At 44.4% G+C, this 57671-nt stretch carries 59 protein-coding genes and 6 pseudogenes; 16 read left to right on the forward strand and 49 right to left on the reverse strand.

What is annotated here, in order from left to right:
* Positions 1 to 231 precede the first annotated feature (231 nt).
* Together KNP92_RS13510 and copZ are read right to left on the reverse strand one after the other, a co-directional pair.
* Positions 232 to 2370: a heavy metal translocating P-type ATPase gene (locus KNP92_RS13510; protein WP_285801081.1), complete on the reverse strand. Its 2139-nt coding sequence runs from the start codon at positions 2368 to 2370 to the stop codon at positions 232 to 234.
* Positions 2371 to 2507: 137 nt separating this feature from the next.
* Positions 2508 to 2711 carry a copper chaperone CopZ gene (gene copZ / locus KNP92_RS13515; RefSeq protein WP_029336157.1) on the reverse strand — a complete coding sequence of 68 codons (204 nt, stop codon included), beginning with the start codon at positions 2709 to 2711 and terminating at the stop codon, positions 2508 to 2510.
* A gap of 273 nt (positions 2712 to 2984) precedes the next feature.
* On the opposite strand from copZ, the gene KNP92_RS13520 reads away from it, so the two are divergent.
* On the forward strand, positions 2985 to 3317 hold the full coding sequence (locus KNP92_RS13520; RefSeq protein ID WP_081828355.1) for a four-helix bundle copper-binding protein: 333 nt from the start codon (positions 2985 to 2987) through the stop codon (positions 3315 to 3317).
* Positions 3318 to 3376: 59 nt separating this feature from the next.
* Here the strand turns inward: KNP92_RS13520 and KNP92_RS13525 are convergent, their stop codons facing one another.
* The 5 genes and pseudogenes from KNP92_RS13525 to KNP92_RS13545 form a co-directional block, all read right to left on the reverse strand.
* Positions 3377 to 4054 (reverse strand): response regulator transcription factor, encoded by a 678-nt coding sequence (locus tag KNP92_RS13525; RefSeq protein ID WP_029595517.1) that lies wholly within the window; start codon positions 4052 to 4054, stop codon positions 3377 to 3379.
* Entirely contained in the window at positions 4032 to 5435 is a 1404-nt protein-coding gene (locus tag KNP92_RS13530; protein ID WP_214837968.1) for a sensor histidine kinase, read from the reverse strand. Before KNP92_RS13530 ends, KNP92_RS13525 begins: the two co-directional genes overlap by 23 nt.
* A gap of 99 nt (positions 5436 to 5534) precedes the next feature.
* Positions 5535 to 6443: a F510_1955 family glycosylhydrolase gene (locus tag KNP92_RS13535; protein ID WP_029595519.1), complete on the reverse strand. Its 909-nt coding sequence runs from the start codon at positions 6441 to 6443 to the stop codon at positions 5535 to 5537.
* Between the two features lie 330 nt (positions 6444 to 6773).
* Positions 6774 to 7280, reverse strand: a pseudogene (gene resA / locus KNP92_RS13540) (thiol-disulfide oxidoreductase ResA).
* Positions 7281 to 7357: 77 nt separating this feature from the next.
* Positions 7358 to 8108, reverse strand: a pseudogene (locus KNP92_RS13545) (cytochrome c biogenesis CcdA family protein).
* A 185-nt stretch (positions 8109 to 8293) separates the two neighbouring features.
* Between KNP92_RS13545 and KNP92_RS13550 the strand changes: the two are divergent.
* The 4 genes and pseudogenes from KNP92_RS13550 to KNP92_RS13565 all read left to right on the forward strand — a co-directional run.
* A pseudogene (locus KNP92_RS13550) lies at positions 8294 to 8719 on the forward strand (YdhK family protein); the annotation flags it as partial.
* 199 nt (positions 8720 to 8918) lie between these two features.
* Positions 8919 to 10370 (forward strand): UDP-N-acetylmuramoyl-L-alanyl-D-glutamate--2,6-diaminopimelate ligase, encoded by a 1452-nt coding sequence (locus tag KNP92_RS13555; RefSeq protein ID WP_214837970.1) that lies wholly within the window; start codon positions 8919 to 8921, stop codon positions 10368 to 10370.
* Positions 10371 to 10395: 25 nt separating this feature from the next.
* Positions 10396 to 11556 (forward strand): D-alanyl-D-alanine carboxypeptidase family protein, encoded by a 1161-nt coding sequence (locus tag KNP92_RS13560; RefSeq protein ID WP_214837972.1) that lies wholly within the window; start codon positions 10396 to 10398, stop codon positions 11554 to 11556.
* Positions 11557 to 11699: 143 nt separating this feature from the next.
* Positions 11700 to 12179 carry a TVP38/TMEM64 family protein gene (locus tag KNP92_RS13565; RefSeq protein ID WP_214686824.1) on the forward strand — a complete coding sequence of 160 codons (480 nt, stop codon included), beginning with the start codon at positions 11700 to 11702 and terminating at the stop codon, positions 12177 to 12179.
* A gap of 54 nt (positions 12180 to 12233) precedes the next feature.
* Here the strand turns inward: KNP92_RS13565 and KNP92_RS13570 are convergent, their stop codons facing one another.
* Entirely contained in the window at positions 12234 to 13355 is a 1122-nt protein-coding gene (locus tag KNP92_RS13570) for an ISL3 family transposase (protein ID WP_214841448.1), read from the reverse strand.
* A gap of 292 nt (positions 13356 to 13647) precedes the next feature.
* On the opposite strand from KNP92_RS13570, the gene KNP92_RS13575 reads away from it, so the two are divergent.
* Genes KNP92_RS13575 through KNP92_RS13585 form a run of 3 tightly spaced genes read left to right on the forward strand, consistent with a single transcriptional unit; the run spans position 13648 to position 15002 of the window.
* On the forward strand, positions 13648 to 14133 hold the full coding sequence (locus KNP92_RS13575; RefSeq protein WP_029336194.1) for a hypothetical protein: 486 nt from the start codon (positions 13648 to 13650) through the stop codon (positions 14131 to 14133).
* Positions 14134 to 14183: 50 nt separating this feature from the next.
* On the forward strand, positions 14184 to 14438 hold the full coding sequence (locus KNP92_RS13580) for a hypothetical protein (RefSeq protein ID WP_214837978.1): 255 nt from the start codon (positions 14184 to 14186) through the stop codon (positions 14436 to 14438).
* Between the two features lie 3 nt (positions 14439 to 14441).
* Complete coding sequence (locus tag KNP92_RS13585; protein WP_214837982.1) at positions 14442 to 15002, forward strand: hypothetical protein; 561 nt, start codon at positions 14442 to 14444, stop codon at positions 15000 to 15002.
* 261 nt (positions 15003 to 15263) lie between these two features.
* Here the strand turns inward: KNP92_RS13585 and KNP92_RS13590 are convergent, their stop codons facing one another.
* Both KNP92_RS13590 and KNP92_RS13595 read right to left on the reverse strand, forming a co-directional pair.
* A complete protein-coding gene (locus KNP92_RS13590; RefSeq protein WP_235263542.1) occupies positions 15264 to 15428 on the reverse strand; it encodes a hypothetical protein in 165 nt (54 codons plus the stop codon).
* A 17-nt stretch (positions 15429 to 15445) separates the two neighbouring features.
* The gene (locus tag KNP92_RS13595) at positions 15446 to 15664 is read right to left on the reverse strand and encodes a PRD domain-containing protein (protein WP_214841450.1); all 219 of its coding nucleotides are present in this window, start codon (positions 15662 to 15664) and stop codon (positions 15446 to 15448) included.
* A 643-nt stretch (positions 15665 to 16307) separates the two neighbouring features.
* Between KNP92_RS13595 and KNP92_RS13600 the strand changes: the two genes are divergently transcribed.
* Positions 16308 to 16811, forward strand: a complete 504-nt coding sequence (locus KNP92_RS13600; RefSeq protein ID WP_214684186.1) for a PCYCGC motif-containing (lipo)protein — start codon at positions 16308 to 16310, stop codon at positions 16809 to 16811.
* A 37-nt stretch (positions 16812 to 16848) separates the two neighbouring features.
* Here KNP92_RS13600 and KNP92_RS13605 read toward each other — a convergent pair whose 3' ends face one another.
* The 5 genes from KNP92_RS13605 to KNP92_RS13625 form a co-directional block, all read right to left on the reverse strand.
* Complete coding sequence (locus tag KNP92_RS13605; protein ID WP_214684184.1) at positions 16849 to 17529, reverse strand: response regulator transcription factor; 681 nt, start codon at positions 17527 to 17529, stop codon at positions 16849 to 16851.
* Between the two features lie 319 nt (positions 17530 to 17848).
* Positions 17849 to 18175 carry a four-helix bundle copper-binding protein gene (locus tag KNP92_RS13610; protein ID WP_214720047.1) on the reverse strand — a complete coding sequence of 109 codons (327 nt, stop codon included), beginning with the start codon at positions 18173 to 18175 and terminating at the stop codon, positions 17849 to 17851.
* Positions 18176 to 18266: 91 nt separating this feature from the next.
* Positions 18267 to 18839: a multicopper oxidase family protein gene (locus tag KNP92_RS15800; protein WP_214686838.1), complete on the reverse strand. Its 573-nt coding sequence runs from the start codon at positions 18837 to 18839 to the stop codon at positions 18267 to 18269.
* Positions 18840 to 18908: 69 nt separating this feature from the next.
* Positions 18909 to 19463, reverse strand: coding sequence for a multicopper oxidase domain-containing protein (locus KNP92_RS13620; RefSeq protein ID WP_214841452.1), 555 nt, complete (start codon positions 19461 to 19463; stop codon positions 18909 to 18911).
* A complete protein-coding gene (locus tag KNP92_RS13625) occupies positions 19447 to 19782 on the reverse strand; it encodes a hypothetical protein (protein ID WP_214686842.1) in 336 nt (111 codons plus the stop codon). The genes KNP92_RS13620 and KNP92_RS13625 overlap by 17 nt, the downstream gene beginning before the upstream one ends.
* 187 nt (positions 19783 to 19969) lie before the next feature.
* Here KNP92_RS13625 and KNP92_RS13630 point away from each other — a divergent pair, with 187 nt between their 5' ends.
* Positions 19970 to 20542: a YdhK family protein gene (locus tag KNP92_RS13630; RefSeq protein ID WP_214735356.1), complete on the forward strand. Its 573-nt coding sequence runs from the start codon at positions 19970 to 19972 to the stop codon at positions 20540 to 20542.
* 60 nt (positions 20543 to 20602) lie between these two features.
* On the opposite strand, the gene KNP92_RS13635 is transcribed toward KNP92_RS13630, so the two are convergent.
* Genes KNP92_RS13635 through KNP92_RS13650 form a run of 4 tightly spaced genes read right to left on the reverse strand, consistent with a single transcriptional unit; the run spans position 20603 to position 24182 of the window.
* On the reverse strand, positions 20603 to 21274 hold the full coding sequence (locus tag KNP92_RS13635; RefSeq protein WP_214841454.1) for a response regulator transcription factor: 672 nt from the start codon (positions 21272 to 21274) through the stop codon (positions 20603 to 20605).
* The gene (locus tag KNP92_RS13640; RefSeq protein WP_214841456.1) at positions 21271 to 22587 is read right to left on the reverse strand and encodes a sensor histidine kinase; all 1317 of its coding nucleotides are present in this window, start codon (positions 22585 to 22587) and stop codon (positions 21271 to 21273) included. Before KNP92_RS13640 ends, KNP92_RS13635 begins: the two co-directional genes overlap by 4 nt.
* Before the next feature lie 52 nt (positions 22588 to 22639).
* The gene (locus KNP92_RS13645) at positions 22640 to 23446 is read right to left on the reverse strand and encodes a hypothetical protein (RefSeq protein ID WP_214841458.1); all 807 of its coding nucleotides are present in this window, start codon (positions 23444 to 23446) and stop codon (positions 22640 to 22642) included.
* A 37-nt stretch (positions 23447 to 23483) separates the two neighbouring features.
* The gene (locus tag KNP92_RS13650) at positions 23484 to 24182 is read right to left on the reverse strand and encodes a cytochrome c biogenesis CcdA family protein (protein ID WP_285222577.1); all 699 of its coding nucleotides are present in this window, start codon (positions 24180 to 24182) and stop codon (positions 23484 to 23486) included.
* 226 nt (positions 24183 to 24408) lie between these two features.
* On the opposite strand from KNP92_RS13650, the gene KNP92_RS13655 reads away from it, so the two are divergent.
* Positions 24409 to 25128 carry a peptidoglycan DD-metalloendopeptidase family protein gene (locus tag KNP92_RS13655; protein WP_211779490.1) on the forward strand — a complete coding sequence of 240 codons (720 nt, stop codon included), beginning with the start codon at positions 24409 to 24411 and terminating at the stop codon, positions 25126 to 25128.
* Between the two features lie 63 nt (positions 25129 to 25191).
* Here KNP92_RS13655 and KNP92_RS13660 read toward each other — a convergent pair whose 3' ends face one another.
* The 3 genes from KNP92_RS13660 to KNP92_RS13670 all read right to left on the reverse strand — a co-directional run bounded on the left by KNP92_RS13660 (position 25192) and on the right by KNP92_RS13670 (position 26828).
* Positions 25192 to 26109, reverse strand: a complete 918-nt coding sequence (locus KNP92_RS13660; protein WP_214841568.1) for an IS3 family transposase — start codon at positions 26107 to 26109, stop codon at positions 25192 to 25194.
* Positions 26037 to 26225: a hypothetical protein gene (locus KNP92_RS13665; protein ID WP_214834133.1), complete on the reverse strand. Its 189-nt coding sequence runs from the start codon at positions 26223 to 26225 to the stop codon at positions 26037 to 26039. Before KNP92_RS13665 ends, KNP92_RS13660 begins: the two co-directional genes overlap by 73 nt.
* A gap of 375 nt (positions 26226 to 26600) precedes the next feature.
* Positions 26601 to 26828, reverse strand: a complete 228-nt coding sequence (locus KNP92_RS13670) for an Lrp/AsnC ligand binding domain-containing protein (protein WP_214686849.1) — start codon at positions 26826 to 26828, stop codon at positions 26601 to 26603.
* Positions 26829 to 26888: 60 nt separating this feature from the next.
* On the opposite strand from KNP92_RS13670, the gene KNP92_RS15805 reads away from it, so the two are divergent.
* Positions 26889 to 27116 (forward strand): PRD domain-containing protein, encoded by a 228-nt coding sequence (locus KNP92_RS15805; RefSeq protein ID WP_260564213.1) that lies wholly within the window; start codon positions 26889 to 26891, stop codon positions 27114 to 27116.
* A gap of 227 nt (positions 27117 to 27343) precedes the next feature.
* On the opposite strand, the gene KNP92_RS13680 is transcribed toward KNP92_RS15805, so the two are convergent.
* From KNP92_RS13680 to KNP92_RS13730, 11 genes and pseudogenes are all read right to left on the reverse strand, one after another.
* Positions 27344 to 28717 carry an MATE family efflux transporter gene (locus KNP92_RS13680; RefSeq protein ID WP_236355810.1) on the reverse strand — a complete coding sequence of 458 codons (1374 nt, stop codon included), beginning with the start codon at positions 28715 to 28717 and terminating at the stop codon, positions 27344 to 27346.
* Between the two features lie 127 nt (positions 28718 to 28844).
* The gene (locus KNP92_RS13685; protein WP_236355812.1) at positions 28845 to 29522 is read right to left on the reverse strand and encodes a hypothetical protein; all 678 of its coding nucleotides are present in this window, start codon (positions 29520 to 29522) and stop codon (positions 28845 to 28847) included.
* Positions 29523 to 29572: 50 nt separating this feature from the next.
* Entirely contained in the window at positions 29573 to 29815 is a 243-nt protein-coding gene (locus KNP92_RS13690; RefSeq protein ID WP_051627724.1) for a heavy-metal-associated domain-containing protein, read from the reverse strand.
* A 142-nt stretch (positions 29816 to 29957) separates the two neighbouring features.
* Entirely contained in the window at positions 29958 to 30233 is a 276-nt protein-coding gene (locus KNP92_RS13695) for a glutaredoxin family protein (protein ID WP_214684164.1), read from the reverse strand.
* Between the two features lie 14 nt (positions 30234 to 30247).
* Positions 30248 to 32707, reverse strand: a complete 2460-nt coding sequence (locus KNP92_RS13700) for a heavy metal translocating P-type ATPase (RefSeq protein WP_214841460.1) — start codon at positions 32705 to 32707, stop codon at positions 30248 to 30250.
* Between the two features lie 18 nt (positions 32708 to 32725).
* A complete protein-coding gene (locus tag KNP92_RS13705) occupies positions 32726 to 32941 on the reverse strand; it encodes a heavy-metal-associated domain-containing protein (RefSeq protein ID WP_029336168.1) in 216 nt (71 codons plus the stop codon).
* A gap of 45 nt (positions 32942 to 32986) precedes the next feature.
* The gene (locus KNP92_RS13710; protein WP_029336169.1) at positions 32987 to 33445 is read right to left on the reverse strand and encodes a CopY/TcrY family copper transport repressor; all 459 of its coding nucleotides are present in this window, start codon (positions 33443 to 33445) and stop codon (positions 32987 to 32989) included.
* A gap of 112 nt (positions 33446 to 33557) precedes the next feature.
* Positions 33558 to 33932, reverse strand: a complete 375-nt coding sequence (locus KNP92_RS15885) for a thioredoxin family protein (RefSeq protein ID WP_353047951.1) — start codon at positions 33930 to 33932, stop codon at positions 33558 to 33560.
* A gap of 673 nt (positions 33933 to 34605) precedes the next feature.
* Positions 34606 to 35241 (reverse strand): annotated as a pseudogene (locus KNP92_RS13720) (transposase); the annotation flags it as partial.
* A gap of 90 nt (positions 35242 to 35331) precedes the next feature.
* Complete coding sequence (locus KNP92_RS13725) at positions 35332 to 36480, reverse strand: YncE family protein (RefSeq protein ID WP_214841462.1); 1149 nt, start codon at positions 36478 to 36480, stop codon at positions 35332 to 35334.
* A 357-nt stretch (positions 36481 to 36837) separates the two neighbouring features.
* Entirely contained in the window at positions 36838 to 37227 is a 390-nt protein-coding gene (locus KNP92_RS13730; RefSeq protein ID WP_251129040.1) for a QcrA and Rieske domain-containing protein, read from the reverse strand.
* 345 nt (positions 37228 to 37572) lie between these two features.
* Here KNP92_RS13730 and KNP92_RS13735 point away from each other — a divergent pair, with 345 nt between their 5' ends.
* From KNP92_RS13735 to KNP92_RS13745, 3 genes and pseudogenes are all read left to right on the forward strand, one after another.
* Positions 37573 to 39237 (forward strand): multicopper oxidase family protein, encoded by a 1665-nt coding sequence (locus KNP92_RS13735; RefSeq protein WP_214841464.1) that lies wholly within the window; start codon positions 37573 to 37575, stop codon positions 39235 to 39237.
* A gap of 71 nt (positions 39238 to 39308) precedes the next feature.
* On the forward strand, positions 39309 to 39461 hold the full coding sequence (locus KNP92_RS15890; protein ID WP_214720060.1) for an AbrB/MazE/SpoVT family DNA-binding domain-containing protein: 153 nt from the start codon (positions 39309 to 39311) through the stop codon (positions 39459 to 39461).
* A 107-nt stretch (positions 39462 to 39568) separates the two neighbouring features.
* Positions 39569 to 40830 (forward strand): annotated as a pseudogene (locus KNP92_RS13745) (IS3 family transposase); the annotation flags it as partial.
* Positions 40831 to 40966: 136 nt separating this feature from the next.
* Here the strand turns inward: KNP92_RS13745 and KNP92_RS13750 are convergent.
* The 10 genes and pseudogenes from KNP92_RS13750 to KNP92_RS13795 all read right to left on the reverse strand — a co-directional run bounded on the left by KNP92_RS13750 (position 40967) and on the right by KNP92_RS13795 (position 51707).
* On the reverse strand, positions 40967 to 41794 hold the full coding sequence (locus KNP92_RS13750) for a carbohydrate ABC transporter permease (RefSeq protein WP_251136609.1): 828 nt from the start codon (positions 41792 to 41794) through the stop codon (positions 40967 to 40969).
* 11 nt (positions 41795 to 41805) lie between these two features.
* Entirely contained in the window at positions 41806 to 42678 is an 873-nt protein-coding gene (locus KNP92_RS13755) for a carbohydrate ABC transporter permease (protein ID WP_114167080.1), read from the reverse strand.
* A gap of 21 nt (positions 42679 to 42699) precedes the next feature.
* On the reverse strand, positions 42700 to 43947 hold the full coding sequence (locus KNP92_RS13760; RefSeq protein WP_214838034.1) for an extracellular solute-binding protein: 1248 nt from the start codon (positions 43945 to 43947) through the stop codon (positions 42700 to 42702).
* Positions 43944 to 46154 (reverse strand): alpha-galactosidase, encoded by a 2211-nt coding sequence (locus KNP92_RS13765; RefSeq protein ID WP_214841467.1) that lies wholly within the window; start codon positions 46152 to 46154, stop codon positions 43944 to 43946. The genes KNP92_RS13760 and KNP92_RS13765 overlap by 4 nt, the downstream gene beginning before the upstream one ends.
* Before the next feature lie 110 nt (positions 46155 to 46264).
* Positions 46265 to 47293, reverse strand: coding sequence for a LacI family DNA-binding transcriptional regulator (locus KNP92_RS13770; protein WP_211780506.1), 1029 nt, complete (start codon positions 47291 to 47293; stop codon positions 46265 to 46267).
* Between the two features lie 102 nt (positions 47294 to 47395).
* Positions 47396 to 48868 carry a UDP-glucose--hexose-1-phosphate uridylyltransferase gene (locus KNP92_RS13775; RefSeq protein WP_214841469.1) on the reverse strand — a complete coding sequence of 491 codons (1473 nt, stop codon included), beginning with the start codon at positions 48866 to 48868 and terminating at the stop codon, positions 47396 to 47398.
* Positions 48865 to 49863: a UDP-glucose 4-epimerase GalE gene (gene galE, locus KNP92_RS13780; RefSeq protein ID WP_214841471.1), complete on the reverse strand. Its 999-nt coding sequence runs from the start codon at positions 49861 to 49863 to the stop codon at positions 48865 to 48867. Before galE ends, KNP92_RS13775 begins: the two co-directional genes overlap by 4 nt.
* Positions 49860 to 51038, reverse strand: a complete 1179-nt coding sequence (locus KNP92_RS13785) for a galactokinase (RefSeq protein WP_376778124.1) — start codon at positions 51036 to 51038, stop codon at positions 49860 to 49862. Before KNP92_RS13785 ends, galE begins: the two co-directional genes overlap by 4 nt.
* 264 nt (positions 51039 to 51302) lie before the next feature.
* Positions 51303 to 51473, reverse strand: a pseudogene (locus KNP92_RS13790) (family 1 glycosylhydrolase); the annotation flags it as partial.
* An 87-nt stretch (positions 51474 to 51560) separates the two neighbouring features.
* Positions 51561 to 51707: a hypothetical protein gene (locus tag KNP92_RS13795; RefSeq protein ID WP_214841473.1), complete on the reverse strand. Its 147-nt coding sequence runs from the start codon at positions 51705 to 51707 to the stop codon at positions 51561 to 51563.
* A 431-nt stretch (positions 51708 to 52138) separates the two neighbouring features.
* Between KNP92_RS13795 and KNP92_RS13800 the strand changes: the two genes are divergently transcribed.
* Positions 52139 to 52864, forward strand: a complete 726-nt coding sequence (locus KNP92_RS13800; RefSeq protein WP_214841475.1) for a hypothetical protein — start codon at positions 52139 to 52141, stop codon at positions 52862 to 52864.
* A 187-nt stretch (positions 52865 to 53051) separates the two neighbouring features.
* Here the strand turns inward: KNP92_RS13800 and KNP92_RS13805 are convergent, their stop codons facing one another.
* From KNP92_RS13805 to KNP92_RS13830, 6 genes are all read right to left on the reverse strand, one after another.
* Complete coding sequence (locus KNP92_RS13805) at positions 53052 to 53402, reverse strand: hypothetical protein (RefSeq protein WP_214838048.1); 351 nt, start codon at positions 53400 to 53402, stop codon at positions 53052 to 53054.
* Positions 53403 to 53434: 32 nt separating this feature from the next.
* On the reverse strand, positions 53435 to 53992 hold the full coding sequence (locus tag KNP92_RS13810) for a DUF6036 family nucleotidyltransferase (RefSeq protein ID WP_214686071.1): 558 nt from the start codon (positions 53990 to 53992) through the stop codon (positions 53435 to 53437).
* A gap of 86 nt (positions 53993 to 54078) precedes the next feature.
* Positions 54079 to 54882 carry a hypothetical protein gene (locus KNP92_RS13815; RefSeq protein WP_214838050.1) on the reverse strand — a complete coding sequence of 268 codons (804 nt, stop codon included), beginning with the start codon at positions 54880 to 54882 and terminating at the stop codon, positions 54079 to 54081.
* Positions 54879 to 55655 (reverse strand): ParA family protein, encoded by a 777-nt coding sequence (locus tag KNP92_RS13820; protein WP_214838054.1) that lies wholly within the window; start codon positions 55653 to 55655, stop codon positions 54879 to 54881. The genes KNP92_RS13815 and KNP92_RS13820 overlap by 4 nt, the downstream gene beginning before the upstream one ends.
* On the reverse strand, positions 55652 to 56341 hold the full coding sequence (locus KNP92_RS13825; RefSeq protein WP_214758469.1) for a hypothetical protein: 690 nt from the start codon (positions 56339 to 56341) through the stop codon (positions 55652 to 55654). The genes KNP92_RS13820 and KNP92_RS13825 overlap by 4 nt, the downstream gene beginning before the upstream one ends.
* A complete protein-coding gene (locus tag KNP92_RS13830; RefSeq protein WP_214838057.1) occupies positions 56338 to 57120 on the reverse strand; it encodes a ParA family protein in 783 nt (260 codons plus the stop codon). The genes KNP92_RS13825 and KNP92_RS13830 overlap by 4 nt, the downstream gene beginning before the upstream one ends.
* Positions 57121 to 57671: the final 551 nt, after the last annotated feature.

Here is a 57671-nt window from a genome sequence, read left to right on the forward strand (position 1 = left end):
TTTTTGAAAACTTTTTTGTGTTAATTGAATTTAAGTAGAAAAGAGAAGAAGCTTTTGGGCTTCCTCTCTTCCGATAATATCTCATATGTTAACTATAAAAATATATTTAATTATCCAAAGTCTTCAAACCTCCGTTTGACTTTAACCTAATACAAAACTGTGCCCCCAAGGTTAAAGAAAATTCAACTTTTGGGAGGCAGCACTTTTCGTGTACGACAATTAAACACGGTGTTAAACAGCTCTATTTCTTAGTTTCAATGTCATCGCATTGATAGCCACGATAACCGTGGACACGGACATCAGAACTGCTCCTGCGGCAGGAGCCAACGTAATCCCAATGGAGGCTAGAACACCCGCCGCTATGGGAATGGCAATAAAGTTATAACCGGCTCCCCACACGAGGTTCTGTTTCATTTTACTGGTTGTTTTATTGGCCAATTCGATAAAGGATTCAATATCGCCTGGATCCGACTGAGTCAAAATCACATCAGCGGAATCGATGGCGACTTGAGTTCCGGCGCCGACTGCTATCCCAACGTCTGCTATTGCAAGGGATGGTGCATCGTTGACGCCATCGCCGACCATGATAACCGTTTGTCCATTATTTTTCAGTGATTCCACTAAACCATATTTATCTTGCGGTGATTGATTGGCTCTGTATTCAATGCCCAGTTCCTCTGCTACTCCTTGGGCAGCCGTTTCATTGTCACCTGTAGCCATAATCGGTTTTATATTGTAATGCTTCAATGCCTGTATGAGCGTTCTGCTCGTTTCTTTCAATTCATCGCCTAATGCGACCGTACCGATCGGATTCCCGTCCTCAACTAGTATACTTAATGTTGCCCCTTTGGGAACATCCACCGCTACATCTCTTCCAAGTGCCTTTTGGCTGATCAATTCGTATTTGCGGCCATTGGCGTTTCCTTCTATACCCGCACCCGACACAACATCAATCGAATCAAAGTGGACAGGCTGAATCCCTTGTTTCTCAGCGTATTGGACGATTGACTGGGCGATTGGGTGGCTGGACCCGCCTTCAATCCCTGCCATTAACGCCGCGATTTCGGCTTCGGTATGTTGACCATCCAGTGTTTCCATGTTCAAAACTTTAAATTCGCCAGTAGTCAATGTACCCGTTTTATCCAGTATCATTACATCAGCCTTAGTTGCCAGCTCCAATGCTTCGCGGTCTTTCACCAACAGCCCGCGGTTTGCACCTAAACTGGTGCTTCGTGCAATAACCAGCGGAATGGCAAGGCCGAGAGCGTGTGGACATGCAATGACTAATGTCGTAACCGTAAAAAGAACAGCGGTTTGAATGTCAGCAATGTACAGCCAAACGACAAAAGCGAGGAAAGCCGCCGCAATGGCGATATAAAACAGCCAGCCGGCTACTTTTTGAGCCAGATTTTCAGCTCTTGAAGGTTGATCCTGCGCCTGGCTTATCAGGGTTTGTACTTGGGAAATGAACGATTGGTCGCCGGTTTCCTGTACTTCAAGATATATGATGCCTGCACCGTTCGTGGAACCGCCGATCACTTTGTCTCCGGCTCCTTTTTCAATGGGTTTAGATTCCCCCGTCAGCAAAGCTTCATTGATCCGCGAGGTGCCTCTTTTGATGATGCCATCGGCAGAGACGTTTTCTCCGGCCTGAACCCGTACAAGGTCTCCGACTTTCAGCTCATTTACGGGACGCGTCTCGATCGAATCATCTTCCAATACCACATGTGCATCTTTCGGCACCAATTCGGCGAGCGATTTTTGCGCGTCTCCTGCTTCTCCGATAGCCTTCATTTCGATCCAGTGTCCAAGGAGCATGATCAACAGCAAGGACGCGAATTCAAAGAAGAAATCCATGATGTGATCGCCGGTTACGTAGCGTGCCAGCACGGCGTAAATGCTGTACAAATAGGAAACGGATATCCCTAATGAAATAAGGGCCATCATGCCCGGTGCTTTTTCCTTAAATTCAGCGATTGCACCTTGATAGAAGGGTTTTCCGCCATAAACCAATAAGATAGTTGCTAATACAGCGACCACAATATCCGAGTATGGAAAAGTAAATTGGAAAGGAAGCCGAACGTCCATCATCGGCGACAATAATAGAATGACAATGCCCAAGGGCAGCGACTTCAGGAAAATTTCTTTGAAATTCCCATGATGGTGATGTCCATGGTCACTATGATCGTGGCCACCATGATTGTGATGGGCATGATCATCATGAATTTTGGCAGGATTGCTGTCGTCTTGAATGCCTTCTTTCACTTGGTCTTCATGGTACGAATGCCCAACATGTTTGGAATGATCCATTTTACTGTGATCTACCTGTTCGTCTTGATGGTGGTGATGGTCTTTATCATTTTTAGCCATTCAGTGCGCCTCCTCCAAACTAGTGGTTCTTATCCTATTTAACCCTATTTACATTCTTAACATTCACAAAGTTCTTGCCGAATATACCACGCGGGGGTATATTTCATTTAAAAGTAAAGTGTGCTGTGAAAGCACCCTTATACGACGTCATACCCTTGTTCTTCAATCGCTTTCTGAATTTCGTTTAATGATGTCTTGGCAGTATCATAGTCTACTGCCACTTCGCCTTTTTTAAGATCAACTGTCACAGATGAAATCCCTTCGAGTTCACCGACGCCCGTTTCAACCGAGTTTGCACAGTGGCCGCAGGACATACCTTGTACTTTTAATGTTTCAATCATTATTATTCCTCCTAAAGTAATATTTCCTTAAACTTAACATACCCCGATAGGGTATATCAAGTGTTTAGTATCATTTTACTTTATCGCTGGTTCCATGACTCTAATTTAGAAGTTCACAATGACCCCCAAAAAAAAACCGCACCATTGATTTTAATATTTGATTACTTGTCTATAAAATGTGCAGTTTCTATGGAGTTTCGGTATTTCTGTTTAGTTTGGAAAGGAGAGGGAAATCCAGTAAATGAAGCAAAAATAAGAAATGGAGGTTTTAACATGGCTCATGAACAACATCAGGAATTGATTCGGGCATTACATGATTGTGCAGCGGAATGTAACCATTGTTTTGACGCTTGTCTGCAGGAAGACGATGTGAAGATGCTAGCACAGTGCATTCGATTAGACCGGGAATGCGCGGACATTTGTGCATTTTTGGAACATGCCATTACTCACAATTCACCGTTCGTTTCCGAACTGGCAGCCGTTTGCGCAACCATTTGCGAAGCTTGCGCAGAGGAATGTGAGAAGCACGCCGATCATCATGAACATTGCAGACGCTGTGCGGAAGCTTGCCGTAGATGTGCAGAAGCTTGCCGTAACGCCGCATAACCTTACTCAAAAAGGCCCGTCGGAAATATTTTCCGACGGACCTTTTCTTTTATCAAGCATCATTCTGCTTCATGGATCCATTTGTAGCCGATTCCCCAAACCGTGAGAAAATGATCATCGACCGGAAAACCGGACTGGCGGATTTTTTCCCGAACATTTCGCACATGCGAATCGATGGTCCGCCCTTCCGTCTCTGAGTCGAATCCCCAAATTAACTGGATCAGCTGCTCCCTCGTAAACACTTTGTCGGCATTCTTCATCAGATGGCCCACCATCAGAAATTCTTTTGGCGTCAATTTGATGATATGTTTGCCGTACGTAAGTTCAAACCGGTCTTCGTCCCACACCAAACCGTCCACTTCAATGGTATTTTTCGGAGTTCTCCTGCGAAGCAGCGCCCCCATCCGGGCCAGCAACTCATCTTCATTAAACGGCTTTGTGATGTAATCATCCGCCCCGATATTCAATCCCTTAACAATATCCTCCTGTTGTTCCCGCGCCGTCAGCATAATGATTGGCACATCCGAAAATTTCCGGATTTCGCGGCACAGTTCCCAGCCATCCATTTCCGGCATCATGATATCCAGTAAGACGAGATCGAAAGGTTCCGATTCCAAATAGTCGAGGGCTTCATGAGCTCCCAGTGCTTTTTTACAGAGGTACTGATGCGGCTTCAAATATAAAGCCACTAAATCCAGCATTCGTTGTTCATCATCAACCAACAGCACTTTCTGCAAGCGAATCCCCCCTTTTCAATTCTATCAGGACGGTTGTCCCTTGTCCGTACTCACTTTGAAGCGTCATGAGACCACCGTGCGATTCGACGATTTCTTTCGCAATCGCCAGGCCAAGACCGCTTCCTCCGTACTGTCTGGATCTGGATTTATCGACCCGATACAATCGTTCAAAGACAAAAGGAAGATTTTTTTCCGGTATGCCCTCTCCTTCATCACGGATGCTTATGGTGATGGTACCTTTATCTTGGACTCCCTGTAATACCACTTGTGTTCCTTCAGGAGAATGCTTGCGGGCGTTGTCCAAGACATTCAGCAATACCTGCTGAAAACGTTCGGGATCAACGAAGGCGACAATCTCATGTTCACAATGGACAGCCAATGAAATCTGTTTCTCGTCAAAAGCTGGCCGAACCAAGGCAACGACGGATGCAAAAAGCATCTCCAGTGAAAATTCCTCTTTTTGAATGGCGAACTGGTTATGATCCATCTGAGCCAGCTCAAACAGCTGCCGGATCAATTCCGTCAAATGGGCCGTCTCTTCCCGGATGATGCCAATGTATTCCTTTTTCTCTTCCTCGGATGCATCCGGCCGGCTCGCGATATCGGCATATCCTTTGATATAGGTCAACGGCGTCCGCAACTCGTGCGAAATACTCGCCAAAAATTCATTCCGCTCATTTTTTAAATGTTCCAAGTCACTGGATAGAGCAGTGATGGCGTTCGCCAGCTCTCCCAACTCATCGTTTCGGCCAATATTCAGGCTGACCTCGTGGTGCCCTTCGCTTAACTGTTCCGTCGCTTCTTTCATCCGAATCAACGGCAACGTAATCAATCGGGATAGCAGAAAAATTGTGATGACGGTCAACCCGACAGCAATCAGGCCAACAATCAGGAATTGGTTTCGCAAATGACTGACCATCCCTTTGATATGATTGGTTTCCGCAAACATGAACACGTGGCCTCTATGTTCTCCTTCAATGGTGATTGGGCTGTCCGTCGCAATAAACTCTTTTTTGTCCCATCGCTCTTCCACGACCTTCCCTCCCTGCAGAACCTCATCAAAATCGGTGTGTTCCAACACTTCCCTCATTTCAGGTTCAATCAGATCGGAATGGGTCAATTCGTTGCCATCTGCATCCGTGATGATGACGATGAAATCGGAGGCCGATTCCATCAACGCCACATGGTTCAATGTCGCCGGTTCAAAACTGTCTTCCAATACTTCGCTGTGGGTGTTCCCTCTTGCAAGCAGGTTGGTCATGACTTCATCCACCCGTTCATTGACAAAAGTAACGTACAGGGTTAAAAACAAAACCAATTCAATGATGATAATAAACACAAAAAACAGCAAACCTATTTTCAATGCAAGCCTGTTTAACATGGCATCCCTCTTTAAGTCGATTGGTTAGCAGCAATCAAGACAAAGACTGCTGCCGAAAGCTGTTGGATTCGGTTCGTCTTTCAAACGGCTAGCTGGTTTCTACTTGGTTTTTCCCTCTTCCAGCAGCGTTTTCCAGGTCTGTAATCCGTCTTCCGACAAGTAGGCATTGCCTTCAAATGTGTAGATCGCCAGTTCCATTCCATCCATCGGGTTTTGTGCAATAAAAGCGACGGCATCTTGTGAAAGGTCCGGTGTATCCACCGGCTCGAGTTCTTCATTTTCCATAGTATACTTCACCAGAGCCGCCGCTGTCCCGTAGCTTCCGAAGTACAAATGGTCTTCGGTGAAATGCACCGCTGTGCCTGTTTCACTTCCGTCTGTAATGGCTTTAAAATTTTCTCCGCCATCCCGTGAGAAATAAATCCCTGCAGCCGTAGCTGCAGCGACGAAGTTTGAGTCAGCCGGGTGAAGAGCGAGCGAAGTCACTTCGCCTTCCAGCCCTTCAGCCTTCACAGTTTTCCATGATTCGCCTTCATCACCGCTTTTATATACGCCGGCTTCCAATAGGGAATTCTTGGCCGGATTGATTAGGAAAATGTCGTTACTGTTATATCCCACCGCCATGGCATGAAAATCCGTTTCTCCTTGAAATGCAATCTCTTCAATCGATTTACCGCTGTCGATGCTTCGCTGTATCCCTAGGGGATTGGGTAATTCTGAGTCTGCACTTGGGTGGCCCGACGTAATAAATCCTTCATTTGTTGCATTAAAGCCCATATAATCATGAAAATTATCCGCCGTTTCGAACCAGCCCTCTTCCCGGTAAATTTTCAGCCCGGTATGCGAGGCAAAATACAGTCCGTTCTCATTTCCTGCATAACCCATCCCATGAACATGGTTCAGTTCCCCTTCAAACGGCACTTCAAATGAATCCGTTGTATCATTGCTGCAGCCTGCCAGCAAAAGAAAAGCCGACAGCACTGCCGTTCCTATTCTCTTTTTTTTCATGTAGATGCCCTCCGAATATGTCATTTTTTATTTTTTATTTTTTATAAGTATAACATTCTTAAAGTTTAACGAAAAAGTTTCGACTTTTTGTGCAGATATCTTGATTTCAAAACAGCTAATCCATTCCCTCTACAATTGACCCAAAAGGAATAATCCTTCCAATCGGTCCGGTGGAGGATCTTTGCCTGATTTTTATTTATAAATTTTCTACACCTGACATTTCTTTTCTTTCGGTTAGTCCACTTTAAAGAAATGTTTTTTTCTCGTTTTTTCTTTGCAGCATTTTTCAAAATAACGTGGCCCGCATTATGCTTGGGAAATTCAGAGGTATCAGCACGGTTTGATCTGTTCCATATAACTCGCGATATCCTCTTCGGACATTTCACCCGTAATAATTTTCTCGATTTTGCCCTCTTGATTGACTAACAGAGTAGTCGGCAATGGACGGATATTATAAGCTTCCATAACACTTTTGTCCTTATCGATAACAATCGGGAACGTTAAATTTCGCTGTTCAGCAAATTGTCTCACTTCATAATCGGATTGCGCAATATTGACAGCGAGTATCTCCACACCTTGATCCTTGTATACCTGGTACTGCTTTTCCATCAGCGGGAACTCTTTTTCGCACGGTTTGCACCAAGTACCCCAAAAGTTCACGAACACCCCCTGCCCTTTGTACTCAGACAGCTGATGCCGTTCCCCGTTCAAATCCGTCAACGCAAAATCGGGTGCCGAATCTCCAACTTGCAGTAATTCGTTTTTCTCTTTTGTTAATCCGTTTTAGATGGTAAATGCAATAGCGACAACCAGAATCAACAAAATACTTGTCCTCATAATCAAGCGATTTCTCTTTTTATCCTTTTTAGCAGCCATACACTGTCACGTCCTTCCTAGATGCTGGGTTGAGTCCATTAAAACCCTGTAAATCCACCCGTAAATTGCGATAAAAAAGCGATGATTTCTGTCAGCATGTCAAAGTAAAGTAAAACGCCCATCAGAATCATTAATGCTCCTCCTATTGACATGAAAAGAGCGCTCTTCTTCTTCAAGAAAGTCATTTTCTCAATAAAAAACAACATCAAGAGAAAAGGAATGGAAATCCCAGAACGTAAAACAGCATATAGAGTAAGCCACTGTCCGGATCCGCTACTCCGAGTGCAATAACTCCTGCAAGTATGGGACCGGTACACGGGGTCCATCCAGCTGCAAAGCCAATGCCGATCAGAACAGAACCCGCGTATCCGGAGGGCCTTTTCTGGAACTGTAATTTCTTATCCGTCAGCAGGAAGTCGAATTTCAGAATACCGGTTAGGACCAAGCCAAAAAACACCATCAAAATAGCGCCCAATTGACGTAGAAGAACTTGATATTCCAAGAAGAAGTTTCCGATAAGCGAAGTCGACAAGCCCAACGCTAAAAAATGATGGAGAAACCTATCAAAAATAGAACCGTATGAATCAAAGCCGTGCTCCTCATCATTCCCTTGCCCGTCTTTAACTCATTGACTGAAACTCCAGTAAGGTAGGATAAAAAAGCCGGATACAAAGGAAGGGAGCATGGAGAGATAAATGATAAAAGCCCTGCGCCAAAGGCAAGATACAAACTAATTTCCGCCACTTGTACACCTCCTATTACAGTAAGTTGAATCCTCTTCTTTATCATTTTTGTATCCCTTAAGGAATCAAATGAAATTTTCTATATAAGACTCGGGGAATTTCAAGGTATGTAAAATTAAATACAGCCCCTCTCTTAACTTCTACTTCCCCGTGCTTGCTTAACCGTTCCAGAAGACGTCAACCAATCCAGTTTACCGATTAATTCTTGATTTTCTGTGCAGTTTCTTCTATTCCGGTTCAGGTGAAGTCCCGGATGATTTGCAGGAAGCCGAAAATCCAACCTTTGAAGTTGGAAGCCAGGCGATTATTGAAACCGATCATATGGAAGGCATGAAAGGTGCTGAAGCCACAATTGTCGGGGCTTATGATACAACCGCCTATGCAGTGACCTATACGCCGACGGACGGAGGCGAGCCGGTTGAAAATCACAAATGGGTGATTCACGCAGAATTGGAAAATCCAGGTGATGAACCATTGGAAACGGGCGATGAAGCGGCCATTGCCGCTGACCATATGGAGGGAATGGACGGCGCAACGGCTACGGTTGATTCTACCGAAGAAACGACCGTCTATATGGTTGATTTCGTCCCGACCACCGGAGGCGAGGAAGTCACCAATCATAAATGGGTGACTGAAAGCGAACTGTTACCCGAATAAAAGCGCCAAAACCCAGGATCTTGTCAACAAGATCCCGGGTTTTTATCTGTAATGGTTCATAAAGGATTCGATTTCGTTTGTATTACAAAAACATTAAGTTTTAGTAGTTAGGCTTCCCGTATAAATTCTGCACATTTTTTCAACATTTTTATAATAGAATAAATCAAATTTAAATAGTTTTAGAGAGGTCACCAAATCTATGAAAACAAATCAGCTTTTGAACGAATCCGGTCTAATCTCCCGATTAGATTCCAGAATATTAGAATTAGACATCAAGGGGATTGCCGATAACTCAAGCGATGTGGAAAAAGGTTTTGTGTTTGTTGCTATTAAAGGATTTGAAATTGATGGTCACGGGTTTATTGACCAGGCAATTGAAAAAGGGGCAGCCCTTGTCATCGGAGAACAAGAAATTACCCGGTTAGGTGTCCCTTATTTACAGGTGGAAAATAGCCGGAAAGCGCTTGGCATCCTGGCCAGGAATTTTTATGGCCGTCCATCTGACCAGAAAATAATGATTGGAATTACGGGCACCAACGGAAAAACGACGACGAGCTATATGCTCCAGCACTTTCTGGAAAGCAACGGTATGAGTTGTTCTGTCATCGGTACCAACCAAAATATTATCAATGGCGAAAAAATGAAAAGCTCGAACACCACACCAAATTCACTCGCTCTCCATAAACTGTTGACCCTCAGTCAGGATGAGGTCGTCATTATGGAAGTTTCTTCTCATGGACTGGCCCAGTATCGGTTAGAAGGCATTGAATTTGATTACGGCTTGTTCCTCAATCTTCACCATGAACACCTGGATTATCACAGTTCCATGGAAGAATATTTTCAGACGAAGCTTACAATGTTCAATCAGATGAAAGAACATGGGATTGCTGTAGTGAATACAGATAATGAGTGGGGACGAAAGCTCTGTGGAATCCTGCAAACAAAGGGAAAACCGATTTATGCAATTGGCACATCCACTGAATGCAACCTGCGTGTTGCAAAAATTCATTCACTGTCCTCCACTATGCGGGTGATTGAAAGTAACGAAACGTATCAAATGGTCGCTGCCATGACCGGAATGCACAATATGTATAACACCTTAATGGCCTACGGAACATCATTGTTGCTGGGTATCCCCAAAGAAAAGCTCTTAAACTCCATTCACCATTTCAAGGGAGTCGATGGACGCTTTGAGATCACGAAACTGGACAAGGGCTCGATCGTTATTGTGGATTATGCCCATACTCCGGATGCCATCTCTTACTGCCTGGAAACTGCAAAATCACAAGGGGCCCAACGAATAACCCATATTTTCGGCTTTCGTGGAAATCGAGATGCCAGCAAGAGAAAGCACATGCTATCCATATCTGCTGAAATGAGTGATCGCTACATTTTAACGTTGGACGACCTGAACAATGTTTCTCCAGGAGATATGCTGGAAGTTTTAAACCAACTAAATGAAACATACGGCAACTCAAAAGGCAGCATCGTTCCAGACCGTACACTCGCCATTCAGCAAGCAATCCATGAAAGCAAGGAAGGCGACTGGATTGTGATTACCGGTAAAGGACACGAGAAATACCAGCAAACCTTTCATTTACCGACTGATTCGGACCGGGAAACCGTCAATTATATAATAAAGCAGAACTAAAATAATCACTCAGGAGGGAGTAGTTATGAAAAAACTAAGTGTTGTTTCAACCATTTTAATCATGATCAACACTTTAATCGTTTCGTCCGTTTTCAGTAAAACTGATGACCCTTCCCTGCCAAACGTATCCAGTGAAGCAGCTATTGTCATGGAAGCAACGACTGGAAAAATCCTCTATGAAAAAAATGCACAGTCGCAGATGTATCCTGCCAGCCTAACAAAAATTGCCACAGCCATTTATGCAATTGAAAACAGAAAATTAAATGATGTTGTAACCATCAGTAAAAAAGCACGCAATACGGAAGGCACCCGTGTTTATTTGGAAGAGGGAGAACAAGTGACTTTAGAAAAACTGTTGCTGGGCCTCTTAGTCAACTCTGGAAATGATGCCGGCGTCGCCATTGCTGAACACATCAGCGGCAGCGTTGAGTTATTTTCTGCTGATATGAATTTATATTTAGAAGATGTAATTGGCCTGCGGAATACGAACTTCGAAAATCCCCACGGTCTTTTTGATCCCGAGCATGTTACGACAGCCGAAGATTTAGCGAAGTTAACCCGATATGCGATGAAGAACGATGAATTCATGAAAATATTTGGAACAAAAGAACTGCCCTGGAACGGTGAATCCTGGGATACCACGCTTTATACCCACCACAAACTATTAAGGGAAAAACCTTATGAAGGCGTTACGGGTGGTAAAACCGGGTTTGTGCCAGAAGCAGGCGTCACGCTGGCCACGACAGCCAAAAGAGAAAACCTGAATTTAATTGTCGTCACCTTAAAAAGCGACACAGAGGCAGAAGCTTATGCTGACACTATTCAACTTTTGGATTTTGGATTTGAAAATTTTAAAACAGTGAGCATTCCGAAAGAAAGCAGCTTTTTTGCCGGTGATGTGGAATACATTACGCCAGGCGATTTCTTTTATACACACCAAACAGATGAGCAAGTGACAATCGCTGTAAAAGAAGATGGACTATTAAGGATTACTGATCAGGATGGCACTCTTTTGTCTTCTTATCAGTTTCCCGTTGTCAGTGCTTCTGAGACAAACCTTCCTTCTAATTCTGAAGACGTTCGCACATTTTTCCCACCTGGGATTTTAAGTTCAATCTATTTGTTCCTCCTCGTCGTTGGCTTTTCAGGATTAGTGTATTACCGAATTCGAAAAAAACGGATATAGAACGCACTTCTCTATCTTAAAATTTCATTCAACTGAACTTTTATATACCATCAATTTTTTAAACAGCGCAGGAGGCGGATTATACCATAAACACTCAGTTCCCCGTTTTAGAATTTCTGCTGCTTCTCATTTTCAACATAAGTATGGGTGCAGTTGGCTTTTTCCCAAGCTTTTTGCTCACGTCTCTCAATATCAGTTCTTTAGGGTTAACCATTGGCGTCATCCTTTCTTTGTCGGGGGAGATTTTTGGCGCTATCGTCGGATTTTACCTATATCGATATGGGTTTTCAAAAGTTAATCCAAAGTGGTTAAAGCGGCCGTTCTGGAGGTACATCCAGAGTTCTTCAATAAGCCGCGTCTTCTGGGCAATCATCTTGCTGCGCTTAATTCCTTTTGTCCCATCAGGTCTGGTAACAGCAGGGGCGGCCTTGACGCCCATTCCAGGTGGCTTATTCATTATTGCCAGCACCATCGGTAAAATTCCGGCCGTTTCTCTTGAAGTGGCTGTTGTTTATGGCCTTGTAGAATCCATACCTCCCGGTTATCAGTACGGCTTATTTATTTTGATCTTTCTATCGTTTCTAGTGATCTGGGCAAAGAACAAAAGAAAAAATTCTTTGTAATTTTACCCCCTGTTTGAGAAAACTTCGATAAATTCATCCTCTTTTTCTGGCTCATCACCATAACTCGTGGTTGCTATTTTGACGACCGATCTCGAGGCGCAATCTTAAAAAGAATCGTTCGAGGTTTCGATAGCCATAACCACGGCGTTTGATGAGCTTGATCTTGTTGTTCGTCCCTTCCATCTTCCCGTTCGACAGCCTTGACACGATGGTCTGGCGCATCGCTTGCTCCCGGACCCGGATTGCTTTCGCGATCTTCGCCAGGGGCCCGCACGGATGGAACTGATAACGGTCCAACCAGTCCGACAGCCGCCGTTGCGCCTGTATCTCGCACGTCGCCTTCAGCACATACCGGATATGCTGGAGCCCTTGATAGAGGTTCCGAATGAATGGATCTTCCTGAATACAGGAACGGACGACCTCCCGGTCTTCCCCAGTCAGTGTTTCCGGGCGACGCGCGAGCGAACGATCGATCACGCGAACGTGGTGATGGCGTCTTGCCTCGTTCAAAAAACGACGCCGTCGGCGAAGGGCGTCCGTGACGAACTGGACGAGGTGGAACCGGTCCAGCACATGTTCTGCCTCCGGGAAGACATGGTTGATGGCCTTCGCCATCGCCGGTGCAAAATCACTGACGACAGAACGGATATCCCCGGATATGCCTTGAAGTGCTGCCGTGATGGCTGCCACGTCCCGGCCCGGGACAATGGACAGAAGCTGGCCACTCTTGGCATCGAGGACAATCGTCGCATAGTGGTGCCCCTTTCTCGTGGCGAACTCGTCGACCAGGACTTGCGTTGCACGCTCCATCGTCTCCACCGAAGCGTACTGATAGAACCAGCGCTCCACCGTCGTATAAGGGAGGCCGTACTCGCGTGCGACATCTGAGATCGTCCGTCCGTGGCAACGTTTTGCGATGCCTTTCCGGAAAACCTCGGTGGAAGTGCGGACGAGCCCGAGACCGTAGTCATACACGAACGTCAAATCACAAGAGGTGCATCTTTGACGTGGGACATCCAGTTCGATCCAGAGTACACCGACGTTCCACGCATGACCGTGTCGAAAGCGACGCCGCTTTTTCGAATGCAGGATGGTCTTTCTCTGGCACAGCGGACAAGGGATGTCATGTCGATCCGGGATGATCGGAAAAACGTTTGGTTCTTCGTCTGATGACATTTGGATCTGAAAAAGGGCTGGAAGTGGAAGAAGTAATTTGATAAACTGTTGGGACAAAGCGAAAACTCCAATCGTGGTTTGTCTAAGCAACAATTACGATACCGGGGTTTTCGCTTTTTTTCTATGTTCAATTCAAAATCCGATGGATTTTATGTGTCAACCACACCTTACGGTGATGAGCCCATGAAAAGTCATTTCGGATAATTACTTCCTTTATTCTACACAGTTATGTAATTCTCCATTACAAATGACTTTCGTACAACATCAAACTTATGTAACGGGAGGAATTAGGATGCACAAAAAAGATGATTCTCTCGACAAGAAGGAATTTCAGGAGTCAGAGTTAAAGAACAAACGTCGTCAGTCTTTAGCTTTAGAGCCAACCATTCCGCTTAGTGAATTAACACTAACAGACCCTATCATGAAAGTGACGCTATGGATCGGGAGTTTTGGCGTTTATAACGAGTCCATTTTGACTTTTCATTCGAACGGTTTCGTTAAACGAGAACTCTTGATCCTTCAAACGTTTGGCGAGGAACAACGGATAGAATCCGGTTGGTACAACCAGGATGACTCTGCAAAAGTCTTAAAGAAATTCAATTCTTTTAAGACGCATCTCTGGCCGGAGTTGTTCGTAGAAACAGAAACAATCACTCACGATGGGACCCAGTGGAAGTTGGAGGTCTGTAAGAAGGGGGAGGAGACTAGTTCCTATAGCGGCAGCAATGCTTACCCGCCGAAGTGGAGGTCCCTCAAAAAATTGTTCGGCCACTATTGACGTCCAATCGTTTGTTGACCAGCCCTTACAGGAAGGTGTGAGGATGCTACATGGGAAAAAAACGAAAACCAATCCGCAAAGTCGTCAAATATGCCCCTAAACTTGTTTTAGAGTCTGCTGTGTCACTCGGTCATTACGGAGCCCTTGCTTGTGAAATAGCAACTAACCCAATCAAACTTCTCTCGGTCAGTCTTTCCGATGAGCTCGAAAAGTCTCCTTATGTGAGATACCGACACCGCTTCATGGACTATCTCGCATGGAAACTGTATTCGGAGGGCGATATGACCCTCGAGAACATGTCCTGACTCATGGATGAGTTCAAGACACGCGATGATGTCGTCAAACTGTTCATCGCCCGTGCCAAAGAGATTTCGGAGACCAATCACTCTTATCAGTCGACCATTCTATTGGCCATCTACTCTGCGAAAGTGTTCGCCCGGCCAGAACTCGCTGCGAATAGTGAGTCCGCTTTCTTCTTACATCTTCTGTCACAAGTGAATGACAACGACCTTCGCCATTTTGAACTCATCTATGACCACGCGGCTGCTCTCGAACTTAAATTTACACTAGTTTACGCTTGTGACGCCTATTATCAATCGATCGGTGATCCAGTCTTTCAACAACTTCCCCCTCAAGAACGTGAGGCTGCCCTCCTGGCGAGGCTAAGCGACGACCCGGAATTCGTATCGTTTTACACGAGTACAGACAAGCTGACGTTCCTGGGTGTATTGATGCAGCGTTCGTTCAGTTTTGGAAGCATCGGATATACTCAAATCTCATTGAACCCGTATAGCAATACGTTAAAAGAACTATTAGAAGAGTCTCGGTTGTTGGAAGAGTCCTTGATGCGTTCATCGAGCCCTTCTTAACCTTACGCTCGTACCGCCTAATCTCGATAATTACCTCTCCTGATCAATCTAGATTTTTGTATACAAAAAAATGATATATGGTCATATATAATCAAAAGCGACGACAATACTTTGAGATGTGTATATTTCTAAAGGGACAGAGTGCTTTCCAGACAATCGATTCGACTCCACTTTGATGGATATATAAAAGAGTGTATACATTTCGACGTCGAAACGTGTACACTCTCTTTTGTTGTCGAGTCATGGCATGTCGTGACTCAATCATGTATATTTTTGTATGTACATCGCATCATCTGCGACCAAAATCAGTGTCTCTAGTGAGTCCCCGTCTGTCGGATAAGCAGCTTCTCCAATTGAAGCATCGAGCGTCACCGGCACATCTCCGATTGAGAGCTCGTATTTAAATGTCGCTTTCTTGAAGTCCAAAGGATAAGGCGAAAGGATCACGAACTCATCTCCGCCGATGCGACCGAGTACTCTTTCGTATACAACTGCTTAATTTCCCACTCTAACGCAGAACGGCAGTTCATCCCTTTTCGCGCACGTTCGACCGCAAAATTAATGTGATCACCTAGTCCAAGGAGAGCCATGTTGTTGACCGTATTCCCTACTTCAGTTTCATAAAGTTGGAGATTATCGCCGGCCAATTCGATGTCCTTCACATCGATTCGTTGTAGAAGTGCTTCCAGTCACTATTTCTTCAACATTATTATCATTTTCAATCAAAAAGACATTATTGTTAAAAACTTTCACAACTTTCATATTAGGTCCCTCTCTTTTAGGTGCTTGTCCACACAAAAAGGCATAACCTAAAAAAAGCGGTACACTCAGAATTCATTATAGCGATTCGTGCGCACACGAAAAACCCCGAGTGAGGCACTTTTTTCAAGTGTCCATCATTCGGGGTTCAGTTCATATATACCTGTATGGTGTCTATATAGAGTGACATATCGTTTTTTCTTTAAATTATATTTATATATAAAATGTATTTTGACACACTAAAAATTAAAAACTATCATACAAGTAGGGTATATCTTTTAAAATGAGACCCTTTGTTTAAAGAAGACTATTTAGAGTGAAAAACACAAGTACTGGAACTTTAAAAGGAATTGAAGGACAAGTTCGAGGTATACATCAAACGATTGATGACGATTCATGAATTAACTGAATCAATGAAAACTATGTCAAATGAATGAATAGGTATTATCTTGAACAGAAAAAAGAGCTACTAGAAAATACGAAAAATGCTAATTCACACGCTTTGTTTTGCGCGCCTACAAAATTATCTCGAGGGAGAATCGAATCGTGAAACTTAACATACTCTTAAAAAGAGTAAGCCTTATTAGCCTGTCCTTGATCGCGGTCGGCTGTGCTCAAGACACGACGAAGTCTTCTACTCCCAATCATTCAAAGGAAGCCGATCATGCGAAACATTTGAGCGGTGACAAGATTGAAGAAACATCATCATCGGTGATACTTCCTACATTTTTAAAAACTCAACCTGAAGATGTACGAAATGTTTATCAAGCTGTATCAAAAAATCGTAAACTACTAGAGAAAATGCCTTGTTATTGTGGCTGTGGTGAAACAGTCAATCACAAAAATAATTATGATTGCTTCATAGAAGAAAATACAACGGATGGGTCGGTGAAATGGACAAGCCACGGAACAACATGCAGCACATGTCTTGAGATTGCTGTAAAGTCTATTTTGAAGCAACGGGATGGAGAATCGATTAAAGATATTCGTTCTGAAATCGATTCTTCGTATAAAGATGGCTACTCGAAACCGACACCCACTCCTTTATGATTTTTATAATGACACTTTTACTTGTATAGCAAAGGTGTCATTTTGTTTCATCCTCACTCCAACGATATCCTCTCCCCCAAATTGTTTTCAGGTGGCTATCAATTGGATAATCTAACTCTCTTAACTTCTCTCTGATCATTTTAATATGAGAGTCCACTGTCCTTGGATCCGATTCTGATGTATAAGACCAAACGAATTCATAAAGCTCCAATCTGTTGAATAGCCTTCCAGGATGTTGAAGAAATAATCTCAGTAACGCATGTGCTTTGGGTGTGAAATCAATCGACTTACCATCTAACACAATTAAATCGTTGCTCTCATCGAACGTAAGTCCGTGGTATATAACGGGTTCTTTTGCTTTTCTTCTCATGACAGATCGAACTCTTGCTAAAAGTACGTCCCCATTAAACGGCTTTGTGACATAATCTGTAGCTCCAGCATCTAGTCCTTTGACGATGGATTCAGCATCATTTAGAGCCGTTATCATGATGATTGGGACTTCCGGGTGAGAATCCGTTATTTTCTTACATACTTCGACTCCATCGTACATTGGCATCATGACGTCCAATAAAATCAAATCAAAAGTTTCTTTTTTCACTTTCTCCAAAGCTTCGATCCCATTATTCGCCATACTACATTCATATCCTATTGGTTCTAGATAAAGTCTTAATAATTGCCTCATTCTTATTTCATCATCAACAATTAATATTTTATCCATCCTAGCCACCACCTCTTACATTAGAATTTTTTAATAATAAATGATTGTCAATCTATTTCCTCATTATTTTCACGAACTTTCTATATAATCAACTCAAACTATAGGATGGAGTTGATTATATAGAAAGCATTTATGAAGAGTTTAATCGTTACTCTCTATGTATCCTTCTTTTTTCTCACCATACTACTGGTCTATAAAGGTTATGAAATTTTTCATAACTAAGTACCGTAGTTTTTATAGATAAAGGAGCATCAGCTTTTTAGCTCATACCTTTTTCGGCATGGCGACATAGATGCTCCTTCATTTTTAACACTTCGCTTTAAGCAATTAATTTACGACAGATTTTTGCACATTCATTACAGGCCTCAGCGCACTTCTTACAATGATCATGATCATGTTTCGAACATTCGTCGGCACATCTTTCACAAATTTCAACACAGCTTCTTGCAAGAACATCAATATTGCTGCTGTTTCGAGAAATAGCTTGTACTAAAAGACTACAAATTTCAGAACAATCTCTGTCTAGACGTATACACTCTGCCATCGAAGAAACATGATGTTCACTCAAACACGCATCAAAGCATTCATTACAAGTCACTATACAGTTGTGTAGGGCACCTAAGATTTCTTGTTGTCCAGTATTCATTCTAAAATACCTCCATTTTCCGTCTTTTTTGACTTACACAAAGCCTATTTCCTTAGTTTGTGAAGAAAAGATGAAAACATTCACCTATTTTTTAGTCCACTTTCAACTGACCCATCATTCCGTTCTCTTCATGTTCAAGGATATGGCAATGGTACATGAATACCCCTTTTTCCTTGAAAGTCATCTGAATCTTAACTCGTTCGTCTGGTTTTATAGCGATAGTGTCTTTTAGACCTGTTTCTTGATTATCCAGTTTCTGTCCGTTTCGCTCTAATACTTTGAATTGGACTCCATGAATGTGAAAGGGATGAGTCATTCCACCCATCATGTCTTTTTTATTATAGACCTCCCAAATTTCCGATTCTCCTTGTTTCGCCTTAATATCAATTCTCGTCTTATCAAACTTTTTCCCATTGATTTCAACATTTTTGCCCATTCCGAAAAGAGTTAATTTTTGATTCACTGTAGACAAGGTCTTTAGCGGCTTTTCATATCCATTTTTCAGCGCCAATGCACTTAGGTTCGCCCCTTGTTTATCCTTCAGTTTGAAGTTAACGACCCTTACTCCATTCGTCTCAAATGAAACAGTCTCACCAATTTTTCTTTTTGAAAAATCTACCAATACCTCTATACGTTCGCCTGGACTTAATTCAATTTTTTTCACGTTTTTCGCTTTTGAGATGTAACCACCATCATCAGCAATTTTTTTTAAAGGATGAGCCGTCAGATAACTTCACTGCATAGTTCCGTGCATTGGACCATTTATCAACCTGACCTTAAGTTGCGAATATTTCACGTTAAAATACGGATTAATCGTTCCGTTTACGAGGAGGGTATCGCCTAAAGCCCCATCTATTTTTTCTACATCAGCATATTCAAGGACATTCCTATTTTTAACTTTTCGATCTTGAAGAATTAATGGAATATCATTTTCACCATATTTATGAGGTAGCATCGTCTCTTTAGTTTTTTCATCTTTTACGTATAACAATCCTGCCAACCCCTTGTATACTTGTTCAGCAGTCTTACCCATTGGATGTGGATGAAACCACAATGTCGATTCATTTTGCTTCACTTTAAACTTTACTACCTTCGTCTCACCAGCTTTCACGACCTGATGTGGTCCACCATCTACGGATGATGGTACAACAAGACCGTGCCAATGGGATGTAGTGGCTTCTGATAAGCGATTCACCGTACGGATTGTTACTGTTTTCCCTTTTTTTAACTCCACTACAGGACCTAAATAATTTCCGTTATATCCTAGAGTTTTAGTTTTTTTTAGCATCTCGAAAGAACTTTGTTTCCCCTTGTTTAGCGACAATCGTGTATTGAATGGAATTCTTGGTTTCACGATCGGCTTTTAGTATCTTAGGGATGTTTAATCGTCGCTCTTTTTCTTCAGTTGATTTTAAATCGACACTCGCACCATGTCCCATACCTTCCATCATATTCTGATTTGTAGTAGTGTTTCCTCCATTCATCATAGATCCCATGTGCTGTTTGTTGTTTGACATAGTACCTCGGGTAAGAAGTAAATACGAACCGCCCACTATAATCATGAGAGTGAAGATACCGATAGTTGCGATTAACCATGTTATCTTCATATGGATCATTCCTTCCAATCAATTATTATCTTTAACTTAAAGAATGATTGTGAAAGAACTATGTCTTTCTACCCATGAATTTTATAGTTTTTTTCAATGTGTTACTTTTCTGCTCTCTGCAATGTTTCTGCAAATTTATGTGATAGAGTCTATGGAAAGCATAAAAAAGCAATTGGAGGTAATTTTTATGAAATTAAAGAAAAAGATTATTATGACAACTATGGCTGCTTCGCTTTCTTTAGCACTCGCTGCGTGCGGAAGCAATAGTGATGATTCTAAATCAACAGGAAGCATGGATAAAAATATGGATGGTATGGATCATTCGACGATGGACATGTCTGGATCGAAAGAGGTTCCGAAAGGGCTCCAAGAGGCTAAAAACCCTAAATTTAAAGTTGGCGACATGGCGATGATCAAAGAGGCACATATGGAAGGCATGAAAGGGGCCGAGGCTAAAATTGTAGGTGCTTATGATACTACTGCTTATAGCATTTCTTATGACCCTACAAATGGCGGGAAACGCGTCACGAATCATAAATGGATTATTCAAGAAGAGATTGTAGATGCCAAGTCATCTCCTTATGAGGTAGGCGATGAAGTAAAAGTAGACGCGGATCATATGGGAGGAATGAAGGACGCTACGGCCACTATCGATTCAGCTAAGCAAACAACAGTGTATATGATTGATTTTGAATCGACTACAGGTGAAGAAGTGAAAAATCATAAATGGGTGACTGAAGACGAACTATCTGCAGAATAAACGATATACAAGAGAGGAACGGTTTTTTAACCGTTCCTCTCTTGTCTTCTTTCTCCTTATTTAAGGAACCCACTTGTAACCAATTCCCCATACTGTGCGAAAGTGTTCTTCAATAGGAAACTCGAGTTTCCTAAGCTTTTCTCTTAAGTTTCTTACATGAGAATCGACCGTTCGTTCATCTGTCCACTCATTTGCTAACCATAAACTTGAGAGCAGTTCCTCTCTTGAATAGACACGTTCTGGATTTTTTAATAATTTAGCAAGTAATGAAAATTCTTTTGGTGTGACTTTGACTAAATGATTATCGTAATACAGCTCATGGGCGTCTTCATTTAAGATTAGACCCGACGATTCGATTTTTGATCCTGAAGAAACTGTAGTTCGTCTGAAAATCGATTGAATTCTTGCCTTCAATTCCGCCTCGTCGAACGGTTTCACAATATAATCATCTGCTCCCAGTTGTAATCCTTTTACGATTTCTTCTTTTCCGTCGAGTGCTGTCAATAAAATGACTGGTACATTCGAAACTTCCCTTATCCTTTGACAAGTCTCAAAACCATCCATTAAAGGCATCATCACATCCAATATGATTAAGTCAGGCTCATCTACATCAATCAAGTTCAATATCTCTCTTCCGCTGTTCAGCTTAATACAGGTATAACTGTCTTGCAGATAGAGTTCAATCAGTTCTAACATTCGATTCTCATCATCTACCAAAGCAATGGTTCTCATCCTGGAATCCCCCTCAAGTCAATGACAACCTTCAGCCCGTTTTCTACATTAATAGCTACGATGGTCCCTTTGTGCGCTTCAACTATTTCTTTCGTGATAGCCAGACCGAGCCCAGTACCTCCTGTTTCACGATTTCGTGAAGAATCTACTCGATAAAAACGATCAAAAAGATACGGGAGTGATTGTTCATCCACACCACCACCTTCATCCGTAACTTCAATAAAGTTTTCATCAAGTTTTAAAAATACGCGTTTGTTCGCATGTGTATATTTTAGCGCGTTATCCAGTAAATTTAAGAGAACCTGATCGAATCTAGCTTGGTCTATCTCTTTGTAGATGGGAGTTTTATTAATTTGAAGAATTAATTTCACTTGTTTCTCCTCAAATTTAACAATTATTCTTTCACTGATCTGTTTTAAGAAATCATTCATCTCTGTAATCTGAGGATCTATTTGAAAATGTGGCTCTTCCAATCTAGCAAGTTCAAACAAATCCTCAATCAGTTCTTGAAGTCTTTCGGATTCCTCATAGATAATATCTCCAAATCTCGATTCGTCTTTTTTGAGGAGTCCTGCATATCCCTTGATGTAGGTAATCGGCGTACGCAATTCATGTGTGATTGAAGTCAGAAATTGCTTTCTTGTATTTTGAATGTGACGTAAATCAACAGATAACTTAGTGATCGCTCGTGCTAAATCTCCTACTTCGTCGCTTCTCTCAGCTTCTCTGATTTTCAGCACCTCGCCTTGACTTAACTTTACCGTCGCCTCTTTCATTGATAAAAGTGGCTTTATAATGATATAACTCAAAAAATAAACACTTACTAATAGAAAAAGTACTAACAAGAATAGAGAGAACACTACTTGTTGTTTCAATTCCCCCATCAAATGCTGTATATACTTCGTCGGCTCTAACATGATTATTTGACCGCCATCTTCAATATTACTCACCGTCACTAAAAATTTGCCTTCTCTCCAATTACCTTCTACGATTCCATCCTTTTTTCGAATCCAATCCAGGTTCAAAAATTGTTCAGCGTCGTTAGATGAATCGACGACTTGATTATTTTTGTCTAAGATAATCACATCAGTCATCGCCTTTTCCTCCATTAAAACAACGTGTTCAACCGTTTGCTTGTCGAAGTTAGTGGAAAGAACATCTCGATGACTATTTCCTCTCTCTTGAAGGCTCTCTAGTTCCCTTTCTACTTGTTGATGTTCAAGAATGTTGTATATGATAGCAGATGAGAGAATGAAAATCATGAGAATCCCGAAAAAATAAAATAGCGTTATTTTAAATGAAAGTTTATTCATAAAGTACCTTTCTCATTTAAGATGATTACATATAAAAACAAACTGTTGAGATTTAGAAAAGAAAGTATTCTTCATTTAGGCGATACACAAAAGAGCTTTTATCATTTGATTCTTTTAAAAGGACAATTCCTTGAATATTGCTCCACAAATAATTAGCGAAATCATAATCACTAAAAATAGCCTCACGAGTAGAATGCGTCATGAAACATTCTATTTTTGTAATCGTATACATTCCCTCCGAATCACGTTGATAATCGAAAGAAAAAGAACCCTTTATATTAAGCCTTTGAGCAATTATTGCTACGCACTCCTCTAAAATCGAGTTGGCAAACACCTCGTATGAAAGAACAGTATCTTGGTACCGTTCATACTCTTCTCTCATAAAACAGCAAATCACTTCATCAGATCGATAATCGATATATGTATCAATTTTCCCCAGCTTTACACCTTCAGGCGCATTCTTTATTAGGTCAAAAGAGTAAGTAAAGGTATTACCTTGAACCGAAAATGAATCATGAAGTATTGTTTTATCCAAATCAAAGGATGTTATAAACATTACGTTATTTTCTCTCATTTTTAACTTGTGTTTCGATAGCGTAGTTGCTTCTTGTTCGCTTAAAGGAATAATCCAGCCTATTTTTTGAGAAGTACAATATTCAATGAGATTACTAATATACCCTTCTTCTGATTCTTTTTTTGAAAATGAATCAAAATATTTAAAATCAGGAAGTAGCTTTCGAACCCATCCTTCTTTTGAAGAAATATGAATATCTATACCTGAGGGTTTAAGTTGTTTTATGTTCTCCATCACTTTCCAGTTTTCCTCTACTCCCATTATCAGGACATTTTTACGAAACATTTACGATGCATCTCCTCTTGAAATAGAAAATAGAGCGTCAGAACCCTCTAAACCCTGTAAAATCAATCAATATTGTAGTTAGTTTCGTTAGACCATCGAAATACAATATGATACCTAATAAAATCATAAACCCTCCACCTATTTTTGTAACCTTTGAAGAATACTTCATTAAATATCTTGATTTCCCGACCAAAAACGACATTAAGAAAAATGGAATGGAGAAACCTAGAACATAAAAGAGCATATATAAAAATCCATTACCAGGATTTGTGGCAATCAAAGCAATAACTCCAGCGAGAATTGGTCCTGTACAAGGAGTCCATCCAGCAGCTGATCCGACTCCGACCAAAAACGTTCCGATATAGCCACGCTTTCTTGTTCCTAAGTTCAATCTTCGCTCTTTAAGTAAAAATGTTGGAGTCCATAGACCAGTTAGAATAACACCAAATATGAATAAAATAAGTGCACCGCTCATCCGTAAAACATCTTTATACACTATAAAAAAATCAGCCAAGTATGACGTTGAAAAACCCATCACTAAAAATACGCTCGAAAATCCAAGTAGGAAAACTAATGTATGGGGAACTCCATTCCAGTTCCACTTTTCATTTTCTTTTAACTCTCTAACTGAAACCCCTGTAATGTAAGATAAAAAAACGGGATATAAAGCCAGACAACATGGCGAAATGAAAGATAAAAACCCTGCCCCAAAAGCTAACAAAAAAGATAATTCCATCAAATTCCTCCTACACACAAAAAATAAATCTATTTTTTGGAATATTTATAAAAAAGAAATGTGTTTAACTTTTATCATAAAATCCGTTTGTGAAAAAAATATGCATTTTTTGATTAAATCTCTTGTCAATTTTTGAAATGAATTTGATATACTTTTTTGTAATATAGTGATGCTATACTCCTTTTAACAAATCGTTCGTCACTGTATCTTTAAAGGAGTACAACTAATGAAAAACAAGGTAATACTTATCGCTTCTAGTGTCTTACTCACAACAACTTTTTCGATGCATAGTCCAAAAGTCGAAGCAAGTAGTGCATATAACGTAAAAGTGAAGACAGACGATCTTCGTGTTCGGACTGGTCCTTCTCTCAATCACAAAATTGTCGGCATCACTAACACTGGGCAGACCTTTTCTTATTTAGGAAAAAAAGGAGCTTGGACAAAAGTACTTTATAAAGGAAACACACGGTATATCTATAGTTCTTACCTAAAAAAATATAAGAGCCACGTTGCCAAAAAAACATCATATAATAACTCTCTTTTTGCTTCTCCTACAGAAGGTCGGCTGACCCAAGGATACGGAAACTCTAATGGTGCTTACGGTTATACATTCCATAATGGCGTTGATCTAGCTGCAGCAAAAGGCACACCCGTCTACGCTTCTGCCAGTGGAAAAGTCATTACATCTAAAAACAGCGGTGCATACGGTAAACACGTTATGATTTCACATAGTCTACAGAATCAAAAATACGTAACCGTTTATGCTCATATGAACAGCCTTTCGGTAAAAAGTGGTCAGACAGTCTCTAAAGGTATGAAGATTGGAACAGTTGGGAATACAGGAAACTCGTTCGGAAATCATTTGCACTTTGAGATTCATAAAAACAGTTATAAATACAGCAGTTATTCTGCAGCGAATAGTGTCAACCCAATGAACTATTTGTAACCTAAAAAAAAAGAAAAGATTAGACTGACCAAGCTATATGAGACACTAATAAAAATACCTTGATTAGGCTACCGCCACACCATATTTTATCGGTGTGAGGTAGCCTAATTTTTCTTGGATACGTTCTTCGTTGTAGTAAGTTAAGTAATTATTCACCCGCTCACGCACTTCATAGTCGCTTAACGAGTTGAACTTGACGTACTGGAACACCTCATACTTCAAGTTCGAATGAAACGATTCGATCACCGCATTATCCCAACAGTTGCCTCTTCGAGACATGCTGCTCGTCAGATACTTCCTCTTTACGAAATCTTGAAAGGCATATGATGTATAGACACTTCCTTGATCTGAATGGATGATAACCCCTTCGGGATTGTTCCGACTCTCCAACGCCATCCTTAACGTATCGATGACGAGGGGCGTCTGTTGATGATCGTATAGCTTATAGGCAACAATCTCATTGTTGAATAGGTCGATGATCGTGGAGAGGTACTTCGTCGTGCCCCCGTATTGGATGTAGGTGATGTCCGTCACCCACTTCTTATTCGGTCTACTGGCAGTGAAGTCTCGCTTGAGAAGGTCAGGGGCGATGACGATACTCTCGCCCTGAGACTTCCATTTTCGTTTGGGTTTGATCCGACACTGGAGATGGTGCTTCTTCATGATTCTCTGTACGGTGTTCCGGTTTGCTGCCAATTCATAGGTTTGTTCTAACAGGGCCTTTATCTTTCGATGTCCATATCGATACTTTGTAAGCTTACATACTGCGACGATTGTTTGCTCTAGCACCGAAGGGTGCTTCACCGGTTCTCTGACCCAACGGTAATAGGTTGCCCGCGGAACGTCTATCACACGTAGGATTGTCGTGACTGTATATTTGCTCCTCAGGAGCTCTACAACCTTTAGGACTACTTCTTTCTCAACTCTCTTTCGATCTCCATGAATTTTTTTAAGATTTCGTTCTCCGTCTTCAGGTGGGATAGTTGACGCTCTTTCTTGTCATCCTCGCTGGCGGAATCAGGACCGAGTCCGTAGGTGTACTGCTTCCCGATCGGTTGGCCGAATCGATAGATTTCATTGGACCGATACCATCTCATCCATGTGTGAATCTGGAATTCATTTTTGATTCCGTGTTTCTCCATAATCTCTCTAGTCGTCAACTCACAACTTAGTTTGTCTCTCACCACTGCCCACTTCACTTCACTTCACTTCACTTCACTTCACTTCACTTCACTTGAATATACGTTTTTGCCCACGCAAAAACACCTCCGATGCCAGCACTTTTTTAAAGTGGACCACTGCGAAGGTGTTTTTATATTGTCTCAAAAATTTAGGTTAGCCCAAAGTTAGATTTTTTTATGTCCAATTTTTATGGGGCAGTTCACAAGAATTTGAGCTTTTTCATAGAATTAAATGATTTTTCTAAGGTGTTTAACTGTCTCTATCAACTTTTGTACAGCTAGCGATATATTTTATACGTCTTTTATTGGCGAGAGACGCCGCTTGATTTCGTTGATAGACAAGTAAAGCGTATAATTCCCGTATTCAAGAATCGAATTTAGAAAGAGATTCAGTTCTTCCTGAGATGTCACTTTTATTTTTAGGTGGTAACATCCTTCTCCTGATACACGATGGGCTTCCACTACTTCTTGGCGCTCGTTTAGAAATTGAATAAACTTCTCATGATTGGACGTTTTCATAATGCTTACAATATTGAAACCGATGAAGAAGATATTCGTTATTCATGATTCATCACACATGTGAAATATTTCGCTGAACGCTTTTATGCTGGAAAAATGTTGAATGAAGAATCCGATCAACTATTTGAGCAGATGGCGAACATCTACCCAAAGGCCATGAATGGTTCATTCAAAGTACGGGACTACCTTAAACAGTTGCACGGTGTGACAATTCCTAATGAGGAACTAGCTTATCTAGCCGTTCATATTCATCGACTGACAACTAATATGGATTTGAATAAACAATAACTTTTTTAATTACCTGGTTCTTTTTGACGAAGACCAGGTTTTTTCTATATTGAACAAAAAAATATCCATTTTTTATAATCGAGCAGCTATAGGCCGCATGACATATGTGTGTTTTTCACCACTGATTCGATTTCTTTAGATCGGCGTGACGGGCTCCTTTAATAACTTTTTCAGAAAAGATAAAAGGAAAGAACAACTTTGCTCTTTCCTACAATTTCAGTCAAGTGTTAATAATTATTTATACATCGCACGTCTTCATGCTTGGTTTTGGGATGACAGGGCTTCTGCGGTTCGGATTCCACTACAATCCAACGCCCTCGGCTGAATTGAATCCAAAGGACGATCGCCTTAAAGACGATGTCTAGACCGATGGCGATCCACACTCCTGCAATGCCCATCTGCATCTGAATCGCCAATACATATACTGCCCCAGTCCGGATCACCCACATACCGATCGTGGTCAGATACATTGGAAACTTCGTATTGTTCGCTCCTTGGAATCCACCGGTCAATACAAGGACGACTGCTAGGAAAGGCTGGAAGACCGCTGCTATTTTTAACGCGACATCGATGTCTTTGATGACTTGGGGATCGTCGGTGAAAAGTGAACCTGCCCATCCTCCGAAGAAGAATAAGACGACCCCGAATAAGGACATGAAGCCCATCGCCATGAACGTGCTCAATCTGGCATATTCTTTGGCGGTCTCGTGGTCTCCCGCTCCGATGTTGCGACCGACGAGAATGGTTGCTGCTGTCGCGAAACCATATGCCAACATATAAGAGAACACCTCTAGATTCCCTGCAATTTGATGCGCGGCGAAGGTGTTCGTCCCGAGTACCACGATGAATCCGAAATACACGATCTGTCCGGCTCTCATGACCAATCGCTCGATAGCCGCCGGGCTTCCAAGATTCACGAGCTCCAACTGGTGTTCGAGATCCGGTCTCCAGAAATCTTTCCTGAAGGCGATCACTTCCGTCTTACGAATATAGTTCATCAATAAGAGCGTCCCGACGAGCCGGGCGATGACGGTCGCGAGTGCCGCTCCGACGAGACCAAGTTCGGGGATGATCCAAAAACCGAAAATCAACATATAGTCGAGCACAATATTGACGACATTGATGACGATGCTCACCTTCATCGGTGATTTTGTATCTCCCGCACCTCGTAAGATACTACTGAGCACAAACATCAATGCCATCACGATCGATGGGATCCCGACAATTTTGAAGTAGGTGCTACCAGCTTCTAAAACGTCATTCTCCACCCCCATCAACCGCAGGAGAGGCTCAGCGAAAAATAGCGTCACGACCCCAAAGGTCACCCCGACCACGACAGATAGGACGATGGCCTGCTGCGCGATATGTCTCGCGCGCTCGATTCGTTCTGAGCCTAAGTTATTGGCGACATAAACGTTTACTGCCACACCGATTGCCATAAAGACAGCAAAGTAGATGGCGAGGATGGCATTCGTCACTCCTACCGCTGACACTTCTGCTAGGCCGATTCTTGAGACGAACAGCGTATCGACAAATCCGAGCAACGTTTGGAAAAAATTCTCGGCAACCGCTGGTAACGCGAGTAGAAGGATGAATTTCATCTTGGTTTTTCGATCACCATGAGTGTCCAGCCGCTCACTTTCTATCATCTGAGTCCTCTCCTTCGAAAATTATGCTTACAACGATTACAGGAAAGCGACCCAACGAGGAACCATGGGTCGCTCATGGTCAATCTGAGACACGAATGACGAAAGGATAGGTGTGCACAGTCCCATGGAACTGGAATTCGGCCCAGACCTTGTATAGGCCAGGTTTATGGAAGACCGTCTCAAATTCCGTCGTATCATGAGAAGAAGGATGCACATGGATAAACTGTTCTCCGGCTTCATCCAAGATGACGACATGACCAAGTGCTCCAAGGTATGGCTCCGGGTTACTTTCTTTGGTGTCATAGCTGAAGACAGTCGGGACATGCGCTTTTAAAGAGTCAATCGACAGCTCGACGGTATGACCTTCGATCGTCTTCGTCAGACGCTCATCCACTTTAAGTGACGATTCGATAGAGGAAGAGGACTGATGATCAATCTGTAAGTGAACCGGCTTCACTTGATATGCCAGTCCCTTAGGCTGAATATCCACGAAGAGTTTATACGCCCCTGCCTCAAGTTGGACGGGGTGCTCGAATCGACCCTCACCCTTTTTAAACGGATGGAGGTGTCGGTACTCAGTTAGGTCTTCGTTCACGAGAATCAAATGGAATTCCTTTTCATGGCTGACTTCGAGTTCCGGGGCTTGCTGATGTTGATCCTTTAACTCGATACTGATTTTCCCGAATTCATATTTAGCTTCTACAGACACTTCATTTCCCGTCAAGTTCTTCATATGATGATGTCCATGGTCTTTCACGTTTAACACTCCTTTGTGTAGTCCTTGATCGCACCGTCACTCGACCTCCATTACTTGCAGCAAGAACAACCGATTTTAACGGTCGCCTCCGTTACCTCGTAGCCAGTCTCTTGAATTGCGGTTTCAATCTCAGAAAGTGTGAGTTGGCTTTCATCGAACGTCACGTCCACCTCTCCCGCCGAAAGATTGACCTTCACTGATTCAATACCCGCTAACTTTCCAACGTGTCCTTCAATCTTATTGATACAAGATCCACAAGACATACCCGCTACCTGAAATGTTGATTTTTTCATTATATGTTCCTCCTGATTATTTAATTACCATACATGGGTAGGGTGTAAAAGTATCGATTTTTTTACACCCTCGCCACCTTATGTTCGTGTCCCTCATTGCACGACACGCTTTCAACAGGTTCTGAGAGTGAGCTATCGTTGCTTATCGTAGCAATGTTAGAATCTCTTCTTTGTTGTTCTCGAAGCCAACAAAGTACTTCACTACTCTTCTTTTTCTGAGCATCCCTTTTTTGTAGAAGACAAACAGTGGTACGATTCGATTCCCTGATATCGCTACCATTTCTTGTTCAAGGTCAAGGTTCGCACCCACATCTTTGTTCACATAAGGGACTGAGGTTGTTTTTAAATATTTTTTGGCATCCTGACAATCTGAACACGTCGGACGCGTGTAAAGCTCGAGCTGTAGGGCTGTATCCATCCCACTCCCTCCTTTTATTTGATCATCGAAGGCTTGAATCGTTTTAAACGGAGTGCGTTCACCAGGACCGAGACTGAGCTTAAACTCATGGCCGCTCCGGCAAGTATCGGGTTCAACAAGGGCCCGCCGAGTAGATAAACAATCCCCATCGCAAACGGGATACCCATGACATTATAGGCAAATGCCCAAAACAGGTTCTGTTTGATGTTGCGGATGGTTGACTTGCTCAATTCGACAGCTGTAGGTACATCCATCAAATCGCTTCGCATCAAGACGATGTCTGCAGATTCGATCGCAACGTCAGTACCCGAACCGATCGCGATTCCGATGTCTGCTTGGGCCAAGGCTGGTGCGTCATTGATTCCATCACCGACCATTGCGACCTTCTTCCCTTCGGCCTGTAACTTCTTCACTTCGTTCGCTTTGTCTTCAGGTAACACTTCACTCAGTACCCGATCGATCCCGACCTGTCTCGCAATCGCCATGGCCGTACCTTTGTTGTCTCCGGTGATCATGGCTACTTCGATACCCATTCGTTGAAGTTTCTGAATGGCTTTACGACTGTTTTCTTTGACGGTGTCTGCGACAGCGATGATCCCTGCGATTTGTTGGTCAATCGCGATATACATCGGCGTCTTGCCTTGGTGTGCGAGTTTGTCTGAAGCGCCTTCAAGGACATCCAGTGAGATGCCGCGGTCTTTCATCAATTTTCTGTTTCCGGCAAGCAAGACTTTTCCGTCGATCAGGACTTCGATCCCGTGCCCTGGGATGGCTTCAAAACGATCGATATCCATGACACGCATCATTCTGTCCTCTGCCGCTCTTACGATTGCTTCGCCCAATGGATGTTCAGACCCTTTTTCAGCGGAAGCGGTCAAGCGTAACAACTCATCTTCTTGATGTCCATTCACTGTCACGATATCTGTCACTTTCGGTTTTCCTTCAGTGATCGTCCCTGTCTTGTCGAACACGATCGTCTGGACTTTATGGGTCGTCTCCAAGGCGCCGCCACTCTTGATCAACACACCATTCTCAGCACCTTTGCCCGTACCCACCATGATTGCTGTTGGTGTGGCCAAACCTAGTGCACAAGGGCAGGCGATGACCAGTACTGAAATCGTGATCGTCAAGGCGAAGAGGCCGGTCTGACCGCCTAAATACCATGCAATTCCTGAAAGGATCGCGACGACGATGACAATCGGTACAAAGTATCCGGAGATGATATCGGCCAGTTTTGCGATAGGAGCTCGAGAGCCCTGTGCATCCTCGACCAATTTGATGATTTGAGATAGCGCCGTATCCTTACCGACTTTCGTGGCTCGGTATTGGATGATCCCGTTCTTGTTGATGCTGGCACCGATGACTTGAGCACCCACATTTTTTTCAACAGGGATACTTTCACCGGTCAGCATGGATTCGTCTACAGACGTATTACCTGATAGAACCACGCCATCCACCGGAATCTTCTCACCAGGCTTTACGATAATCGTGTCGCCGACGATGACTTCGTCGATTGATACTTCTAACTCTTGTCCGTTGCGGACGACCTTTGCCGTCTTAGGTGCCAGTCCCATCAATTTTTCAATCGCTTCGGATGTTTTACCCATCGACCGGACTTCAAGATATTTACCTAATGTGATCAGCGTGAGAATGACTGCGGCTGTCTCATAGTAGAGGCTATTCACGTATCCCTCATAACCTGAGAGGATAGCCATGGTAGCACCGGCGCTATAGAAGAAGGCTGCGCTCGTCCCTAGGGCGACAAGTGAATCCATATTCGGATGCCCTCGGAACAATGTCTTAAATCCGACGGAGAAGAATTTCCATCCGAATAACATCACTGGGATGGTCATCATGAGCTGCAAGACAGCGAACAATTCTGGGTTCATCGTTGGATGCAATGCCATCGGTAGGGGTAGGCCGATCATATGCCCCATCGCCACATAGAGTAATGGAATCGTGAAAATCGCCGACCCTACAAATCGGTTCCACATCGATTGAATTTTTTTCAGTTTCTTTTCTTTCTCGGTATCTTGACTATCCGCTGATTCTTGATCTTCTCTTGCCTCATATCCGGCGTTTGCCACCACTCGGATGACATCTGATACAGTCACCAGCTGAGGATCATATCGAATAACTAATTTTTCTGTCGCCAAGTTCACATTCGACTCAGTCACACCCACCATTTTCCTCGTGGCCTTCTCAATCGTCTGCACACACGAGGCACAAGTCATCCCTGTGATGACAAATGATCTTTGCTCGGTCTCGGTTGAGGCCTTGTAGCCAGCCTTCTCGACGGTCGTCTGAATATCCAGCGGCGAGATTTTCGTCTCATCGTAATGAATGCTCAATTTCCCAGTCGCTAGGTTGACGTTGGAGGTCACTACGCCAGGCAATTTTTTTGTTGCTTTTTCAACTGTCTGAACGCAGGACGCACAGGTCATCCCTTCCACGGCAAATGTCTTACTCTCCATATCGTCTTACCTCCATTATTATTGGGCTGATTCGACTTCGTAACCGACCTCGCCCACAACTTCTTTAAATTCATTCACATCTAGTCGTGTTTCATCGTACTTCACTTTTGCAATGCCTTTCTTTAAGTTGACTTTCGCACTTTCAACCCCATTCAGACCTTCAAGTGCTGACTCGACCTTGTTGACACAATGAGCGCATGACATACCTTTAATCGTTAAAATCGTTTTTTTCATCTTGAATCTCCTCCTATTCACTACCTTCATGACATCATTTCAAACTCAATGTCTGGATCCACAGGAATGGTCCTGACATCTGCATTGACCCGGGGTACAGGTGCATGGAATGTCCTCCACCGCTTCACTTTCCTTCATCTCAAGGATTTTTTTGAGATTCTCGATATCCTGTACACTCAGTGTCGCCTGTGTGATCATCGTTCCGATTGTGTTACCGACATCCCTGTCACAGATATGATCGAGTAGATCGTGTAACGTCTCTCTGATGACGTCACCTTCAACGACGTTCGCGGAGTAGATGAATTTCTTCCCCTCGGCCTCGGTTGAGAGCATCCCTTTTTTCACGAGCCTTCCAATGAATGTTTTCGTCGTCGCAGGCTTCCAGCTCATCTTCTTTTCCAATACCTCGATGATTTCTTTACTGGTCACGTGCTTTTGGGCCCAAACGACACGCATGACTTCCCATTCTGAATCCGTGATTTGTTTTTCGACATGTTCAGCCATTTGTCTAACCTCCAATTTTAAGTTTACAATCGTAAACGTTTTATTTGTTTTCAGTTTACATTCGTAAACGTCGACTGTCAACCATTCTGTTTTTGGGTTCGCTATTCAGTCTTCATTGGCTATATTCTTGTCTAGAAAACGCATCTGGATATCCTTCAGCAACGCTTTCAAATAGTAGTGCGAGCTGACGGCATCCCGGGCACCAATCGGCGGTGAACTTTAAGACTACAGGCTGCGTAGAGTGATTAACCATTTGCAAATCAGATAATTGAAATTTCGAAAGCATTTTTTCTCCTCTCTTTTCGTTTACTTTTGTAATCGATTTAAATTTACAACTGTAAACGTTATTTGTCAATCTATATATTCGTGTCCATTTTGTATGTTTCTTTAAGCTTATTGTTTCTCTCAAAACACTAATTCGATTCGTACTTAGTTGGGTCGTATTTATTTTGAACTCATACAGCTTTAAATTGTTAACTACTGTCATCTCTTATGTGATGTAATAAAACAAAGTAGGAATTGTCTTAAGCGTTTTGTTGCTTAGTCGCTAGGATTAAATAGATGATTCGACTACTAGCTTACTATTGAGACATTCTCATAAGTAAAAAGTGTAGGAAGGTATACATTTCGACGTCGAAATGTATACCTTCCTACACCACAAAGTGCCAGTTTATGAGTGATTTTTTTATAACAACTTGTATTTAAATGATTTAAATATAGGAACTACATATGCTGTATACAAAATAATAACCAAATGAGGGATTAGAATTGGAATCAAACGAGACCAAGGTGACGTCATTCCGCGTGTCACAAGAAGTGAAAGAACATATTCAGCGTTTAATGCAGCAACGTCAAATATCAACCAACCAATTATTCGAGCAATTAATATCATTGGCCGATAAACAGTCACCGGACCCCTTAGTCGTCAAGGAGAACGAATCACTCGAAGCAGCACTGAATCAAGTGCTTGCCCTGTTCAATGAACGAGCCACTCGACTAGAAACGCAACAAAAAGAACATGAGCGAATCAACGCGCGATATAAAAATACCATTCATGACCTTGAACAAAGCGTAATTGCAGAAGCTGAACGACTCCAAGAGGAGTATGAGCGAAAGGTGTCGTCACATGAAATTGCACTCACTCAATTACAAGATCAAATCAACATGTCCGCACGAAGAAGTTCATTCTCAAGCTCCATTTGCTGGATACGGCGCTTAAGCTTCTCTTCTTCGCTTAGTTCGTTCTCTGGCTTCGTACGCCCACGGCGGTCCACGAGCGCCTCTGCCCCGCCCGTGTCATACTTTTTGATCCAGCCATAGACCTGGGCATAGGACACCTGAAATTGTTCCGCGGTCTGCTGGTAGTTGCGTCCATTCTCCAAACAATATTTCACGATCTCAAGGCGCTCTTCGAATGTAGTTTTTCTTCCTTTTGTCATAGCTCGATCCATCCCTTTTCTCGAATCTGTTAACTCGCTATGACTAGTATACTTCTTAATCCATTTACGAAGAACAGACCAATCACTGATCTGATACTTGGAGAGTACCTCCATTCTAGTGAACCCGTCGAGATAGTCGCGGACGGCCGCGATTTTCAGTTCCTTGGTGTAAGATTTCCATGCCTTCGATTCCTTCAACGCATCGATCCCACCGGTATCGAATTTCACTTTCCACACCTGGAGGGTGTGCCTAGAGACGCCATGAGCCTCCATGATTTCTTTCCAAGTATATGTTTCTTCTTCCATCATGCGCAGCGCACTCAATTTTTGTTCGATCGTATGCCGACTTCTCGCCATAAAAAACACTCCCCAATAGAATAAACAGATTTGTTATTTCATCTGTCTACCTATTGGGGAGCATATCAATGTGGGCAGCGGGGCTTGGCGTTATTCTGTTATGCTGATACCATTTGGAACACCTTTCACTTCGATCGTTTCGATTACCTTGTTTTGCCCTTTGTCGATGATTGACACTGTATCTTCAAACATATTGGTTACATATACTTTCTTATTGTCCGGACTGGTTACGACTCCGTGCGCCCCTTTTCCGGTTATAATTTCAGCAGTTGCTTTCCTTAAGGCAAGTTCAATCACTGTGACGGAGTTAGATGGAGCGTCTTTTGTACCCTGGTTTGCCACATAGGCAAATTCATCATTTACATCAACATAAACCTGTGCCGGACCAACGCCAACTTCGATTTTTTCAACCTTTTCAGTCTCAAGGTCCACTACAGCCAACGCATTTTCAGCATTTAAAGTGGCCACAAGGGTTTTTCCATCCGATGTGACACCTGCAGTAACGGGAACTGCACCGACTTTGATCCGTTTTTCTTCCTTCATCGTTTCTAGGTTCACCACACTGACTGTGTCTTCTCCCATGTTCGCAATATAAGCCTTCTGGCTATCGGCTGAAATTCTGAATCCATGAGGGCCTATTCCTGTCTCTACCGTATTGACAACCTCGTAGCTTGCCATATCTATGACAGAAATATTGTTATCCTCATTATTCGTCACGACCGCAAAGTTCCCGTTCTCAGTAAATACGATGTGGGCAGGGTGATTTCCTACTTCAACTTCCTTGATTAGTTCATCACTTTCCACATCAAAGAAAAGCGCTTTTCCACTATTCCCCTCTCCGTGGCCGCCCTCTTCTTCATGGCTTTCATCCTCTTCGTCATGGCCGCCTGTTTCCGGTACAAGGGTTGCACCAATGATTTTTCCATCCGGAGATACTTGGACATTATGAACAGAACCTTCCAGCTCAATCGTATTTATAATTGTGTTGGTTGCGGCGTCAATTTTGGAAATGCTTCCACCTTCATTTGCAGTATAATAATATTGGGCAGCTGTTTTCCCAGCCATTTCTTCAGTATTCTCCCCTTCTTGCTTCTCATTTTCTCCCACTGCTGCAACAAGCTCCTTTTTGTTGGGGCCTTCATCAACTGCATTGTTGCCTGAACTACACCCTGCTAGTACAACTCCCAGAACTCCCAGCATTAATAGAAAAATAAATATACTCATTTTCACTTTATTCATGTAAAGCTCCTCCTTTATCAATGTAAGGCAATCATAACAGCTGATTTTTGTACCAACTGTGATATATTTCACTTGGCAAATAAAAGGTTTTTAAAATCGTACAATTTGTTGAAATCCATTAAAACTGCATATTCTGCCTATAAGATAGAAGGTTTTCAAGTCATAAAAAAAGAACATGGCCTGCATTAAGGGCCTGTTCTCTAGGGGATATTTGTAGTTGCTCATTTAAAGTAAAGACCAGCCAGTCCGGCGGCCGCAACTACTAGTGACCAGAAAATAAGGAAAGCGAACGGCGAGAGTTTTTTTCTTCCTTGCTTTTCCTTTTGATTCGAACAGCATGCCATAGAGCACCTCCATTCACTTTTTCCGCTTTTCCCTCACCATAGGGCTGAGAATGGCAATACAAACATTTTTATCCTCGATAAAGGATTCAAAAACATCCAACGACCTTGGTGGAGGCCCTCCTACATTGATTCCCTGCTCATCATACTTGCCTCCATGACATGGACAATAAAACTCGACTCCTTCATTTTCCTTCATGGACACTTCTGCGTTTCCTGCTGCACAGCCCAGATGTGTGCAGATAGGTGACATAATTAACAGGGAATTATCCTCCTTGTTTTTATTGATATACAAAAACCCTTCCATTTCCTGTTCAACCCACGCATCCTGAACCGTTGTTTTATAAAACACTTTTTTGGGAAAGTCACCTTTCTCCAGTTCACTGAGCGGGCCCAGGCTGGCCATTGCACTAGTATCCACTTTCTCTCTATTGCTGCACGCAGATAAACTGAGGGAAGAACTGATATAGCAAATAGACCCGCTGCTCCTTTAAGGAACTGGAAATGAATGTTCCCCTATTCACCTTCTCCATTTTAACCACCCTCCTATTTAACTTTTAATGTTGACCCTTAAGTTTGCAGAAATTTCATGCTTTCTAAAATATAGGCTTGGTTAAATTATGGAGATTCTGTTAACTTTCATATTTTAACTGCGAAAATGTAGTGAATGAGCTATTTTAATCATTTTTATCCATACTTTCTGCAACATTTTTTACTATTGTTAGGATGAAAAACAACAGGAGGTATGGTTATGAAAAGAAAATCGCTTGCTTTGTTTGCATTTGCTGTCCTTTTCCTTGCTGTCCTTTTCCTTGCTGCCTGTTCCAGCCAGCAGAGCGGCGATATGGAAGGCATGGATCATGGAAATACGAAAAAGGAAGAAGGAATTAAAAATAAGGTTAATCCTGAAAAGGTTGATGGTGCTCAAACTGTAAGTTCCGAGACACTTACAGGGAACGAATTTACCATTGTTGCCAAAGAAGGAACACATCAGTTGAATGATCGTGTCAGTGTTAATGCCCTTGCTTTTAACCGCTCCGTTCCCGGCTCCCAGATAAGGGTAAAACAAGGGGAAAAAGTCAAAGTGAATTTGAAAAACGAACTTTCTGAACCGGTTTCCATCCACTGGCATGGAATTACTGTTCCAAATGAAATGGATGGAATTCCGGGGGTAACCCAAAATGCGGTTCAGCCTGGTGAGTCCTTCACTTATGAATTTACGCCTGAGGATCCGGGAACCTATATGTACCATACGCACCAAAACGCTGTAGAACAAATGGATAAAGGCCTCTATGGGGCCATTATTGTCGAGCCTGAAGAAAAAACTTATGATCGCGACTATACCTTGATGCTTGATGAATGGATGAGCAATCCCGAAGAGGAAAGCGCCGAAATGGAAGGTATGGAGCATAATAATATGAATAACAATGAAGAAGCAGAAGGCGAAAGCAACATGGACCACAGCAATATGAGTTCCGAAGCAGGCAATGAAGAAGAAAGCAAAATGGAGGGCATGGATCAAGGCGGCATGGGCGGAATGGGCCATGACATGAGTGCTTATGATATCTTTACGATAAACGGTAAAAGTGGGGATAGCATTGAGCCGCTGATGGTGAAAGAGGGAGAAAAAGTCCGCCTCCGTCTGGTCAATGTGGGTTTTATGTCCCACAAAATCCATTTGCATGGACATAAATTTAAAGTGGCTGCCATTGATGGGCAAGAGTTGAATGAACCACAGGAAATTAAGGATCAAGTAATCTCTATAGCACCAGGCGAGCGTTACGATATAGAATTTACGGCTGATAACCCTGGTGAATGGTTCATTGAATGTCATGGTGACATGGAAGGCACAGCAGGCATGAAGACTCTAATCAAATATGAAGATACAGAAGGGTCCACTGACACTTCTAACCAGGAAATGCAGCTCCCAGAGTTTAACTATATGAATTACGGTGTGTTTGAAGATGCTGAGTTCACACTCGAACAGGATTATGATGTTGAGTATACAATGGATCTTAATACAAAAATGGATGGAGAGGGGCAAGTATTTACCATCAATGGAAAGACCTTTCCTGAGACAGACAATATTAATGTTAAAGAAGGAGATCTTGTAAAAGTTACTTTAACCAACAGTTCGATGATGGACGACCACCCAATGCATTTGCACGGACACTTCTTTCAAGTCCTGAGCAAAAACGGCAAGCCGGTTGAAGGCTCTTCAATCATTAGGGATACCATAAATTTAAAACCGGGAGAAGAAGTTGTCGTAGCATTTAAGGCAGACAATCCTGGTAACTGGCTATTCCATTGCCATGATTTGCATCATGCTACAGCCGGTATGGTAAATATGGTGAAGTATGACGGCTTTACACCAAGTTTTACACCAGATCCGGATGCAGGCAATAAGCCTGAATAACAGGGAGATACTGCCTAAGCCCTCCTTGGGCAGCTATCCTTTCATAATAAATCGAATGAAAGGGCTGAAGTATGGCCATTTTAAAGAAAATCACAAAAAGCGGACAGGTTACCATTCCCAGTCACATTACCAAATCAATAAGAATCGAAAATGGAGCATATGTGTTTATTTACGAAAAGAACCGCCGAATCATTATTAAAAAGACCCATCACGATAAGACCTGAACTGAACCCCGAATGATGGACACTTGAAAAAAGTGCCTCACTCGGGGTTTTTCGTGTGCGCACGAATCGCTATAATGAACCTATTCATTCAGACGGGAGAAACAGTCATGAGTAAAATCATCTTCAACATTCAACAAATCAATCAGCTCGAAGAAAATCCAAACGTCGCCTCCGTATCAGAACGTTCGATTCAATACACCGCCGAGTTTAAGGTCAAGGCCGTGCGTGAGAACATGGACGGCAAAGGACCTCAACAGATCTTCACAGAGGCGGGGTTCGACCTGACGGTGATTGGGAAAGAGAAGGCGAAGTCTTCGTTGAAGCGTTGGCGTCGGACGTACCGAACGGACGGAGAAGACGGTCTCCTGAACAACAAACGTGGGAAGACCCTGGGAGGCGGGCGTCCGAAAAAAGACGAGTCGATGGAGCGACGGTTGGCGAAGGCAGAGGCACGGATCAAATATCTGACGGCCGAGAACGAACTCTTAAAAAAGCTAGAGAAGTTAGAAGGGCAGGCGAAACGAACGAACTGACACCGGCAGAGAAATATCAGGTCATCAATACCATCATCCGAATCGCGCAGCTGGAAAACCTCGTGCGCCCACTATGTGAAATCGCTGGTGTGAGCCGGAGTGGTTACTATGCCTGGTTGAACCGAGCCGAGGCAGAGTCCCTCCGGGAAGAGCGTGATTATCTAGATGCGACCCTACTCAAGCAGATTCACGACAGCCACGGTGGCAAAGTCGGTTATCGGGCACTGTACATGGAGGTGCGCGCAACCCTCGGGATCCGAATCAACCATAAGCGCATCCTCCGACTGATGCGCAAGTATAACATCGTCACCAAAATCCGAAAGATGAGCCCTTATCGAAAACTAGCTAAAGCGACGCTCGAGCATCGCGTCGTGCCGAATCTATTGAACCGTCAGTTCCGGCAGAGCGAGCCCGGGAAGGTGTTCGTGACCGACATCACCTATCTCCCGATCGCCTCCGGCGAGAACGTCTATCTGTCTTGTGTGAAGGACGTCGCCACACGCGAGATCGTGGCACATAAGCTGTCCACGGGCCTTCACATGGACCTCGTCTTTCAGACGATGGAAAAGCTCGAAGAGCATCTCCAAGGGAACCTACATCCCGAGGCGATGATTCATTCGCACCAAGGCTTCCACTACACACATCCGGACTACCAACAACTCGTCGGCGACCTCGGACTGGTCCAGTCCATGTCACGTCGGGGCAACTGTCTCGACAACGCACCAATCGAATCGTTCTTCGGCCAGTTGAAGGACTATGTCACCAACCGCTCGTGCAAATCGCTCGAGGAGGTCCGAGAAATGGTCGGGGACTACATAAGCTATTACAACTGCGAATGAGGTCAATGGAACCTAAAAAAGATGACCCCGGAACAATATCGGGGCCATCTGATCGCCGCATAGAAAACGTGGGCTTTTTATTAAACTGTCCATTTTACGGGGCTCAGTTCACTTTCACGTGTAGGAGCTTCGTTTATTTGACGGATCCGTTGGCCATCCCATCGATGATGTGGCGCTGGAAAAACAAGTAGACGATGAGAATCGAGACGATCCCGACGACATACGAGGCGAAGGAAGGTCCGAAATCACTGAAATACTGTCCTTGATAGTTGAATTGGAACAACGGGAGCGTCCATGTCGATTCATCTCGGTTGAGTAGAAGCAACGGAAGCAAGAAGTCGTTCCAAATCCAGAGTGCGTTCAGGATGAGGACCGTCGCATGCATCGGCTTCATCATCGGGAAGATGATTTTAAAGTACGTGTTGAACTTCCCGCTGCCGTCGATGGCCGCCGCCTCATCCAACTCTTTCGGGATCACGGTCTTGACGTACCCCGCGTACAAGAAGAGTGACTGCGGGACCGCGTACGTCAGATACAAGATGATCAACCCGAGTTTACTCGACAACCCCAAATCCGACATCATCGACGTGATCGGGATCATGATGACTTGGAACGGGACGAATATCCCGATGATCAACATGATGTAAATCCCTTGGAAGACGCGATTACGCGGCATCGTCCGTGCGAGCGCATAGGCTGCCATCGGGACGATCAAGATGATGAGCGCGATGGACGCGATGGTGATCGTCATCGAGTTCGCAAAGTATTGGACGACCCCGTCGTCTAAGAGACGTTGAAAGTTCTCGAGTGTGAACGGGTCCGGCAATTCGAAGAAGCCGCCGGTGATTTGCCGTGTTTCTTTGAACGAGTTCAAGACGGTCAAATACATCGGAAGGGCGATCAAGACGAGCCCTACTGTCAGAAACACATACGTCGGGATATGAATTTTGTCCTTTTTCATGATGCCCCTCCTTACACTTCAAATTTTTTCGAAGAATTGATTTGGATGACCGAGACGATGGCGATGATGATAAAGAGGACGATCGCGATCGCACTGGCGTATCCGAATTGGTTGTTTTTGAACGCATAGTTGTACACGAGTAGTCCGAGTGACGTCGTCGACCCGCTCGGTCCCCCGCCCGTCAAGGCGTAGATGAGGTCGAACGCCGTCAATCCCGCCTTCATCGCCAAGATGAGGACGATGCTGATGGCTGGTGATAAGAACGGCAATTCGATGCTCTTGAACGTTTGCCACCGGTTCGCCCCGTCAATCGAGGCCGCTTCCCGAATCTCGTTCGGGATGCTTTGTAAGTTCGCCAAGAAGATGACGACCGGAATGGCGACCCCTTGCCAGAGGGCGACAAAGAGGAGGCCCCAGAACGCCGTCCCTTCGTTCGCGATTAGACTTTGCGAGAGCCATTCGATGCCTAAAAATTCACCGAGTGGCGCCAGCCCGTAATTGAAGAACTGTTTAAAGATCAAGCCGAGTGTGACGGTGCTGATGACCGCAGGGAAGAAGTAGGCAGTCCGGAACAGCCCGACCCCTTTAATTTTTTGATTCAATAGCAGTGCGATCGCAATCCCTAACACGATTTGTCCAACGACGAGACCGATCGTGAAGAGTAACGTGAAGCCGATACTCGATAAGAATTTCGCATCTGAGAAGATGGCCAGATAATTATCGATTCCGATGAAATTGTACGAACTTGTTAGCCCTGTCCAGTCCGTGAAACTGTAGATCACACCTTGTGCGAGCGGTATGAAGAAGAACACGATTTGAAGCAAGAGCGGCACAAGAATGAACAGGTACGGCCAGTAGCGGTTGACAAACCCTTTCTCTCTCATGGTGCAACTCCTTTAATGTTTTTATTTCATACCGTTGAAGAAGGCGTTCAAATCCTTGGCGAGTTGGTCTTTATCTTCTTTGTTCATATAATCGACCGTGAGGTGCCAGAACTCTTCTTCCGATGGCCATTCAGAATGGAGCCAGATGATTTGTTTGTCTGTGAACACGAGGTCCGAAACAGCTTTCGTCTCTTCGAACGCGCCATCTGTATCGACTGCCTCGACCGACGTCGGAGAACCGTCCTTGTCATAGTATTTCTGCATGACTTCTCCTTCCGTCATGTACGCGAGCAGTTTTTTCGATGCTTCTTGTTCCGCTTCCGATCCAGCGCTCGACACAGAGAGCGCCAAGTCAGCCGCACCGACCGTCATCTCTTGGCCTGCTTCTTGGCCTGGGAAGGCAAACATGCTCACTTCGAAATCAGGCTGCTGATCACGGATGACCGGGAGCGCCCAAATGCCGTTCGGGAAAATCAACGCTTCTTCCCTTGCGAAGAGTGCGACCGCATCGCTGTAAGATGCCCCGTTCGCATTCTTTTGCGTGTTACCGCTGACGAGGCTTAACTCATCTGCCACAGTCTCAAAATCTTCGTTACCGACTTTGATGCCATCTTTCGGGCTATTTTTCAATGCGTCTTGCGTTTGGTCGAAACCGCCTGTCGTTGTCGCCCAAGCCAATTGGTGATAACCGTTCATCGTCCATGAGTCGTCTGTCGTGAGTGCTGCCGCAAACGGTGTCTCGCCAGCATCTTTAATTTCTTTGACCACGTCTTCAAACTCGGACCATGTTTTTGGCGCCTCCAGTCCTAGCTCTTCAAACTTCGTCTTGTTATAGAAGAAGCCCCACGCGTTCGAGTTGAGCGGCAGTGAGTAAATCCCTCCGTCGACCGCGTACGATTCAGCCGCCCCTTGCTTCAAGTTGCTCAAGAAATCTTCGTCAGACAGGTCGAGGAACTTCCCGTCAGCCGCCCACCCTTTAAAGTCTGGGTTTTGCGGGTATGTGTGCACGATATCCGGGATGTCCCCGCCGGCGACCCGCGTTTTCAATACGGTCCCGGCATTGCTGACGCTCGTCAATTTGACGTCGATATCAGGATTCTCTTTTTCAAAATCAGCGATGATCTCATCGAGCGTCCCCTTCATTTCGACTTTTTGGGAGAAGAATTCGATTTCTGTCTTGTCCGACTCCGCTCCGCCCGAGCAACCAGCTGCGAGTACGAGAGATGATGCGACGAGCCCTACCATGCCTAGTTTCATTGTCTTGTTCATTTTGATTGGCCTCCTGAAAGTTCGTTTACTTTTTTCAGTACGTATAACTTACTTACAAAATCACCTTTGACAATCGGCTCGATGTAAAGCCCGACGTGCATGAGCTCATCACCGCCGTAACGCTGGCCCTCTACTTCATAGACGGCTGTTGTGTCCAATCCTCTCAATTTCAACAAACGGATGAGCGGTGCGGTTTCGCTGAGCACGCTATAGTCACAGACGATGACTTCCTCTTCCGATACGAACATCCAAGAAGGATGATTGCTGTCGAATGCGCTCTCCAGCCGGTAGAACGTCCCATATTGGAACGTACGACGATGCTCCTGATAGAATGCGACTTGCTGTTTGACGATCGCCTTCTCGTCTTCTGACATCTCAGTCACATCGAGCTCATAACCGAACACGCCAGCCATCGCGACGTTCCCCCGCATCTCGAGACTCGTCTCACGGTGTGTCTGGTGGTTTGGCACAGCCGAGACGTGTGCGCCCATCGAGGAGATGGGATACACTATGCTCGTCCCATGTTGAATTTTCAAACGCGCGATGGCGTCCGTGTTGTCACTCGTCCACGTTTGAGGCATGTAGTACAACATGCCTGGATCGAACCGACCGCCGCCGCCGGAGCAGCTCTCGAACAAGATGTTCGGATAGCGTGACGTGATCGTCTCGAGCACTTCATATAGTCCAAGGACATAGCGGTGTAACACTTCTCCTTGACGGTCACTCGGTAGTGACGTCGAGAATACCTCGGTCACGTTACGGTTGAAGTCCCATTTGAGATAATCGATTGGGACGCGGTCCAACACCTCGGTCATCTGCTGCACGATGTTATCTCGTACTTCTTTCCGACTGAAATCGAGTACATATTGATCTCGTCCTTTGGATAGACCGCGTCCCGGGATTTGAATCGCCCAGTCCGGATGCTGTTTGAAGAGTTCGCTCTCTCTCGAAATCATCTCCGGTTCGAACCATAGACCGAATTTCATGCCTTTGGTGTGAATGTAGTCTGCGAGTCCTTTCAATCCGTTCGGAATCTTTTGCTCATATTCGAACCAGTCGCCTAGTGACGTGTAATCATCATCGCGACGTCCGAACCAGCCATCGTCCAGCACGAACAACTCGATTCCGAGCGCGGCACTCTCATCGACGATCGATTTGATTTTGGCTTCGTCGAAGTCGAAATAAGTCGCTTCCCAGTTGTTGATCAAAATTGGTCGGTCTGCGTCACGGAAGGTTCCGCGTGCGAGCCGTTCACGATACAGGGCGTGGAATGCTTGTGACATTTCCATCGTCCCGTTTGCACTATAGACGATGTTCACTTCCGGCGTTTGGAAACATGCGCCTGGATCCAAACGCCACTCGAATCCAAATTCGTTGATGCCGAGTTGCACACGGGTCTGTCCGTATGGGTCTCGTTCGAGCAACATTTGATGACTTCCGCTATAGACAAGGCTGAAGCCGACTGCTTCTCCCGCATACTCCGTCGTCTCGGGTGAAACGAGTGCGAGAAACGGGTTCATCTGGTGACTACTCGAGCCACGTTTGCTGTCGAATACTTTCACGCCACGTTTTACTGGTTCACGCTCCATCATTCGTTCTCGGCCCCACATCCCGTTCAGCGTGATGACCTCGAGCTCTTGAAGCGGAAGGTCCAATGAGAGGCTCGCTGCTTTTTGAAGGTAATGGGTCTCCGCTCCTTCATTTTCAATTCGAACGGATCGTGCCAACACCGGACGGTCACGATACACGGTATAGACGAGACGAGCAGTCAGTCGCTCTTTCGGATCTTCGAGTGTGATGATCAGCGTCTCGGCTTCTTCATCCTGTTCGACATACGTCGAAGGCATGCCATCAAGACGCGGTTTTCCTGTCACAATCTCATAGGACTTGTAACGGAAATCCGTGACAGTCGATCCGTCTTCGTGGCGGATGACTTGGGCCGGCGTCCGATAATCTCCCGTCCCGTAACCTGGATATTCTTGCAAGATCGTATCGAGGGAATAAAGGCGATCCGTCGCCTCCGGAAAGTTCGGGGAAAAGGAACGGTCGACGCGAGGATACTTCCGTCCACCGCGATATGCCGAAATCGCCTGACCAAAATATTCGTTGGTCAACACGTTGCCTTCTTCGACACGGAGCACATAGCTAAACACTGCATTAGACAAATGGAATACTCTCTCTGTTTCGTTAACATGAATCAACTTCATGGCTCAACCTCCCAATAGTGGTTGCGCTTTCAATAAAAACTAAAATGAAAGCGTTTACTAAACACATCTATAATTTAACGTTTAGTAAACACTTTGTCAATCGCTTTTATTCAATTTTTATAATGGACACTTTCTCGCTTGATCAGTTTGGCCGGAATCATGACTCGTACGGGAATATCTCGTTCTTCGCGGATCCGTTCCAACGCCAACTTGACGGCAAATTTCCCAAGTTCTTCGGTCTCTACCTTCACGGTCGTCAACGAAGGTGTCAGGAATTCAGCGATTTCAATGTCGTCGAAACTAGAGATCGAGATGTCCTCTGGGATGCTGTATCCTTGTTTTTGAAAAGCGCGATACACACCGACGGCCATCGGGTCACTCGCGACCAACACCGCTGTCGTGTCGCCACGCTCCGTCAACTGTTCACCTAAACGCAGTCCTTCCAACGTGCTCCATCCTCCTAATAGCCCATAGCGGAGATGCTGCAACCCTTTGTCGTTCATCCAAGATACATAGGTCTGATATCGATCCTCGTCCTCATTGAAATAGACGTCACCCTCTTGGTTCATGACGACACGCTGCCCTCCGATATAGGCGATGTTGCGATGTCCGTTTTCGTATAGATGTTCTAGACTCGCTATGGTCGCGCTTTTGAAATCAGAATATACGGCGTCAAACCGTGCGTCGGCATGCGAATCATCGATGACGACAATATTAGGATTCTCGTTATAGAGCGACTCCAATGTTTTCGGGTCGACCGTACCGAGGACGAGGATTCCTCCGAGATGGTTCAATCCTTCCCAGTCCGCTTTTTTATCAGACAGACGGATCACCCGGTTGACACTCACCCTCAGCCGTTCGGCTTCTTGTTCAATACCGCGTCGAATCGCTCGGAAATATGGATCATCAATCTCTTGAATCTCATTGACCGTGGTCACGAGCCCAACTGTCGCGATCCGGTTCTTATGTGTTTTCTTCTCTCGTGGGCTGTATTTTAATTGTTTCGCTGTTTGCAACACTTTATCACGTGTTTCTTGACTGACGGATAACTTCTCATCCGAATTCAATACGCGGGATACAGTCGCAATCGAAACGCCCGCCTTCTTCGCCACTTCACGAATGCTTGTCAAAGTAATCATGCCTCCAATATTGAGTAAAATGTGATTTCATTTTACTAAACATAAGGATTTGTTTCAACCGTAAAGTAAAAGGCAGACAAGTCTTCACCTGTCCGCCTCCCTTTAGTCCCGTGATTGAATTACTTGAATAAAGCGCTGAAGTCCTCGTTGTCCATTTTCGTCCAACTTAAAGACGCCGCAGTCCTCAAGTCCCTTAACAAATTTTTCGGCTACGGCCATTTCGATGAAACGTTCGATATTCTCCCTTCCATCGTATGCTCGTTTCAATTCGCAAGCCCAATCTTGATGGAGATCTTGTACGTTGTCCGTTTCTCCTACAATAAATCTCTTAACTTCGTCCATCTCAGCTTGGAGCCTCGCCGGCAGTACAGCAAGCCCCATCACCTCGATCAATCCGATATTTTCTCGTTTGATATGGTGAACATCTGCATGGGGATGGAAGAGTCCGAGTGGATGTTCCGATGTCGTCCGGTTGTTTCGAAGAACGAGATCCAACTCGAAGAACTCACCTTTTTTTCGTGCGATTGGTGTGATTGTATTATGCGGGGCGTCCGTATGGGCCAAGATGTGACATGCTTCGTCCGAATAGTTGCGCCAAGTCGACAAGACACGATCCGCGCACGCGACGAGGCTGTTCTGATTTTGGCTACGCAACCGAATGACCGACAACGGCCAAAGCAACGTGTGTCCGCTCACATCTGGGAATTCCTCAAAAGAGAATCGGCCTGTCTCGCGCGCCTCCGCCATCGCAAACGTGTATCGTCCTGCTTGGTAATGGTCGTGCGATAAAATCGAGCCGCCCACAATCGGCAGGTCGGCATTCGATCCCGCGAAGTAATGCGGAAATTTCTCTACAAAGTCGAGCAGACGGACGAACGACGAACGGTCGATCCGCATATCTCGATGCTCACCCGACAATAAGATGCAGTGTTCGTCGTAATAGACGTAAGGCGAGTACTGCATATACCATTCCTCGCCTCCGAGTTCGAGCGGCACAAGCCGATGATTGGCTCGCGCCGGATGATCTAAACGCCCTTCGTACCCTTCATTTTCCACACAGAGGAGACACTTCGGGTACGGGGCCCCCTCTTTCTTCACGCTCTTCTGTTGCGCGATCTCTTTCGGATCTTTCTCTGGCTTCGACACGTTGATGGTGATGTCGACCATTCCATATCTTGTATCTACTTGATAAGAGATATTCTGTTTCGTTCGCTCTGTCTGAATATAGTTCGAGTCCGTCGACAACCGGTAAAAGTAATCCGTCGCCATGACCGGGTCCGTCGCGTACTTGTCGTAAAACACCCGTTCTACTTCCGAGGGGCGTGGCATGAATTGGTCCATCATGTCTGCCGCGAATCGATCCCGCTGTGACCGGCCGTCCTCAGTCAAACCGTTCCGCACCGCCTCGTCCACCAATCGGTCGACGAGCTCCGGGATTCGACCGTTCGTCGTCTCATCGCTCGGTGTCGCCCCCGTCATGGCGAGCAACCGGTTCTTCACGTAGATGACATCCCGCTCCTGGATGAGTCCACTTTTTAGCGTTGCCGCCACGAGTCCATTCACAAGCGCACTCATCGTCCCACCTCACGATATCCGTCAGGGTGGGCGGCATGCCATGCCCATGCATCTGCGATGATACGGGTGATATCGGTTCTTTCAGGAGCCCACCCCAGTACTCGCTTCGCTTTTTCCGCAGAGGCAATGAGACGTGCGGGGTCGCCAGCTCGGCGCGTCGTCGCCTGAGCAGGAATCGCGTGTCCCGTCACTTGACGGGCCGCCTGAATCATCTCATTGACAGAGAATCCCATATTCGATCCCAAATTGAACACGTCACTCTTCTGACCGTCACGCAAATAGTGGAGAGCACGCACATGTGCATCTACCAAGTCTTCGACGTGGATATAGTCACGGATGCATGTCCCGTCTTCTGTCGGATAATCCGTTCCGTAGATGGAGATGTGGTCACGTTTCCCGTTCGCCACTTCCAAAATGAGCGGAATGAGATGTGTCTCGGGATGATGGTCCTCACCAATCTCTCCTCCCGACCTTGCCCCCGCCACATTGAAATAGCGCAGAGCCACATAGCGCAGTCCATGGGCATTCCCGATCCAACCCATCATCTTCTCCATCGCGAGCTTCGTTTCACCATACGTCGACGTCGGATGTGTCAGGGCCGACTCGGCAATCGGCATGATTTCCTGATCGCCATACGTCGCTGCCGTCGAAGAGAAAACGATCTCAAGCACACCGTGTCTCACCATCGTTTCTAACAACACCTGGGTCCCATAAACGTTGTTGTCATAATAATCGAGCGGTTTCTCCATCGACTCGCCGACGAGCGAATTTGCCGCAAAATGGACCACTTGGTCAAACTGACCTTGAGAGAACACCTTGTCTAAAAAGGCTTTATCTCGGATATCCCCCTCATAAAACGTCGCATCAGGATGCAACGCTCGGCGATGTCCCGTCGACAAATTATCCACGACGACGACATCTTCGCCTCGATCAATCAGTTGATAGACCGCATGAGAGCCGATATAACCGGCGCCCCCTACAACGAGAATACTCATGAGATGCTCCCTCCTTTGATTTCATGGGCTCCTTCCCCGATAGAAGCGACGTAGCAAGTCGGCGCATATCCAATTTGACGTTCATAGTCCGCACTCACTTCGTCGATAAAACGAGCAATCTCATGTTCCCGTACCAAAGCGATGGCACAACCTCCAAAACCGGCGCCCGTCATGCGCGCCCCAATCGCTCCATGTCTCCATGCGCTCTCGACCAATGTGTTCAACTCGACACCGGTCACGTCATAATCCTTATCCAACGAGCGATGAGAGGCATCCATCAGTTCTCCGAAGCGATGGACGTCACCGGCCTGAAGCGCGCGGAGCGCCTCACGTGTGCGCTCATTTTCACTGACGACGTGTCTTGCCCGGCGATAGATGGTCTCATCTTCAAATCGACCTTGTCTTTCTTCTAGTGTGTCACTGTCCAAATCACAGAGCGCACGGATATTCAATTCTTGATTGAGAACTTCTAGTGCCGTGTCACACTCTTGTCGCCGCTCGTTGTATTTAGATTCGGCCAGTTCACGCCGCTTATTCGTATTCATGATGACGACCAATACATCCTCAAACTCAAACGGCGCATACGTACATTCAAGCGTATCGCAATCGAGTAACATCGCTTGATTCTTCTTGCCCATCCCGACCGCATATTGGTCCATGATCCCGCTGTTGACCCCGATGTATTCATTCTCGGCGCGTTGTCCGAATTTGACGAGATCAAGTTGATCAAAGTTCAAATCATACACCTCATTCAGAGCGACCGCCGTCACCAACTCAATCGAAGCCGACGAAGACAAGCCCGCACCGTTAGGGATATCGCCAAAATACAGAAAGTCCAACCCGAACGACGGTTCACGTCCATCAAGCATGTAACGGAGCATCGCTTTCGGATAATTCACCCACCCGTGAGCGTCTTGATAATCAAGCTCACCTAACGGCACAGTGACCACTCCAGCTTCCGGAAAATTCATCGAGTAAAAACGGCACTGTCGATCCGTCCGACGTCGTACCAACGCATATGTTCCGAACGTCAACGCCGCAGGAAAGACGTGTCCCCCATTGTAGTCGATATGCTCTCCAATCAAATTGATTCTCCCAGGCGCAAAAAATACCCGCTCGAACTCCTCGTGAAAAGTGTTTGTAAATGCTTCAGACAGTTTCATCATATCTTTCATAGCCATTCCCTCCTCATCAGTTTCACCACACTCTGATTCTAACGCATTCAATCTATAAAATAAATAATGTTTAGTAAACAAATTATGAGTTTTTTTCATTTTTACGAAGAACTAAAATAATTTAAAATTTACAATATAACTATTGTTCAGTTAACAAAATCGATTGAATCCGATTATAAAACCCGCACTGGTTCACCAGTGCGGGTTTTATATGGAGCTTATTCACAATAGAGATATCTCACTTGTTTGATATCTCATCTCTTTTTAACGAAGACTCTTCCTATTCGTTAGAATGACGTGACGATACCACTCGTACGAATCTTTTCGATAGCGATTGAGCGTCCCCTTCCCGTCATTATTACGGTCCACATAAATAAATCCGTAGCGTTTTTTCATCTCTCCTGTCGTGAATGAAATCGGTTCGATGCATCCCCATCATAAGCTCTCCATCATCTTATAATGGTTGTACATATTAAATACGGACCAAGTTCATTTTTATGAACCTGGTCCGTTTGACGGAATTTATGAGTATAGTCCGATAAAGTAAGCAGCGACCACCAACAGGAGCACGTATGAGAAAATGACTGTCGGAGGAGAGACCGTCTCATGTTCGAAGCGTTTAAACAATCGTTCTGCCAGATGGCCACTGATGAGTACACTTACCCCCACCAAAGCTCCACCCAAAAAGACATTTAATTCTGTCGTCAGAGCAAAGAATACGCTCAACATGATAAATACCGTGGTAAATAGAGTTGAGAAGACTTTAAGTTTATTCACAATGACACACCCCATCCTTTTTTGATTGCGAGAGTGCGCTCGTACTCACGAGTTTATATACTTACGAGTTCGACTTGAAAGAAGATTCATAGATTTTGACGGATGATAAGAACGGCTTTAATACAAAACCGGACAACCCGTACTCATTCACTGTATACATTTCGACGTCGAAACGAATTAGGCTTGTCAGCAATGCCTCGTCTTGTGTTTACGTAGTAAATACGCGAAAATGGAAGTGAGATGAATGCGAGTCCATATGCGTTCAAACGAGAAAACTATCAAATGGTAAAGTGGTGAATGCTGTGCAGTCTAATGAAACCAAAGTGACCTCTTTTCGAGTCTCACAAGAGGTAAAAGAACACATCCAGCGATTGTCGGAACAGCGGCAGCTGTCGACAAATCAATTGTTTGAAGAACTGATCACCTTGGCTGATAAACAGGTGCCAGATCCATTGATCAGTTTGGAGAATGATGCTCTCCAGGCGGCATTGAATCAGGTGCTGGCCCTTTTCAATGAACGAGCCACGCGGCTCGAGCTTCAATCAAAGGAACACGAACGGATCTGTTCGCGCTATCAAAAGACGATTCATGACCTTGAGCAAAGCATCATCATAGAGTCGGAACAGCTCAAAGAGGACTATGAGCGTCAAGTCGCGGCCCACGACCAGGAATTAATTCCACTTCAACATCAAGTGGAGCTCCTGTTCGCCGAGAAACAAAACGCTCAGGACGCCCTCGAGACCGAACGTGCTTCTTTCAAAGAGGAACTGAAGGCTCAGAAGAAGTTGGTCTTTAATTTAGAAGAAGACGTCAAGAAGCTCGAGCTAGAGCGCAGCCAGCTCAATCGTCAAAACCAGAACCTGATGGACACGCTTGACGAGTTGAAGGCACGAACGCGACGAAGCGACCAACTCGAAGAGGAGAACCAAAAACTTCATTTGGAAGTGCAGCTTCTCCGTCGTGAAAAAGAGGCGTTCGAGAACCGGTTACAGGAACAGGTCGAGCTCGCGGTCTTGCGGGAGCGGAACACCCAACAAAATAAACAATGATACGAAAAGGGTACTAGATTGAGTCAACCAGTGACTAAATCTAGTACCCTTATATTTATTACAAAGTAAGGATTTAACGGTTCGCAGAAATCGTATGATACATGTTCAATGACTTGACCAAAGATGCTTCCTTCGCACGTAGAACCATAACCTCATGAGAGTATAAAAATGACTCCACTTGGTCCAATTAAGATTTTACCCGCAATCCACGCATCTTGAATCGATTACGCTTTTCTTCTAATTTCACTTTCATATCTACCGAGAACGTACTTTCAGGAGTGTTGTAGGCACGCCGTGCTGCCATACTAAGCATTTTTGCCACATCCTCTGCCCGGTCGTCCTGTAAATCATGCAGTGAAGATCGAACATACTGGCGAGCCATTTCTCGGTCACGTAGCGATTCAGGGACCGATACATGACGACTTAATGCCAGGGCCAATTGAGCCGTCTCTAAGCGATAGCTTGTCCCGCCTGCCTGCATACGATTCAGTTCATCCGCTAGCTCGCTTTGCAGAAGTACATGATTACTGTCTGACATCGGTCACCCTCCTCTACTCTTCTTTTGATTTATTATATACCCTTTTCCTGAAAAATTCGACTCAAGTCATGCACGTTACAAAATGGATCGTCCCACGTCATGTTTGCTTTGTATTCCTCTACAAGGTCGAGAAGTTTATCTTTATCGCAAAGTGCCAATAGATTCGTTTTTTCGAGATCCTCTAGATCCTTTTGGCGAGAGGAGAAAATCTTGGTACATGCTAAAAGTTCAATGTCGGGGATATACACATCAATCGCCTCGAACAGCCCTTCAATCTTATGCCGGAATTCATTCTCCCTAAAGTCTTCACGGGGTGGGAACTGAATCACCCCTTCGACAATTTCAATTTCATATTCATGAAGCGCCTCTTTCAATTCAGGTGTCACAACGCCCTCTGTCACGCGAATATCAATATCTCGCGTCGGACGATACTCGGCATCTTTATTCATCATTTCAATGAACAGAAGAATCCCCGAAGCGCCAACCACGACAAACTCGACTTCGATTCCTCTTGAGGCACAAAATGTATCTAGGATAAGCAAGGTGTCAATAATACTCTCTACATCTTTATATTGATTGGAGTAAGTCATGTATGTTCCTCCTAATGAAAATGACCCACTCTGATCCGATATGTTAGGAGTCTTCGTGGGCCATGATATATTTCGCTGCTCTCAACTTAATTCGTATTCAAATAGGCACTGAGAGCCCGCCGAATAATCTCGTCTTCTGACACATGTTCTTTTTGCGCGGCTTGCGTTAATCCGACGTATAAAGGATCTGTCAAATCAGCAAAGCGAATCTGTACACGCATCGGTTTCACAGAGTTAGTTTCGACTTCGAGCACGCGTTGTTCCTGACGTTCGATCAACATCCGTTTCACTTCACGGAGTTCTTCACGTGTCATCTCGTACACCGTCTTGTCTCCTGAAGCTGTATAGTATTTTTTATTCTCGAGTAGCGCGAGCTTCGGATCTTCTGGCCACGACAACAACTCAGCAAGTTTCGTCGCGCTAAAATCCTGCTCGAGCGTCTTCTCCAAGATGTTCGGACCAAATGTATTCCAAAATGAGACAAATCGATTCACTTGAGAATGTGACATGCCAATTTTGGCTAAGAAGTCTTTCCAATTTCCTTCTTCTTGTTTGAACTCTTTTTTCGTCTCAGGATCACGGAACAGACTATTTGCGTGTGCAAGAATACGACATTTTTCGACAAAACTCGTTGCTTGAATCGCATCGATGTGGTTATAATACTGAACGATTCCATCCATGTCCTCGGGCAGCTTCTTCGTGATGATACGTGACAACCCCGTCGCCGGGAGGGCCTGATAAGGGTTCGATACGGTCGTCGTCGCGGAGAATTCTTTCACAGCCTCGACTTGTTCCGTACGGCTATCCGTCGCTTGTTGATTTTGATTCACCGGAAGGTTGGCACTGAATGTAGAAATCTTCGGTGTATGTTTCTTTCGGTTACGTGTCATAAAGCAAGTACCTCCTGAGCGAGTTGTAGATAGGCATCGGTTGCTGGGCTCTTGTGATCAATCACCGGACGAGACTCACGTTGTAGTGTCTGTACCTTCACCGCGTAAGGTATCGTCGTCAAAACCGGAATACCGACTTCTTTTCCGAGTTCTTCAAGTTCCTCGACTGTCGTGACATCCCCTTTTGAGCGGACGCTCACCATTGTCGGGATGAACGCTGCGATATGGATGTCTTCCCGGAAGCGTTTCATCTCTTCCAATTCTTCAGGTGCAGAGTAGACGGCATCCATCGAGAATTTCTGCATTTGGACAGGCATCACGATTCGGTCTTGGGCGACGAGTGCGCAGCGAGCATACGGGTTAAGCGCTGAAGTCGATCCTGGGCAATCGATGAGACAGATGTCAAACAGCTCGTCAATCTTGGCGAGCTCTTCACTAAGACGATATTCATATCCGATTTGACTCGTTAAGTCACTCGGTGAGGCCGAACGTCTGGTTGGCACAAGATAGACGGTACCTGTCTCATACTCGCATGTCACAATGACCTGTTCGATTGGTGTGTAGAATGGGTCATTCTCTTCTAGTAGACAATCGAGTAAGACTTTTCCTTCGTAATCGTTCGTGAGACCGAGTCCATTCGTCGAAGAGGCCTGATCGTCCGCGTCGATGACGAGTACACGTAATCCATCACGAGCATAAGCATGAGCCAAGTTGATGGTCGTCGTCGATTTCCCGACACCGCCCTTTCGATTGTACAATGCGATTTTCTTCATGATTCGTCTCCTCGCTTCTCGTCTGTGACGTCGATGATATTGTCGTTCACAGTCCGCTCGATGATTTCCGTCAACAGTTCACTCACACTACGATTTTGAGCATGTGCATACTGTTGGAATTGATCGGACAGGTCGGACGGGATTCGTGCTGAAAGAACGGCAGATGGTTTCTTTGTTTTTTGAAACGGGCTGACCTTAACCTGTTGCACAGGCTCACGGGTCTTACGGGCCTCACGGATTTGTTTGACCGTCAACTCGTCAACGCTTCGTGACTCTCCATCAATATAGAGTCCCTGTTCGACTACCTCTTCGACGTTGTCGAGATACATCAGTTCAAACAGTTTGGAAGCCGGTAAGCTCGCAAGTGATGATTCGAGTGGATGTAACGTCTCATAGGCTTTGACGTACCGTGATGCAAGCGAACTCGACATCGAGACAGCCTCGAGGAACCCCATCCATTCTTTTTTGTCATGCATCTCAGAACGAGCGATGACGAGCCGCTTCCCGATCTCGAATACAGAAATCGTTTGAACTTTTGAGAGCTCATTGATCTCATGAACAAGGTCTTCGACTTCTTTAGAGACCGGAAGTTTTTGGACGAGCGCGCTGATATTCGTCAAACCGCTTTGATACGGGTGCTGCTCACTCGGTTTGATTTTATGAATATTGCGGTTCCGTGCCTTCATGATGTCTCACCTGCCTGTTCGACGACTTGCTTGGCCAATAGTCGAAACGGTTCAGCGAGTACCTTCGATTCCTTGGAGCGGTACTGGATGACACTCTTCCCACTATCGGCAGCTTTCTCGATAAAGGTGGATCGCTTGATCATCGGAAGGATGTCTAATGCCTCTTCCTTCGCGATGGTTGCCATTGCTTCATAGTACTCCTTGTCTGCCTTTAAAGATGCATCCATCGCGACAGGAAGAATACCTGTGATGACGAGGTCTGGGTTGTAGAACTTTTTCACTTTTTGTACGGTTCGAACCGTACTCGCAAGTTGGTCGAAAACGAGCTTCTTCGGCATGAAAGGGATGACCGTCATATTTGATGTCGAAAGCACGACTTTCGAAAGTTCGTTGATCGATGGGACTGAATCTAAGATGATCCAATCAAACTCCTCTTCGAGCGGTGCAATCATGTCCTTTAATAAGAAGAGCTTGTCTTGCTCGGAGATTAGGTTGATCAACCGGGCATTTCGTTCATTCGAAGGGAGAAGACTCACATGATACGTTTCATCATCAAACAGGACTTCTCTGATATCAAGATTACGTGTATGTACGTCAAACATCGTCATGTATTTGATCGTGTCGGATTCTTTTAACATCAGCTTGCTGAGCGAGCCTTGGGGATCCAAATCAATGATGAGGACTCGTTGTCCCAGCTCACCCAATGCGTAAGCCATATTCAAAGAACAGGTCGTCTTGCCTGACCCACCTTTCGATATGTAAAACGTGAGTATGTTCATCTTCTCTCCCCTTTCTCTTTCATATCATGTCACATTCACTCTTTGCATTCAACACAAAAACAGCAAAGACACTGATAAATTCAATACAAAAATGTATACAATAATAGTTTTGGTTTGTATACGATTTTTGCATCTAAATATTTTCTGTATACGTTTCGACGTCGAATTGTATACAGAGACATTTTTGGACTATGTATTTATACAAAGTTCCTGTTGTGAACGTCATTCATATTTGTAGATCTTTTCTATAGAAGAAATACTTGGCACATCTGGATATGATTTAAATAATAGAAGAAGAGATAAAACCATATTCTTCTGAGTTAAAAAAATATAAATAGATTAGAGAGAGTTAAATAAAGATTAATAGAATTAGAAAAAGAAGAGGGTCTCTCAATCCAGTCATACCAATCCTTCTGACGATTTAAGTGAAAAGAGATATTTCAAAAGGGCCATCGTTTCGTTCACAAAGGTTCATTTTTTTTCAACTCTGATTTGAGAATTAAAAAACAAGAGAAGATTTAATTCAGTAAATCCTTGATTACTTAACTACT

This window comes from Exiguobacterium sp. s122 (genome assembly GCF_018618475.1).
GTDB classification, from domain to species: domain Bacteria; phylum Bacillota; class Bacilli; order Exiguobacteriales; family Exiguobacteriaceae; genus Exiguobacterium; species Exiguobacterium himgiriensis.

Coding starts and splice junctions, on each gene's coding strand:
- KNP92_RS13510 (WP_285801081.1), bottom strand. CDS start 2,370: ATGGCTAAAAATGATAAAGACCATCACCACCATCAAGACGAACAGGTA.
- copZ (WP_029336157.1), bottom strand. CDS start 2,711: ATGATTGAAACATTAAAAGTACAAGGTATGTCCTGCGGCCACTGTGCA.
- KNP92_RS13520 (WP_081828355.1), top strand. CDS start 2,985: ATGGCTCATGAACAACATCAGGAATTGATTCGGGCATTACATGATTGT.
- KNP92_RS13530 (WP_214837968.1), bottom strand. CDS start 5,435: ATGTTAAACAGGCTTGCATTGAAAATAGGTTTGCTGTTTTTTGTGTTT.
- KNP92_RS13535 (WP_029595519.1), bottom strand. CDS start 6,443: ATGAAAAAAAAGAGAATAGGAACGGCAGTGCTGTCGGCTTTTCTTTTG.
- KNP92_RS13555 (WP_214837970.1), top strand. CDS start 8,919: ATGAAAACAAATCAGCTTTTGAACGAATCCGGTCTAATCTCCCGATTA.
- KNP92_RS13560 (WP_214837972.1), top strand. CDS start 10,396: ATGAAAAAACTAAGTGTTGTTTCAACCATTTTAATCATGATCAACACT.
- KNP92_RS13565 (WP_214686824.1), top strand. CDS start 11,700: ATGGGTGCAGTTGGCTTTTTCCCAAGCTTTTTGCTCACGTCTCTCAAT.
- KNP92_RS13570 (WP_214841448.1), bottom strand. CDS start 13,355: ATGTCATCAGACGAAGAACCAAACGTTTTTCCGATCATCCCGGATCGA.
- KNP92_RS13575 (WP_029336194.1), top strand. CDS start 13,648: ATGCACAAAAAAGATGATTCTCTCGACAAGAAGGAATTTCAGGAGTCA.
- KNP92_RS13580 (WP_214837978.1), top strand. CDS start 14,184: ATGGGAAAAAAACGAAAACCAATCCGCAAAGTCGTCAAATATGCCCCT.
- KNP92_RS13585 (WP_214837982.1), top strand. CDS start 14,442: ATGGATGAGTTCAAGACACGCGATGATGTCGTCAAACTGTTCATCGCC.
- KNP92_RS13605 (WP_214684184.1), bottom strand. CDS start 17,529: ATGGATAAAATATTAATTGTTGATGATGAAATAAGAATGAGGCAATTA.
- KNP92_RS13610 (WP_214720047.1), bottom strand. CDS start 18,175: ATGAATACTGGACAACAAGAAATCTTAGGTGCCCTACACAACTGTATA.
- KNP92_RS13620 (WP_214841452.1), bottom strand. CDS start 19,463: ATGCTAAAAAAAACTAAAACTCTAGGATATAACGGAAATTATTTAGGT.
- KNP92_RS13625 (WP_214686842.1), bottom strand. CDS start 19,782: ATGAAGATAACATGGTTAATCGCAACTATCGGTATCTTCACTCTCATG.
- KNP92_RS13630 (WP_214735356.1), top strand. CDS start 19,970: ATGAAATTAAAGAAAAAGATTATTATGACAACTATGGCTGCTTCGCTT.
- KNP92_RS13635 (WP_214841454.1), bottom strand. CDS start 21,274: ATGAGAACCATTGCTTTGGTAGATGATGAGAATCGAATGTTAGAACTG.
- KNP92_RS13640 (WP_214841456.1), bottom strand. CDS start 22,587: ATGAATAAACTTTCATTTAAAATAACGCTATTTTATTTTTTCGGGATT.
- KNP92_RS13645 (WP_214841458.1), bottom strand. CDS start 23,446: ATGTTTCGTAAAAATGTCCTGATAATGGGAGTAGAGGAAAACTGGAAA.
- KNP92_RS13650 (WP_285222577.1), bottom strand. CDS start 24,182: ATGGAATTATCTTTTTTGTTAGCTTTTGGGGCAGGGTTTTTATCTTTC.
- KNP92_RS13655 (WP_211779490.1), top strand. CDS start 24,409: ATGAAAAACAAGGTAATACTTATCGCTTCTAGTGTCTTACTCACAACA.
- KNP92_RS13665 (WP_214834133.1), bottom strand. CDS start 26,225: ATGAGATGGTATCGGTCCAATGAAATCTATCGATTCGGCCAACCGATC.
- KNP92_RS13670 (WP_214686849.1), bottom strand. CDS start 26,828: ATGAAAACGTCCAATCATGAGAAGTTTATTCAATTTCTAAACGAGCGC.
- KNP92_RS13680 (WP_236355810.1), bottom strand. CDS start 28,717: ATGAAATTCATCCTTCTACTCGCGTTACCAGCGGTTGCCGAGAATTTT.
- KNP92_RS13690 (WP_051627724.1), bottom strand. CDS start 29,815: ATGAAAAAATCAACATTTCAGGTAGCGGGTATGTCTTGTGGATCTTGT.
- KNP92_RS13695 (WP_214684164.1), bottom strand. CDS start 30,233: ATGGATACAGCCCTACAGCTCGAGCTTTACACGCGTCCGACGTGTTCA.
- KNP92_RS13700 (WP_214841460.1), bottom strand. CDS start 32,707: ATGGAGAGTAAGACATTTGCCGTGGAAGGGATGACCTGTGCGTCCTGC.
- KNP92_RS13705 (WP_029336168.1), bottom strand. CDS start 32,941: ATGAAAAAAACGATTTTAACGATTAAAGGTATGTCATGCGCTCATTGT.
- KNP92_RS13710 (WP_029336169.1), bottom strand. CDS start 33,445: ATGGCTGAACATGTCGAAAAACAAATCACGGATTCAGAATGGGAAGTC.
- KNP92_RS15885 (WP_353047951.1), bottom strand. CDS start 33,932: ATGACAGTAGTTAACAATTTAAAGCTGTATGAGTTCAAAATAAATACG.
- KNP92_RS13725 (WP_214841462.1), bottom strand. CDS start 36,480: ATGAATAAAGTGAAAATGAGTATATTTATTTTTCTATTAATGCTGGGA.
- KNP92_RS13730 (WP_251129040.1), bottom strand. CDS start 37,227: ATGGCCAGCCTGGGCCCGCTCAGTGAACTGGAGAAAGGTGACTTTCCC.
- KNP92_RS13735 (WP_214841464.1), top strand. CDS start 37,573: ATGAAAAGAAAATCGCTTGCTTTGTTTGCATTTGCTGTCCTTTTCCTT.
- KNP92_RS15890 (WP_214720060.1), top strand. CDS start 39,309: ATGGCCATTTTAAAGAAAATCACAAAAAGCGGACAGGTTACCATTCCC.
- KNP92_RS13750 (WP_251136609.1), bottom strand. CDS start 41,794: ATGAAAAAGGACAAAATTCATATCCCGACGTATGTGTTTCTGACAGTA.
- KNP92_RS13755 (WP_114167080.1), bottom strand. CDS start 42,678: ATGAGAGAGAAAGGGTTTGTCAACCGCTACTGGCCGTACCTGTTCATT.
- KNP92_RS13760 (WP_214838034.1), bottom strand. CDS start 43,947: ATGAACAAGACAATGAAACTAGGCATGGTAGGGCTCGTCGCATCATCT.
- KNP92_RS13765 (WP_214841467.1), bottom strand. CDS start 46,154: ATGAAGTTGATTCATGTTAACGAAACAGAGAGAGTATTCCATTTGTCT.
- KNP92_RS13770 (WP_211780506.1), bottom strand. CDS start 47,293: ATGATTACTTTGACAAGCATTCGTGAAGTGGCGAAGAAGGCGGGCGTT.
- KNP92_RS13775 (WP_214841469.1), bottom strand. CDS start 48,868: ATGAGTGCGCTTGTGAATGGACTCGTGGCGGCAACGCTAAAAAGTGGA.
- galE (WP_214841471.1), bottom strand. CDS start 49,863: ATGAGTATTCTCGTTGTAGGGGGCGCCGGTTATATCGGCTCTCATGCG.
- KNP92_RS13785 (WP_376778124.1), bottom strand. CDS start 51,038: ATGAAAGATATGATGAAACTGTCTGAAGCATTTACAAACACTTTTCAC.
- KNP92_RS13805 (WP_214838048.1), bottom strand. CDS start 53,402: ATGTCAGACAGTAATCATGTACTTCTGCAAAGCGAGCTAGCGGATGAA.
- KNP92_RS13810 (WP_214686071.1), bottom strand. CDS start 53,992: ATGACTTACTCCAATCAATATAAAGATGTAGAGAGTATTATTGACACC.
- KNP92_RS13815 (WP_214838050.1), bottom strand. CDS start 54,882: ATGACACGTAACCGAAAGAAACATACACCGAAGATTTCTACATTCAGT.
- KNP92_RS13820 (WP_214838054.1), bottom strand. CDS start 55,655: ATGAAGAAAATCGCATTGTACAATCGAAAGGGCGGTGTCGGGAAATCG.
- KNP92_RS13825 (WP_214758469.1), bottom strand. CDS start 56,341: ATGAAGGCACGGAACCGCAATATTCATAAAATCAAACCGAGTGAGCAG.
- KNP92_RS13830 (WP_214838057.1), bottom strand. CDS start 57,120: ATGAACATACTCACGTTTTACATATCGAAAGGTGGGTCAGGCAAGACG.